Raw genomic sequence first — 57,671 nt, forward strand, 5'->3', positions numbered from 1 at the left:
GGCTCGATGAGCTCCAAACCCTCGGCGGCGTTGGGCAGGTGTCCGCGGATGCCTGGGCGAACCCCGGCTCATGTCGCAGGTGACCGGTGCCACCCGGTTCGGGTCACCGTTGTGGTCCATGAAATCCAACGCGAACCGTTTGACGGTGTTCGCGTCCTTGCCGGGCACCACGCGGATCACGTTGCGCTCCGCCGGATCGGCGACCACGGTGATGTACCGGTGGCCTTTGCGGCTGGTCCCGTCGATGCCGATCGCCTCCACGCCCGTGTCATCCCCGTACAGGCGGGCCTGGTCCACATAATGTCTGATGAACCGCCACGATCCCGTGTCATGTTCGCCGACCTGCCCGGCTATGTCCGCGACCGGCTGGCTTTTCGCCGGCTCCACGACCATCGCCTCGAACAACAGTGGACCCGCTGCCTGGACGGGCCCACGGCACCGGCACCGCACGCACGCCGTGCTCGGGGCATGATACGCGCGGCACGCCCGCGTGGATGAACGCCTGGTACCGGAAGAAGTTCAAGTGCCGCCACACCCGGTTGCTGACATCATGCATCGGGCACGCCTCCCGCCCGCACTCCGCATGCGGGCAAGAAAAACGCGAGCCGGGCTCGAATCCGATCGTGATGTGCAATTCGCGTCCGCCGCCCTCCCCGTCACGCAACTCCACACCCGAAACCCTCCAGGGATCAGGCAACTGCAAGGCGGCGGTGAACAACAACGTGGTATCCATACCCCCCAAACTACCCGCCAGCCACCTCCACCCGACCAGCCCACCCACACCAAACAGCGAAAAGCCACTTAACTTTTGTTTAAGTCTTGAAACCTCTTCCCCTGTCGTATTACAAAGATTGCACGCCTCGGCAGAGGCTAAAGAATTTCAATGGTTTCTTCTGAATTTCAAACTGCATATAGAACCGCCAATGAGCAAGGTTACGATTGCAAAGACAGTCATCGGTGCAATCTGCGATCCAGTGGAAGCCAAGGTTCCTTGCCTGTGATTTGAAATAGAATTGGTCGTTCCCTTACATGCATCCGGATTGCTGGAGGAAGGATGGGCAGGGTGAGAGTTTGACCCTCCGGATGGATTTGCCTGTGCAGTAGAAGCCACGATGAATGTGTCCACCGATTCGACTGATTGTCCGAGATCGTCAAAGTATGTGATTGTATATGAATATGATCCAGGCGTTTTCGCTCCTTCGAATGTTACTGAATCATTGCTACGAGAAACTGAGACGGATGCAGATGATGGATTTGATGCTGCCGGTGTCACCGTCGTTTTCTTCCAGTCTATGTTCGATGGATTGACTGTAGGTAACTGAGGAGCATTGGCCGAACGAACATCGTTCCGTACGGATGATTCCTTGTCATTGGCGACGTGCAGCACGCTATGCCGAGTGGCAGTCGGCGCCGGCTGGACATAAATCACGTCAGTCTGCGTGGTCACTGTCTTATTGTTTCGCAGATAGGTAACCTGCAACTGATATGTGCCAGGAATCGACATTCCGGGAAAAATCAGTTGTCCGTCCGGTTTGGCTTGAACTGAGTCCGCCTTCAGGTGGGCACCTTGTGGCTTCGAGAGCACCTTGACGCTCGCAGCATTCGGAACGGTGCTGGTGATGCCAGCAGATGTAACCTTTGATATTGCATTCTTGATTGTCAGGGATTTCTTAGCGGCGACCTTCGCATAGTCTACCAAGCCCATGTCTTCCGCAGCGAGAACCTTTTTTGCGGCATCGGATGTGGCATCAGAGGCAAACCATTGCTTGAGTTGGTCATTGTTCACCGCATTATCGATTGCTGCCATAATCATGGACTGGTCGAGCACAAGACGCCGATGTCCGATTGAACCTGTTGTTGGATTAACAGCGTCATAGAACCCGCCATCGTCTGAATATATCCCCGGATAATCCTTCATCAGCGTCTGAATATTGTCATAGGCCTGCTGCGGCGCTACGTCGAGGGCGAGGAACGAGGCGTGTGGTGTGACCGTGGATTCAATCGTGTCATCACAGATATTTGCCCCTTGCGCCAGCAGGGGAGCAGATGTGTTGGCGGTTGCTGTGCAGTCATTTCCCCAGGCTTTGCCAGTGGCACCAAAGGCATTGTATCCTCCCGTATCATCTGCCGTGGAAGAAGGCGATATGCCCCACACCTTATAGCCGAGCTTATCCGTGGCATATCTGATCTGTACCTGCGCATACAGTCTGTCGGCAATCCCGTAAGATTTGGTTCCCCAAGTTGTCTCCGGCACTATCTCATTCGCCATCAGAGCCTCGAATTGGCCTCCCCCATATGTTGGCAAGAAGGTGTAGGAGCTATCCGGATAGGTGTAGTTTCCCTCGAAAACATTGAAACTACCACCGGAAATGGGATCTTTGACCGTTGTCCAGAATCCTTGCGGAATCTGACCTTCCCAACTGGTGAAGTCGGGATCCGAATCGCATTGCTGAGGAGCAAGGGTCCGCCACGTCTTCCACCATACGTCTCCCGGCATCTGACCAAGTCCCATGCCCATGTACATCGAGATTCTTGGGTCGGAATATTGAGCGCCGTTATGATACATGTTGTCACTGGCATTGTCCGAGCCTACATATAAACCGCCATATTGCTGCCCCGTTGGAGGGTTATCTGCGAGTGTGCTGTTCACATTGCATGAGGTTTGCGCTCGGCTGTCATAGAAGACGCTAAAATCCATGTCGGAAAGCAATGCCGTGGCAAGGGATGAAACATGTGGCAATGCCCTGCGCACAACTACCAGACCAGATGCATACCAGCCATTGTCAACTGCCGAGAGAAAATTGCAGTTATCTTTTTCTCCGGGTGTAATCGTTGCCGGACAGTTGCCTTGCCCAGGATTTACTATTCGTTTACCTGTTGCAGTGTCATACCATTGGGTGAGAAATCCGTGATATCTGTCCATCGATTTCACTTCGGTCAACGTGTTTGTTGCCAAAGAAGTTGCTTCCGCCTTGGATATGATGCCCAGGTCAGAGGCTGAAACGATCGCCCACAAATATACCCCAATATTCGCGGAGGAAGTGTAGCTTCCTTTTTCATTTCCCGGACCAAGATTATCCATAGGCAAATGAGTGGTCGGATCGACGTCCTGTTCATAAAAATTCCATGTCGAGGATGCTATGGATTTCAATTCTGTAATTTGTTGAGAGTCCAAACCTTGCTGATTCGTCGCAGTTTCGAGCATTGAAGCAGTTAACAAATCCGCATTGCTCTGGTTGATTGAATTAGGTTCGGCGCTGGCTAATTGAGTCGATTCCAAACCAATCACAACCATGCCGACTGAAATTAATGCAGCTACAACCCTTTTGTATTGAAAGTTATGCATGCAAACCTTCGATTCTTTAGTTCTCTTGTCTTCTCTTTTTGTTCTCATAGACTAGATAGTCCATTACCTCTAGATACTGTTATTTATTGATGAAAAAAATGAAAGCCATAAAACCTCATTGATATGTATGCGCATTCATCCTCAGTTTCAATTGTACCATAGTGTACAGTATTTTCAATAATCCAGTGATTATATGATTCTTTAAGATGGTTTTGCCTGTCTGCAAGGGCCCAATTCATATCTGCTTGGCATAAATATGTAAGCGCTAACATATTTAAATTCGCTACGATTGCAGATATCCAAAGCAACATGGGTCACACGGCCAAGAAGCCAATCATTTCCAAAATGAGCGACACCGTATGATGGTTGAGAACCCAGACAGTGGAACACATCACAGGAATGGAAAGGCGCCGCGAATATCTCCATCTCTGGCAGCACTGTTTGTGTATCGTTCCGGGATCATCGATGATGAAGCCACATGCAGCTCGGACAGACGCGGCAAATATCCGAAATAGATCGCCCTGCAAGTAATTCCGAAGGATTGCCAGGATAGACACGGAATTCCTTTAAACGTTCGTTTTACGCACCAAGAGTTAACCTACACAGCTATCACCATAGGCAATCGAATCAACCGTGGTTGTTGATTCGTGCGCCAGTGCCAGCAGCATGATCGAGCTGATCCAGATCGGCAGGTGTGGGCAGCCGCCCACGATTCATCTCCCCCGCTTACGCTTCTGCTGCGTGACGTCGGAAGGGGATTGCTCTGTTTTGAGTTGCTTGGTTTCCTCTCTGAGTGCCTGGCGTATGTCGCTGACGCTCTTCTTCGCCTGTACACTGCCTTTGGTCTGGTAGCTGTAGCGTTGGCGCTGCTGCTCGTACTCGCTGGCGCTCAACGCCTGGTACACGTTCGGCGTCGCTGAATCATCATGACCACCGGGCTTGAAGCCGATGGACGGTAGGAGCCTCCTATCCTGCCCGGGAGGCAACGGCTTGGTGATCCTGTCGAACATGGCTTCCAGCTTGCTATGGTCCACGTTCTCGTGGGCGATGAACGAGGCCATGTCGTTCTCACGCTTGGACACCTGCGACCAGTCCAGGCCCCAACCGGCGTCACGGGCTATCAGCGTCCAGAAGACGCGCTGCGTGCGACCATTGCCCTCGCGGAACGGGTGCAGGGTATTGAAATTATCGAAGCTGACGGCCAGACGCTCGATGAACCGGCCGCGATCCAAGCCTTGCAGCATATGATCGTTGCGCAGCGTCGTCTCGGCGTACTGCACGCCTGTGGAGAAGAGTTGCAAGGGTTGGAAGACGCTACCTCCGCCCTTGCTCATGTCGATGGTGCGGATCCGCCCCGTCCACTCATACACATCCTGGAAGAGATAATGGTGGATCCACTGCAACTGGCTAACCGTACCCTCGGCCCTGAGAGGCATCCTGGGGAAGATGGCCGACACCTATGGCGAGAGAACAGTTGCGGTGGCGGGGTTCATACTTCAGACAGCAGGGTACGGGTGGATTGCCTTCGCTTCACACCCAGGCACGCCATACGCAACATTAGCGTTAGCGCTGTCAGTGTGCAGCGCAGACATATCGATGACGGACCTGCGCTGCAGAAAGCCATGCTCGGTTCCGTTGCAAGGGAATACATTACTAACGCCTCAGGCGTATTCAACGTATCAAGACAGCTGGGCGGCGCTGTAGGCACAGCAATATCCGTCATGGTGTTCTACCATTTCAGCACCACACTGTCATACCCCGCGTTCGCCCAAGGATTCACCGCAGTCATGACCGTCTCGGCATTGATATGCCTCGGGGCATGCTTCATGACATTGCTGACGAACAGCGCACACCAATAGGCGAATGCCCCCAACCTGGATCGAGCGCGCCAAAACGTCTCCACCGCGAGAAATGCCTCTTTCTCGTCCCGCAGATGCAGGACACCCGATTCCCCCAACAATCCCACGTCGAACAAAACTACAAGTCAAACGCGTCTCATGGTCCCAGACTCAGCGTCTGCCCAAAGAACAGTCCTTTCATTATCCGCGTTAATCAAAGTGAAGACCGTGTCAGGCACACTGACTGCAGAGGTGGGGGTTGTTTGCCTGTTTAACTGAGATTTCGCATGCACTGTTCCGCCGGCTGAAGGTATGCAAGGCAGCGTACTTTCTCTGACAGGACAAATTTTAGAGTATACTCGTTTTAGAGTATGCTCTATAACTATAGGTAGATTCAGCTAGCGCATCATCAAAGAGGTAGGAAGCATGACCACAGGAATGCAAGAGAGGATGAAGATTAGCCGCCGTGAACGTAACACCACTGCTACGCGTGCGAAAATTTTCGACGTTGCACATGAATTGTTTTCTGAAAAAGGGTATGACGCGGTAACTGTCCAACATATTGCTGACACGGCTGATATTGGTATCGGAACGCTGTTCTATCATGCATCTTCGAAAACTGAGTTGTTTCTCATGGTGTATAACTCTTCGCTGGAACAAGCAATACAAGCTGGCCGAAAAGCCCAGAATGATCTTCCGGCGGATGCTAGTCTTTGCGATCGTATTCTTGCTCTCTCGCTTCCCATTGCCGATGCGATGAACAGTCCTGAAGCTGGAAACTTTGCCAGATATCACAAGGAGTTGCTGTTCGGTGATTCCAACGATCGTTATAGGCGTGCCGGCATTGATTTGGTCAGAGGCTTTGAAAGCGAGGTTGCAGGTGTGTTAGGCGGCGCGCTGCATATTGATGCGCACAGTTTGCTGACACGACTGACCGCCCGTGCAATCTTCGCTGCATTGCATTTCGATATTGCCTTACCTGAGACGGATTTGAACCCGGCCACCAGATTCGCGGGTGCTGGTTCGATGAGTCTTCGCATGCAGATTCAGATTATCGTCGAAGGTTTTGAAAGTATCGGCGCACGCCACGCCACACCCAACCGTGGTGAGTTGAATCTGGGGACGCAAGCAGCTCACACCAGTGACGACAACGACTCTTGGTTGGCCGTCATCCCGGCTCACGATGTTTCCTGATAGTTCTATCGCAACAATTCACAGATATGTCATTAGCTTCGAAAGGAAATACTATGCATTACTCAAGTGGTAATTATGAAGCGTTCGTTCACCCACGCAAACCAGCTCGATCTGATTCAGTGTCAGCATATATTGTCGGGAGCGGACTAGCTGGCCTTTCGGCCGCCGTGTTCCTCATCCGAGACGGGCAGGTTGCTGGGGAGCGCATCCATATATTGGAGGAACTGCCGTTGGCAGGAGGTTCACTTGATGGCATTCAGCGACCTGATATAGGGTTCATCACCAGAGGCGGTCGCGAAATGGAAAACCATTTTGAATGCCTGTGGGACATGTACCGGTCCATCCCATCCTTGGAAGTTCCGGGAGCCTCATATCTCGATGAATACTACTGGCTTGACAAAGATGACCCGAATTCTTCAAACTGCCGACTCATACACGAGCGAGGTGACCGCGAGCCTAGTGACGGCGATTTCACACTCACAGATGATGCGCAGAAGGAAATCGTCAAACTGATACTGATGCCGGAGAGTGAAACCGGCGATAAGACCATCGAAGACTTCTTCTCTGAGGAATTCTTTGCCAGTAATTTCTGGTACTACTGGGCGACCATGTTTGCATTTGAAAAGTGGCATTCGCTTGCCGAGATGCGTCGCTATCTTATGCGGTTCATTCATCATATTGATGGGCTTCCCGATTTCACCGCGCTCAAATTCAACCGCTACAACCAGTATGATTCCATGGTCAAGCCTCTCCTCGCATACCTTGAAGAACACCATGTTGACATTCGCTATGGCACCACTGTTCGCAATATTGAAGTCGAATCGCATGGGGACAGCATCGTTGCGAAGAAACTGATCCTCACTGTCAGCGGCGAGGATCAGGAACAGCCATTGAGTGAGGATGACCTGGTATTCGTCACCAACGGTTCCATCACCGAATCGACGACCTATGGAGACCACCACACTCCTGCGCCCGTCACCAAGGAGCCAGGAGGCAGCTGGACCCTTTGGAAGAACCTCGCTAAACAGTCACCTGAGTTCGGGCATCCTGAAGTGTTCTATAAAGGTTTGCCTCAACGAAGCTGGTTCATTTCTGCAACAGCGACCATAGAAAACACTGAAGTCGATCCATATATCGAGCGTCTGACCAAGAGACCTCTGCATGACAACAAAATCAATACCGGCGGTATCATCACCGTCACCGATTCCAACTGGCTGCTGAGTTTCGCCGTGCATCGTCAACCTCACTTCAAAGAACAACGACCGAACGAAACCACTGTGTGGATTTATGGCCTGTATTCCGATACCGAAGGCAACTACGTGCACAAGAAAATTACCGAATGCACTGGTGAAGAAATTACTCAGGAGTGGCTCTATCACCTTGGTGTTCCCGAGGCGCTGATCCCGAAGCTTGCAAAACAGGATTCCATCAACACCAACCCTGCATACATGCCGTTCATCACGAGCTATTTCATGCCACGCAAGGCAGGCGACAGGCCTGCGGTAATACCACAAGGATCAAAGAACCTTGCCTTCATCGGCAACTTCGCCGAATCACCCACCAGAGACACGGTATTCACCACCGAATATTCAGTACGCACGGCAATGGAAGCGGTTTACTCTTTCCTCGATGTGGAGCGCGCTGTGCCTGAAGTATTCGGATCCACATATGACATCAGAGAATTGTTGAAGGCAGCTTACTATCTGCGCGATAGAAAGAGCCTTCTCGAAGCTCCTCTGCCAACTAAATTACCAATACCTGCTCTTGTGAAAAACAAAGCATTACACAAAATCCAAGGCACCTGGATAGAAGAACTCCTCAAAGAGTCCCACCTCCTGTAAAACGGATTGAATTCAAAATCGATTCGTAACCAGGATCCTCTACAACAGGACTACGGAAAACGCATCTTCTCTCGGCCAAGTCAAAAATACGCATAGCCAAGAGAAGATGCATTCTTGATGCCATCATTACCTTGTCATGTGGCAATGCCCACAGTTTCTCCGTGAAACACCTCCGCAGATGATCACAAGGCCATACCACAGTCATACGAATCCATACGCTTTCTTTCCAAGCTGAAACGCCCCACCGCCAGCCAGCATACGAGGCAGTCGAATCAACCGTGATTGTTGATCCATGCTCTAGGAGAATGGTCGAACTGATCCAGATCGGCGGGTGTGGGCGGCAGCCCACGATTCATCTCCCCCGCCCGTGCCGGTACTTCGAGATCTCAGGCGGAGATTGATCTGTCGTGAGCCGCTTGGCCTCCGCCTTGAGTTCCTGACGTAGGTAACTGGCGGTCTTCTTTAATTTGGACTTGTCACTGCCTTTGGTCTGGTAGCCGTAGCGTTGCCCCCTGCCGCTCGTACTCGCTGTCTGAAAGCACCTGATAGGTGTTCGGCTGACCTGGCGTCTCAACCGTGCCGCCCTTGAAATCGATGGAGGGTGGGAGCCGTTGATCCTGCCTGGTGGCAGGGGTTGGGTGATCGTCTCGAACATGTGCGTCAGCAGGTGGTAGTCCACGTTCTCGTGCGCGATGAACGAGGCGACATCATTCTCACGCTTGGACACCTGCGACCAGTCCAGTCCCCAGCCGGCATCCCTCGCTATCAACGTCCAGAACACGCGCTGGGTACGGCCGTTGCCCTCACGGAAGGGATGCAAGGTGTTGAAATTATCATAATTGGCGGCCAGACGTTCTATGAATCGGTCTCGATCCAAGCCTTGCAGCATATGATCATGCTGCAGCGTCATCTCGGCGTACTGAGCGCCTGTGGTGAACAGTTGCAAGGGTTGGAAGACGCTGCACCCACCCTTGCCCATGTCAATGGTGCGGATCCGTCCCACCCACTCATACACATCCTGGAAGAGATAATGATGGATCCACTGCAACTGGCTAACCGTACCCTACGCGGTCAGGGGCATGATGCTGAGTTTGCTGTAACGGACATTGACCAGATCACTCTCAGCGTCAGCCAACGCCTGCCTGCTACGGGCACTCACCCTGTTGCGCAGCACGCTGGCGCCAGAAATCAGATACGGGTCAATGCCCGTATCCACCGGTCATGCTGTTTCCAACCCATACCGGACACGAGTACGGTGAATCAGCCCATCCTCATCGATGAGGCCATCAATATAATCCTGCGCATCACGACGGTAGGCGTCGGTGACGCGCCCGCCTTCAAGCTCGGCGGAATGCATACCATCACGAACAACCAAGCTCCGACGCGTGCGCTCATCCATCACACCCTCCTGAATTCGAATCCTCTATTATCTCACAAACAGCGGAATCACACCGTGCCACACGCTGGGTGAGCAGACTCACAATCTGTGTCTTCTCGCTCCGGCTCATGGTGAACCGGTCGAATTATCCCCGCGAATGCGGGGCACGTCCCAAGTTGAAACTCCACAGTCAACTTCTCAGGGGGATCATCACCGCGAATGCGATGCACGGAACTTCATGATTTCACTTGGATGACATTCTCAGTATAGAGGCAAACACCCCTGCGAAGAATGTAACGAACGCCACGTGACGGAGCTGTATCCGACAACGAGAGTCCGCGGACTGCACAGGTTTTGGTCCACGATGGCCGAACGCGCTTGCGGCTGCGGTGAAGGATCCACGCAAACCACGTGATTCGCCACCGCAGCAGGTATGCTCAGACCTTCGCGACCGTCACGCCCAACTCACTCGCGCCTTCATCCGCAACGATCTCCAGACTGGTCGCCAGCGTCTCACGCGCGATGAGGTCACGGAACTGCTCGGCCTTGGGGGCGTCGGCCGCGGGGACGACCAAGCGCAGCGAGATGCGGTCTGAAATGTCCAGTCCGGTCTCCTTGCGGGCGTCTTGGACGGCGCGGATCGCATCGCGGGCGTAGCCTTCGGCCAATAGGTCAGCGGTGATCACCGTATTGAGAATCACGAAGCCGCCAGAGGGCAGCGCCGCCGAGGCGACGTCTGACGAACGCGCGGCGTCCTGTTCCTCGACCTGATTGAGCAGCTCGTATTCGCCCGCCTCCAGCGCGACGTCCCCATTCGGGGTCTCGACCACAGGCGCACCCGTGGCGGCGTCCACATGCCAGGCACCGGTTTTGGAGGCCTTGATGCAGAACTGCACCTGCTTGCCTAGGCGCGGGCCGGCGGCACGAGCATTGACCTTGAGCTCGTGCAGCACCTTGAGACCGTGTCGTGGCGCATCTTCAAGCGTGGAGAACGTTACGCGCTTGACGTTGAGCTCGGACTCGAGCAACTCGGCGTAAGCGGCCGCGGCATCCGGATTCTCGATCAACACCGTGAGCTCGGACAGCGGCTGACGCACGCGAATCTGCTCCGCCTTGCGCAGCGAAAGAGTGCCGGAGACGATTTCTCGGACCTGTTCCATCGCGGCGACGAGCTCGGGGTTGGCCACGAGTACGCGCCCCAGCTCGGTCGCGTGATCGTCGGCGCCGGATGCATGCTGCGCAGCCTCGGTACCAGCACCGGTATCGGCAGCGCCAGTCCCCCGGGCAGCGCCAGTCCCCTGCTCAGTGAGGAATGGCCAGTCGGCCAAGTGCACCGATTCGCCGCCCGTCAGGCCGCGCCACACGGTTTCGGCCTCCATCGGGGCCAGCGGGGCCAGCACGCGCATGAAGGTTTCCAACACGGTGTACAGCGTGTTGAACGCCTGCTCATCCTCATGCCAGAAGCGATCGCGGGTGTTGCGAATATACCAGTTGGTCAGCACGTCAAGGAAGTCCTGCGCTGCGGCACAGGCGTCGGAAATCGCGAAGTCGTCCAGCGCTCGCTCCACCTGTTCCACGAGCATCCGCGTGCGGGCCAGCAGGTAGCGGTCCATCTTAGGCAGGCCGGCCACCTCGTCGGGTTTGAGACAGCGGGCGCTGTAGCCCGCTCCCCCGTTGGCCGCGTTCGCGTACAGCGTGAAGAAGTAGTACGAGCTCCATACGGGCAGCATGACCTGACGCACGGTGTCACGAATGCCCTCCGCCGTGACGACGAGGTTACCGCCGCGCAGAATCGGAGAGCTCATGAGGAACCAGCGCATCGCGTCGGAACCGAACTTGTCAAACACGCCGTTGACGTCCGGGTAGTTGCGCAGATGCTTGCTCATCTTCTGGCCGTCGCTGCCGAGCACGATACCGTGGCAGATCACGTTCTTGAAGGCCGGGCGGTCGAACAGCGCCGTGGCCATGACGTGCAGCAGATAGAACCAACCACGCGTCTGGCCGATGTATTCGACGATGTAGTCGGCCGGGTAGTGCTGCTCGAAGTACTCGCGGTTCTCGAACGGATAGTGGAACTGCGCGTAGGGCATGGAGCCCGAATCGAACCAGCAGTCGAGCACGTCCGTGATGCGGTGCATGTGCGACTTGCCGGTCGGGTCGTCCGGGTTGGGCCGCACGAGCTCGTCGATGTACGGGCGATGCAGATTGACCTTGCCATCGCGGTCACGCGGGTAGTCGCCGAAGTCGCGCTTGAGTTCGTCGAGCGATCCATACACGTCCACGCGCGGGTAGCGGTCGTCGTCCGAGACCCACACCGGAATCGGCGATCCCCAGAAGCGGTTGCGGGAGATCGACCAGTCGCGCGCGTTCGCCAGCCACTTGCCGAACTGGCCATCCTTGACGTTTTCGGGAATCCAGTTGATCTGCTGGTTGTTCTTCAGCAGCCGGTCCTTGAACTTTGTCACGGCCACGAACCAGGACGACACGGGCTTGTAGATGAGCGGCGTGCCGCAACGCCAGCAGTGCGGATAGGAGTGCACGTAGCTCTTCTCCTGGAACAGCAACGCGCGGTGCTCGGCCGGGATCTGGTCCAACGGTCCGTCGCCGGCACGCAGGTTCCTCAGGATCGGCAGATTCGCATCGAAGACATACATGCCCTCGTACTCCGGGCAGGCGGAGGTGAAATGGCAACCGACGTCGAGCACGTCGGTGGTCTTGATGTCGAACTTGTTCAGCGTGTTCATATCATCCTCGCCGTAGGGCGCCTGATGAACCAAGCCGGTGCCTTCAACGGTGTCGACGTAGTCGGCCAGCAGAATCTGATAGGCGTTCGGCCCGGGCATGCCGCCCTGGGCCGTCGCCTTCTCCCCCGCGAAATAGGGGAACACCGGCCAGTAGCGCCAACCCTGCATGTCCTTGCCCTTGAGCTCGCGAACCACCTCGTAGTCCTCGCCCAGCTCCTTGGCGTAGGCACCGAGCAGGGGCTTGCCCAGATAGAACTTCTTGCCGGCGAAGTTGCCGGATTTCGGGCGCACCTCGACATAGTCGATGTCGGCGCCGACGACGATGGCGAAGTTGGTCGGCACGGTCCACGGAGTCGTGGTCCAGAAGACGGCATAGGCGTCCTCCTCGTCGCGCAGCTTGACTGCCACCGAAACCGTGGTGTCCTGCCGATCCTTATAGACGTCGGCGTCCATGCGAAGCTCATGTGCGGACAGCGGCGTTTCGTCTTTGGGGCAGTATGGCAGCACCCGGTAGCCCTGATAAGCCAGACCCTTGTCGTAGAGCTGTTTGAAGGCCCAAATCACCGACTCCATATATGGGGTGTTGAGCGTCTTGTAGCCATGCTCGAAATCGACCCAGCGAGCCTGGCGATGCACGTAATCCTGCCATTCATGCGTATATTTCAGCACCGAAGCGCGGCAGGCGTCGTTGAACTTCTCGATGCCCATCTTCTCGATCTGATCGACGGATTCGATGCCCAGTTCCTTCTGCGCCTCGAGCTCGGCGGGCAGGCCGTGCGTATCCCAACCGAAGACACGGTTGACGCGGTGGCCCTTCATGGTCTGGTACCGCGGAATGACGTCCTTGGCGTAGCCGGTCAGCAGGTGGCCGTAATGCGGCAGGCCGTTGGCGAATGGCGGGCCGTCGAAGAAGACGAACTCGTTCTGGCTGTGGTCGCCGGAGGGACGGCGGTCGATGGACTTCTGGAAGGTGTCGTCCTTGTCCCAATACCTGAGGACATGCTCCTCAAGCTGGGGGAAACTGGGATTCGGCGTCACTTGCGCTTCTGTTCCCTCGACGGAAGCCTTGGGATACACATGCGCAGCGCTGGTTGCGGTGGTCTCGCTCACGATTGCTCTCCTCGTGTGGCAGGGTGTTCATTGCTACCACGAGGACGATGGCCGCATATCGCAGTGCCCCTGCGATTCGCCCGCCACCGCGGTACCACCTCGTTTGCGCGGGCGACCGGTTCGAGACCGATCGCCCGCGCCACTTGAGTACGGCGCGTTCGCGCCGATTTCGCCGGTTCTACTGGGCGATGCCCGCCCGCCGCATGCTCCCGGAACCGGGACCACGGGGCGGCCAATCACGCTGTTCTTCCGAAGGCTCCCCGCTGATAACGGATCGACGCCTGGTGTCGCGACACACTCTACCACCCGTGGGAGCCAAGCCGGCGAGCACGTCTCGCGACCATCCGCGCTATGCGAAATAGGCCCTGATCTGCTCGGCGGTCCCGTAGGAGGCCTGGGCGCCTCTGCCCGTGGCTGCGTAGGCCGAGACGTAGGATGCCAGTCTGGCCGAACGATCCAGCGCGAACCCGGAGGCGAGGCCGGCCAGCACAGTGCCCATGTATGCGTCGCCGCATCCAGTGGTGTCGACCACGTCGACGTGCACGGGGTTGATGACGCTGACGGGCGTATCCGACCGGGCATCGAGTACGACCGATCCGTCCGCTCCCAGGGTGACGATCGCCTGATCGAAGCCCAACGCGTGAAGACCAGCGATGACCCTCGCCCAGTCGTATGTGGACCAGTCGTCGTCCTGCGGTTCGTCGAGGTCGAGCATGGCGGCCATCTCATGCTCATTGACGAGCAGCACGTCGCAGGCCTCGGCCAGAGCGCGCGGTATCACGGGGATGAACGGTGAGTTGTTGAGCAGGACGCGCCCAGCGAAATCGTGACAGATGCGTGCCGCGGCGGTCACGGCATCGATCGGGCTTTCGAGACACAGACCGAGCGTGCCCGAAGCCTCGATCGCCGTCCGTGCGGCATGCACGTACTCCGTATCCACGCGTGCGTTGGATCCCGGGGAATACACGATGGTGTTCTCGCCGTGCGCGTCGACGGTGATCACCGTGGTGCCACTGGGACCGGGGGCATGCATGACCTGGCTGGTGTTCACACCGGCCTCGTTCAACTTGCCCAGCAGCAGATCGGCATTGGCATCCGAACCCACGGCCCCGAACAGCCTCGATTCCACGCCTAGGCGGGCGGCCGCAGCCGCCTGGTTGCCCGATTTGCCGCCGGGCAGGATGCGCAACGGGCCACCATTGACGGTCTCCCCCGGTCCGGGCAGACGTTCGGTGGTCACGGTGTAGTCGGCGTTCATGGAACCGACCACCGCGATCGTGCCATCGAGGCGATCAAGGTCGGCGAGTGTGTCATACGTGGCCATGGCGGTCACCTTTCCATCCGTGGTCATTGCGACCGGTCTCAGCGGGAATGTCATACACCGACGCGTCGTGCATCGGGTGATGCGCGACGCGTCGGCCATTCATGAATACGTCATTCATCGATTCGCCGCGTAGATATGCCTGCGGAACACGAGGAACACGACCAGCCCCAGCAAGACCACGGCCCCGCAGATGAGCAGCAGGTTGGCGTACGAACTGGCGTTCCCGGAGACGCCGAACAGGCTGGCTCCGCCCAACGCCGGGGAACCGATCAGACTGCCGATGATGGCGATGCCGATCGATCCGGCGACGTTCATGACCAGATCGTTCATGCCGACCCCTCGCCCGGACTCGTCCTTCGGCAGGGTGTCGAGCACGCTCGACACGACCGGCGAGTACATGAGCCCGGCGCCCGCGTAGAAGACCGCGGCCATGATGGCGAGCACGAGGAACCCGGATTCTATGCACACCGCGACCCCGACGAAGCCGGCGAGCATGAGGCAGCCGGCGACGATGATGGCCGCCTGACGACCGATCCGCCCCACGATGGCACCCGAGGATGTGCCCACGACCGCCGCGACGACGAACGCCCACACGAGGTAGTTCGAGACGGTCGAGGTCTGCATGCCGTACAGATTATGCGCGATGGCATTGAACACCGGCGAGATGCAGTAGTTCACGAAATAGAACACGAGAATCAGGCTGATGGCGCACAGCCACCGGGTGTTGCGGAAGAACGCCGAAGTGATGAATGGATGATCGGCGGTCCTGATGTAGTAGGCGAAGCCCAGGAATAGGACGGCCGCGATCAGCAGCATCCACCAGCTCAGATACGAGAAAAACAGCGTGAGGAAGGCGGTGGCCACGCCGAAGATCGCGAACCCGAAACCGTCCACCCGCTGACCGCTGTGGTTGCCGTCAGGAAGATTCTTGAGCAACAGCGGCAGGAACACGATGGTGACGGCGGGGATGAGGAAGAGGAACTGCCAGCTGATCGAGCTGAGCATACCGGCGGCGAAAACGCCGATGGCGGCGGAGAGCTGATACCCCGCGGTGAACAGGCCGAAGAAGATGACCTTGAGCGAGTTCTTGAGATACTTCGTGGCCACGACCAGGTAGACCGAACCGGCGACCTGCTCACCGGCGGTCTGCAGCACACGGGCGATGATGACGGTCCACAGATTCGCACTGAAATAATAGTTCGAGATGAATCCGAACAAGGACCCGATGAGCAGCGTCACAAGGCCGAACGCCACGAGTTTCTTGAGCGATACGAAGTCGCCGAGGGAACCGTAGATGAAGCACACGATGCCGAGCACGATGCTGGGCAACGCCGTGATGAGCGACGCCTGTCCGGGTGCCCGCACGGCCTCCCCCACCTGGGTGAACACCAGGTTGAACCCCTGCAGGCACAACGTGCCCAAAATGAAGGTGACGAGCAACGGGACCAGTGCCCGTATGGCCATGGCATTGGTCTACTCATCCACGTCCGTGGCGTCCGTACCCATGGAAACCGCGTTATCCGAATGATCCGACATGATATCGATACCTTTCCTTGAACGCTCCGTTAGCATGCGGCTTGGGCGACCGCGGTGATGCGGGTCATGAATTCATGGAGGAAGCGGTCCACGTCGACGCCGACCGCGACCTGCATGGTCTTGACCGGGTCGTTGAGCCGGTCATTGTCGCCGATGGTGCGGCCACGGGTGGGCCCCTCCACGTCGACCTTCATGTTGATCGGCAGTGTGGTGACCAGACTCGGGTCGACGGCCACGCCCACGGCGAGCGGATCGTGCAGGCCGCAGCCGCCCAACTTGGGCGCCGTCGTCTCATAGGCCTTGATGTAGTAATCGGTCATGTCGGCGAGGAAGGCGCCGGCTTTGGTGCCCAGATCGCGCCAGCGTTGGGTCTGGCGGTAGGTCAGGAGGGTCTGCAGCGTGACGTCGAGGCCCACCATCGTCGCTGGTGCACCGGAACGGAAGAGCTCGTCGGCGGCGTCCGGATCCTGTGAGATGTTCGCTTCGCTCCAGGCGTTCACATTGCCGCAGGCGGTCAATGCGCCGCCCATGAGGACGATCCTGCCGATCTGGTCCTTGATCTCCGGGGCTTTGCGCAGGGCCGCAGCGATGTTGGTCATGGGGCCCGTCGGCACGTAGACCAGATCCTTGCCGTAGGTCTTCACGGCGTCGATGATGAAGTCGACGGCCGACTCGGTTTCGGGTTCGCGATTCGAATCCGGTATCGACACGTCGCCGATGCCGTTGTGGCCATGGATGAACGCGGAGATCTCGCCCACGCTGAACGCATCCTTGCGCATGGCATGCGGCAGGCCTGGATAGACCTTCACCTCGGGATGACCCAACAGGTCGGTGATCGCCAGATCGTTACGCAGGCCCTGCTCGAGCAGCACGTTGCCGTAGGTGCCCGTGATGCCGATGAGGTCCATCTCCGGGCTGCCCAGCGCATAGGAAATCGCCAATGTGTCGTCGACGCCAGTGTCCAAATCGAGTATGAGTTTCGTCATGATATCCACCTTTCCCTGCACGGTCTCGTCGCCGTGCGCTATGGAGGGTTCTATCGTCTCCACTCTAGGCGTACCGGACTCAACGTTCCAACTCGACACCCGAGGACCGGCGGATATCCCGGCATCCGGCGACATGACACGATGGCCCGCATCCTGTTCAAGGATGCGGGCCATCGCTCGGATTGCGCCTACTCCAGCTCGACGGCGCCCGTGTACAGCTGGTAGTACTCGCCGTGCTGGGCGATGAGCTCGTCGTGCGAACCGCGCTCGATGATGCGGCCGTGGTCGAGGACCATGATCACATCGGCGTTGCGTACCGTGGAGAGCCGGTGGGCGATCACGAAGACCGTGCGGCCCTTCATGAGTGCGTCCATCCCCTGCTGCACGACCTCCTCGGTGCGGGTGTCGATGGAGGACGTGGCCTCGTCGAGGATCATGGCCGGCGGGTCGGCCACGGCGGCGCGGGCAATCGAGATGAGCTGACGCTGACCCTGCGACAGGCCGCTGCCGTCTCCCTCGAGCACCGTCTCGTAGCCCTGTGGCAGCATGCGGATGAAGTCGTCGGCGTTCGTCAGCCGCGCGGCCTCGATGCACTCCTCGTCCGTGGCGTCGAGCCGGCCGTAGCGGATGTTGTCCATCACGGTGCCGGTGAACAGGTTGACGTCCTGGAGCACGATGCCCAGGGAGCCGCGCAGGTCGGGCTTGCGGATGTTGCGCACGTCGATGCCGTCGTAGAGGATCTGGCCCTGCTGGATGTCGTAGAAGCGGTTGATGAGGTTCGTCACCGTGGTCTTGCCCGCGCCCGTCGCGCCGACCAGGGCGATCTTCTGCCCGGGCTTGGCGAACCAGGTGATGTCGTGCAGCACCGGCTTGTCGGGGTTGTATCCGAACGTCACGTCGGTGAAGCGCACATCGCCGCTCAGGAGCGTGAGCCGCCCATCGGAGGACGTGACGGCGTTACTCTTCGCCTTCACGGCCACCTCGCGTGCGTCGCCCTCGAGCTTGGACGCGGCCGCCAGCGACCTGGTGCCATCATCGTCGGCCTCACGCTTCCAGGCCCACTGGCCGGTCTCGCATACCGTCTCGGTCATGGAGCCGTCGGCCCCGATCTCGACGTTGACGAGGCGGACGGTACCGCCGTCGCTTTCGCTGGGTTCGTCCATGAGGGTGAAGATGCGGGAGGCGCCGGCCAGCGCCATCATCACCATGTTGAACTGCATCGACACCTGGCCGATGGGGTTGATGAAGGCTCGCGACAGGGTGAGCAGCGAGATCAGCGTGCCCAGGGTCAGGGGGCCCATCCCGGTCATGCCGAGGTTGTCCCACCCGGCGATGGCCATGGCGCCGCCGATGATCGCGATGAGCACGTAGAGCAGGTAGCCCATGTTGGCCGTGACCGGCATGATGCTGTTGCCGTAGGTGTTGGCCGAAGCCGCGGCGTGGAACAGCTCCTCGTTGCGCCGGGCAAACTCCTTGCTGGTTTCGGGCTCATGGTTGAAGACCTTGATGACCTTCTGGCCGTTCACCGACTCCTCGACGAACGCGTTGACCGCGCCGAGGGTCTGCTGCTGGCGAATGAAGAACATGCCGCTGCGGGTCACCATGGCGCGAACCAGCACGATGAGCAGCACGGTGAACAGGATGGTGAACGCGGTGAAGGGGATGGAGAGCCACAGCATCGAGAAGAGGGCCGCGATCACCGAGACGCCCGAGGAGAACATCTGCGGGAACGACTGCGAGATCGCCTGGCGCAGGGTGTCGGTGTCGTTGGTGTACAGGCTCATGGTGTCGCCGTGCTCATGGGTGTCGAAATAGCGGATGGGCAAGGCCTGCTGGTGGGCGAACATCTCGTCGCGGATGGTCTTGAGGGTGCCCTGCTCGACGGTGATGATGAGCCAGTTCCACAGCCAGGTGCTCAGCGTGCCGACTAGGTACAGGCAACCCATGAGCACGAGGGCGCGCACGAGCGGCCCCCAGTCCGGGCTGGCCTTGCCGACCAGCGGCAGGATGTAGGTGTCGACGAGCGACTGCAGGAACAGGGCGGAGCCCGCCTGGGCCGCGGCGCCGATCAGGATGCACAGCACGATGACGCTGACCCGCCACCGGTAGCGCATGACGTATCCGAGGATGCGCTTGGTCGTGCCGGGCTTGATCCGGCGCATGCGCGATGCCCCCGGTTTGCCGGCGGCGCGCCCGGAGGGCTTGCCCGCGGGTGCCGCCTTGGTCGTCTCGACGGGGCGTGACGGCTTACCGGCCGTTGCGGTTCCGGACATGTTAGGCATCCAGATCGCCTCCTTGGTGTTGGGTCTGCGATTCGTAGATGAAGCGGTATTCGTCGCAGGTGCGCAGCAGTTCCTCGTGCGTGCCCTGGTCGAGGATGCGGCCGTCCTGCATGACGAGGATGAGGTCGGATTCCTGCACGGAGGCGACGCGCTGCGCGATGATGATCTTCGTGGTGTCGGGGATCTCGTGCTGCAGGGAATGACGGATGAGCTGATCGGTCTTCGTGTCGACCGCGCTGGTCGAATCGTCGAGGATCAGGATCTTGGGCCGCTTGAGCAGCGCGCGGGCGATGCACAGACGCTGGCGCTGGCCGCCGGAGACGTTGGTGCCGCCCTGTTCGATCATGGTGTCGTAGCCCTCCGGGAACTCCTGGATGAAGCCGTCGGCCTGCGCTTGCTGGCAGGCACGGCGCAGATCCTCGTCGGTGGCGTCGGGATTGCCCCACCGCAGGTTCTGGGCGATGGTGCCGCTGAACAGCACGTTCTTCTGCAGCACCATGGCGACCTGATCCCTCAGGACCGTCATGTCGTACTGCCGCACGTCGACGCCGCCCACCTTGAGCGAGCCGGCGCTCACGTCGTACAGACGCGGGATCAGCTGCACGAGACTGGACTTCGATGAACCCGTGCCTCCCACGATGCCGATGGTCTGGCCTGAATCGAGCCGCACGCTGATGTCGTCGAGCACCGGCTTCTCGGAACTCGAGGAATAGCGGAAGGTTACGTGGTCGAAATCGATCGAGCCGTCGGCGACCTGCATGACGGGGTTCTGGGGGTTGCGCACCGTGCTGCGTTCCTGCAGCACCTGGCACGTGCGCTCCGCGGAGGCCTGGGAGATGATGACCAGGACGACGACCATGGAGAGCATCATCATGGACATGAGGATCTGCATGGCGTAGGTCACCAGGGCGGTCAGGTCGCCGGTGGTGAGGCCCAGGGCGGCGTTGTTGCCGGAGGCGACGATCTGCTGGGCACCCATCCACGAAATGAGGATCATGGTCACGTACATGCACAGCTGCATAAGCGGCGAGGTGAAGCTCAGGAATTTCTCGGCCTTCATGAAGTCGGCGAAGATGGAACGGGAGATGCGCGCGAACTTGTGGTTCTCGAAATCCTCGCGGTTGTAGGACTTCACGACGCGCACGCCCTGCAGATTCTCGTCCACGACGTTGTTGAGCCGGTCGTAAGTGTGGAAGACGCGTTCGAAAATGGGGTGCACCACGAAAATGACACCGAACATACCCAGCGCCAGCACCGGGATGGTGCCGAGAAATACCAGCGATATGGTGGGGCTCGTGCGGTAGGTGAAGATCCACGCGACGACGATCATGACGGGGGCCCTGACCCCCAGGCGCATGATCATCTGGAAGGCGTTCTGCAGATTGGTCACATCCGTGGTCAGACGGGTGATGATCGAACCGGTCGAGAACCGGTCGATGTTGGTGAAGCTGAAATCCTGCACGCGGCCGAACAGGTCGTGACGCAGGTTCTTGGCGAAGCCCGCGGACGCGACGGCGGCGAAACGGCCCGAAAGGAAGCCGCACAGCAGCGACAGGATCGAGCATCCGACGAGCATGCCGCCGAAGCGCCAGACGTCGGGCATGGAGCGGGCCATGATGCCGCGGTCGATGAGGACGGCCATGAGCGAGGGGATGAGAATCTCCAGCAGGCTTTCCACGATCACGAACGTCGGGGTGAGCAGCGTCGGTTTGCGGTACTCCCTGAGGCTGGACGCAACGTACGCAGCAGATGCTTGGGTGCGGACGGCTCGGTGCCGGCCTGAACGGTGGCTTGCGTCACTGATCCTCCTTGTTGGTATTGGCCTGATAAGCAGTGGTGGCGGAGTCGGAACCGGAGGCGGCGTCGAACGAACGCTGGGCCATGTCGACGTTGTTCCGCAGGCGCTTGAGATACTCCGCGAGCTGGCGCTCCTCACGCTCGGAGAACCCGGCCATGAGCTGGCGCTCCATGCGCTGGGCGTTCTCGCACAATTCGGCCACGATCGCGTTGGCCGCATCGGTCAGCGTGATCCTCTTGAGCCGTGCGTCGGCCGCGACCGACGTGCGCACGATCAGCCCTTTGCGCTCCATGAGGGAAAGCACCCGGGAGGCGGTGGAACGCGTGATCGAGAAACGACGCTCGATGTCATGCTGAAACACATCGCTCCCCTCGCTCTTGGCGAGGAACATGATGATATGCACATTGCCGCCGGTGACCTTCGTGCTTTCGGGCATCGTGGAGGTCAGGTACCGACGGATGGACCTGCTCACGCCCTGCATCTCGAGACTGAGCAGGCTCGCGGCATCGTCATGCCCCCCACCGGGGTCATGATCGCGCATCGTGACGGCGCACGTTTGGTTCATGGGCAACGATTCCTTCCGTACCATACAACCGTTCTGCATACAACAGTCGTACATACAACAGTTGCATATACAACAATGCGGGTATGACAAACACGCTCATGGCGCATCAGGCGTGTCGTTCGCCGCGTCATGGACAGAATCGTTGGCATGCCAACGACAACGCGCCGTCGGAGCCGACCGAAGTCAGTTCCGACGACGCGTTGATGTGACGAAGATTACTCGGTGAGCGCCCGGTCCCCTACGCGATGCGGGCACCACCGGCAGCGCATGCCGGATGCCGCACGCCGCACGCCGCGATTCTCGTGCCGCTAGCGCTACCGACATCTCGGGCGATGCGCTCCCTACTTGATGCGACGGGCGTACTGCTCGAGCAGATACCGGGTGATCTCCTTGCCGCCCTTGCCCAGCAGCACGGTCATCGAATTGATGGGCATGCCGTCGAGGAACAGCTCGACCCCGGCGTTGTGTTCTGGCAACGCAGGCAACAGGCCGGCGTCGGCGTCGCGTTTCATCTGCTCGACGATCGGGCCGCCCACCGGATCGGTGCGCCATTCCTCGAAGGTCGACCATTCGTCGAGCGGCATGCTCTTGCCGTCGCCTTCCAACTCGACCGTCACCGTGTCGGCGATGTCGCGGCTCGAGGTGCCCACCTCGATCACGTACCGCCCCGCCTCCACACGCCAGTCGCCGAAGCGTTCCGACCAGTAGGCGAACGAGCGCTCATCGAGAGCCATCTCCACGCGTTTCGACTCGCCGGGCTCCAATGCGACCTTGGCGAAGGCCTTGAGCTCATGCCGGGGGCGGGCCACGCGGGCCTTCGGCGGGGCCACGTAGACCTGCACGGTCTGCGCCGCCGTGACCTCGGATGTGTTGGTCACGATCACGGCGACGCTCGCCGCCGCATCGCCGGTGCAACGCACCGTCACATCATGCAGCTCGAACGAACCGTAACTCAGGCCGTATCCGAACGGGTAGGCGACCTCGCGGTCGAAGGTGTCGTAGTAGCGATAGCCGACGAAGACGCCCTCGCCGTAATCGACGTGGCCCTCCTCTCCGGGCCAGTTCACCAGGCTCGGGTCGTCCTCGATGCGCATGGGGATGGACTGGGCGAGCTTACCCGAGGGGCTCACATCGCCGAAGATCACATCGGCGAGCGCGCGGCCGCCGGCCTGGCCGAGCAGCCACGCCTCGAGGATGCCCTGGACCTTGTCGCGCCACGGCGCCACGGACACGACCGATCCGTTGGACAGCACGACGACCACATGGTCGTTCACCTGGGTGACCTGGTCGAGCAATTCCAACTGCTTGGCGGGCAGATCGAGCGTGGTGCGGTCGAAGCCTTCGGATTCCGCCTGATTGGGCAGCCCGAGGAACATGAGCATGCGGTCGCTGGCCTTCGCGGCGGCAAGCGCCTCGTCGGTAAGACGGGGATCCTGCGGGGCGTCGTCGAACGTGAACCCGGGTGCGAACCGGGCGTCGACGTCGTCCTCGCGCAGGGCGTCGAGGAACCCGGTCATGCGGGTGGGGGTGATGTGCGAGGATCCGCCGCCCTGGTAGCGCGGGGTGCGGGCGAATTCGCCGATGACGGCGAGGCTGTCGCCGCGGTCGGCGGGCAGCACATTCGCATCGTTCTTGAGCATGACGATCGATTCGTCGGCGGCCCGGCGGGCGATCTCATGGTGCGCGTCGACGTCGAACCGATACCCCTCGATCTCCATGGCCTTGCGGGTCTTGGCCGACAGGTCGATCATGCCCTGGGCCATGGTTTCGAGCTGCTTCGGCTCCACTCGCCCATCCCTGACCCCGTTCACGATCTGCTCGTCGGTGAAGCTCGGCGACATCTCGAGGTTGAGCCCGGCATTGAGCGACGCCACACGGTCGTGGTCGGCACCCAGTCGCTCATCACGATGCGTCGTAGCCCCACTCCCCACGCAGCAGGTCGGTGTGAGCAACCAGTGGTTCTGTGCGCTGTGCTCACCGTTGATGCGGTTGTAGGAGCACATCATGGTCCACGGTTGGGCCGTCTTCACGATATGTTCGAAGGCGGGCAGGTAGATTTCGCGCAGCGCACGGGCCGAAACGTTGGCGGAGATGCGCAGGGGGTTGCGTTTGATGTTCACGCCGGGCCCCAGGATGACGGCGACCTTCTCCTGGATGCATTCCTCGGCCATCGCCTCGCCGACGTTGCGGATCAACTCGGGGTTCCAGGAGCTGGACAGGCCGGCCGCCGGCGGGAAGCAGGTGGTGGGTACCGTGTGATTGAGATCGATGGCTCCGGTGTCCCCGGCAGTCTTGCGCAGGCCGTGAGGACCGTCGGTGATCATGTAGCCCCCGATGCCCTTGCTCTCAATGCCCTGCAGGTGCCAGGCGTCTGCGCCCGAAGTCAGGCTGGCCTGCTCCTCGACGCTGAGGTCACGTGCGCGGGGAGCCTCCGTGGCCTTGCGTGCCGCATCGTCCATTGATGTTTCGTTCATGAATGCCTTCGCTTCCTGTGCTTCCTGTGATGCCGGCCCGTCTTAGGACCGAACGCCAACGGTGTCGCGGCGCGGCGTCGTCGTCAACACCGTACCTACCGATTGGTAGGTAGGTTATCATGATATCGTAGTGAAGACAAGTAAGCCGCGCCTCGACCGGACGACGCCGCCCCGCAGGACGTGCACACTGGACGCCCACGCCGCACACCCACGCGACGCATCCACGGTGCGCCAGTCACAGCACGCCCACGCTGTGTGACACCCTCGCGGGCAACCAGCACATGAGAACCACAGAGGAGAACGAGGACCCATGACCAAGCCCCATACCACGGCATCACAGAGCGAGCCGGGTGTCACCCCCAATACTCCCGAAGTCCACAACTCCCCCGCATCGGTCGCCTCCCCCGACCCACATCAGTTGACCGACCGCCACCAGGCGATCCTCGACGCCGCGGTGCTGGCCTTCGGCAGGCGCGGCTATTACGGCACGTCGCTGCAGAGCATCGCCACCACGGTCGGGCTCACCAAACCGGGCGTGCTGCACTATATCGGCAGCAAAGAGGGACTGCTCACCCAGGTGCTCACCGACGTCTACGACGCCGCGACCGACTGGGTGCTGGCACAGACCACCACGACGCCGCGACCTTCATTGGCGCGATTCCTGCGCCAGGTCGTGGCGATCAACGCCCGCCGACCCGAACTCGTGCAGATGTTCTCGACCCTGAGCGCCGAGGCGCTGGACCCGGAGCACCCGGCGCATGACTACTTCGCCCGTCGCGAGCGATCCTCGGTGCGCGCCGCGCTGCAGGTGCCATGGGCCGCCCCACCCTCGGTGGACGCCCGTGACGTATTGGAATCAGGACTCTGCCTCATGGACGGCCTGCAGCTGCGCTGGTTGCGCGACTCCGGCCAGGACCTCAACGCCATGTGGCGGCGCTGCGAGCGCACACTCATGCCTTCGCCGTTGTGGGACAAGTACCGATGAACGGCGTCAAAACCGGCGCGTGACCAAAATCGAACGTGACCGACATCGACCTTAGGGTTGGAACCTGAGTTCCTGAACCCTAGTTTCTGGACCCTAGTGCTGGAACACGTCGGGATGGTGCGGATCGCCGGGCGCGGCCCGACGTTGCAATCCGTGCAGGCCGAGGAAATCGCGCCAGAAGTCCCACGGCCGCCCGAACGGCGTGCTGTCCGCGCCCCGGGACTGCAGGTCCTGTTTCATGGCGGCGACGTCCTCCTCGCTCACACCATCGAGGAACGACGTCAGCCGTTCGAACTGCGCGTCATCGTAGAATAACGATCCCACGGTCTGTGTCAACCGTTCCGCCAGTGCGATGGGCAGCGAATCCCAGTGCCGCAGTTCGATGAAGTTCTTCAGCCGCACGTCGTTGAAATGCGTGGACAGCACATGGGCGATCTCGTAGTCGTTAAGCGCGCGGTCGGGGTATATCTCCCCGGCGTTCTCACGGAAGGCCGCGAACTCGAGCGGACGTTCGCCGTCGCGTTGCGCCTCGGGGGTGTGGGTCAGGTCGGCGAACATCATCGGCGTCGACAGCACATCCACGGCGTAGTCGCGCCATCCGAACCGCTCGTCGTAGAGCCCGGGGATGATGCCGGTGCGCTGAGGGTCGATATGGTCCCACATCTCCTGGCGCAGCAGCAGATACGGGTTGTCGCCGCCTTCGAAATACGGGGTGTTGCGGAACAGCCACGCCAGAATGGGGCCGATGGCCGTGCCGACGCGCAGTTTGGCGATCGCATCGTGTTCGTCGCCGTAGTCGATGCTCACCTGGGTGGAAGCCGAGCAACGCATCATGCACGGCCCGAAGCGGCCCACCCGGCCGAGATAATCGTCCATGGCCGCGTAGCGCAGCTTGGGGTTGACCGGTATGTCCGCGTACCCGGAACGTGGCTGGTAACCGTAGTTGACCAGACGGAAGCCGAGCTCATCGAGCACCGGATCCATCTCGCCGCGGAACTTCGCGTACGACGCCGTCAGATCCTCGGCATGGTGCAGCACGCCAATCGAACATTCCACCTGACCGCCAGGTTCCAGGGAGATGATGATGCCGTCGCGTTCCAGGCCGACCAGATGGCCGTCCTCCCAATGCTCCTTCTCAGCGTCGTAGAAGGGCCGCAGGCGGTTGAGCAGAGTTTCGATGCCGTTGGGCTCGTAATAGTTGACCGCCAGATCGGTGCCGTTGCGGACCGGCAAATGCTCGATCTCGACACCGAACCCGTCCTGGCGAACCGGCTTGGAGCCCTGTTCGAAGAACCGCAGCAGGCTGTCGACGTGCTTGGGGTTGACCGTGGCGTTCAGATGCGCGTAATTCACTCGAGGGGTCTTCATATGGGTCATTCTAGGCTCTGCACCTTAAGGTCCGCCGGTATCCCCGGAGTCTGCGCTCTGCGAGGAACCCCGACGATACGACTTGCGGCGACACGATGGACTCCAGACACGTGAACGCCCGGCTCGCCGATCGGCCGGCGCCAGCGACGTGAGCCGCCTCAGCTGGCGTCGCCCTCGCCGCCAGCGCGGTCCTTGCCGTAGATCTCGGGGATGAAGCGCTCCTGGTCGTGCTGTTTCGCCCAGATGACCGGCTTGCCCTGCTCGAACGAGCGTGGCACGTCGATGATCCGCTGGTTGCTGGAGCCGCGGAATTGCAGCAGGGAGTCGTGCATGGTCTTGATGTAGCGACCGTCAACCAGGATGTCGATGTCATGCAGGAGCTCGAGCTTGTCCTCGCTCTCGCCCTGCCGCATGAGCTCCTCCCAGGTGTATCCGGTCCAGCACCAGATGTCCTTGTCGTGACCGAACTCACGGCGCAGGCGGCGGGCCAGGGGCAGCAGAACACCGGTGTTGAGCAGCGGCTCGCCCCCGAGGAAGGTGATGCCCTGCACGAAGCTCTGGCCGATGTCGGCGACGATGCGGTCCTCGAGCTCCTGGGTGTACGGGATGCCGGCGCGGAAGTCCCAGATCGAGGCGTTATAGCATTCGACGCAGTGGAACGGGCACCCCGACACGTACAGCGAGCAGCGGATGCCCTCGCCATCGGTCATGAGGAAGCGCTTGTAGTCGGCCACCATGTTGTGGCTCATCCGTTCGCTGGTCCACTGCCCCGCCTTGGGGTTGTTGGTCAGCGCGCTGGGTATCGCCGGGCCGCGGTTGCGGTCGGTGGGTGAGAAATCATGCAGTCTGGTTGGTGCTGCTGGCATGGGTGCTCCTTACATACTGTCTCGACGCGGACGTATAGCCTCGTGGCCGCGTAACCTCATAGCCACTTAGCCACTTTGCCCCCGTCGCACTCGTTCGGGGCGGCCGCCATATGGCGAACCGCCCCGAACGTCATACCGAAGGCTTGTTCACAGTCCGTGACGTCCCGGAAACGATCGGGGACGTCACGGAAGCGACCGGTATTACTTGGTCTCTTCGAACCACTCGCGGATCTGGCCGTTGCCGGTGGTCACATGGCCAGTCTCGCCGGACATGTGCTTGACGCGGTGTGCGATCTCCTCGTGGCGGCCGTGGACCATCGGGCGCTGGACCGGGTTACCGAGGTAACCGCAGGTGCGCTTGGTGACGTTGCACTTATCGGGGTCGGAGTTGCCGCACTCGGGGCAGCGGAAGCCTTCCTCGGTCGGCTCGAAGTCACCTTCGAAGCCGCATTCGAAGCAGTGGTCGATGGGCGTGTTCGTGCCGAGGTAGCCGATGCCGATGTTGTAGGCGTAATCCCACACGGCCTCGAGTGCCTTGGGGTTGGACTGCAGGCAGGGGAACTCGCAGTAGTTGATGAATCCGCCGGAGGCGAGGTAGGGGAAGTCCTTCTCGTAGTCCAGCTTCTCCATCGGGGTCGGCGACATCCACACCGGGTAGTGGAAGGAGTTGGTGTAGAAGTCGTGGTCGGTGACGCCTTCGACGACGCCGAACTTCTCACGGTCCATGCGGTTGAAGCGGTCGGTGAGCGACTCGGCGGGCGTGCTGTACACCGAATAGTGATAACCCTCGGCGGCGCTCCACTGCTTGCACAGCAGATTCATGCGACGCACGATCGACAGGGCGAATTCCTTGCCTTCCGGATCCCAGCCGTGGTCGCGCATCCAGTGCTTGCCGAAGAACACCGACGTCGCCTCGTACAGGCCGATGTAGCCCAGCGACACCGTGGAGCGTTCGCGGTTGAAGAGCTGGTCGACGCTGTCATTGGCGCCCAAGCGCCCGAAGGCGCCGTAACGGAAGAGCGTCGGGGCATTCACCGGTGTGGCCTGCTTGCACCGCATGATGCGGAAGGCCAGCGCCTGGTGCGCCACGTTCATGCGCTCCTCGAACAGCTTCCAGAAGCGGTCCTTGTCGCCGTGCGATTCCAAGGCGATGCGCGGGATGTTGACGGTGACGACGCCCAGGTTCATGCGGCCGTCCTCCTCGTCCTTGCCGGTGTCGGGGTTGATCCAGCCCTGCAGGAAGGAGCGGCAGCCCATCGGAGCCTTGAAGGAGCCGGTGATCTTGACGATGTTCTCATAGAACACGACGTCGGGGTACATGCGCTTGGTCGAGCATTCGAGCGCCAGCTGCTTCATGTCGTAGTTCGGATCGCCCTGATCGGCGTTGATGCCGTGCTTGATGGTGAAGACGAGCTTGGGGAAGATGGCGGTGTGACGGTCCTTGCCCAGCCCGCGGATGCGGTTGAGCAGGATGGCGCGCTGGATCTCACGGGCGAACCACGAGGTGCCCAGACCGAAGCCGACGGTGACGAACGGGGTCTGGCCGTTGGAGACGCGGTTGGAGTTGATCTGGTATTCCATGGTCTGCATGGCGTCGTAGATGGCCTTACGGGTCATGATCTTCGCGTAGACCTCACGCAGCTGCTCGAGCTCGTCGGCCTGATCGTCGAAGGGCGTGTCCTGGGCCAGCGGCTCGCGGTTCTCGAAGTGGAGATTGTCGGCCTCCTGCTCCTTCATGCCCTCGACCATGCGGCGCACCACGTCGATCGGCGTGGAATCGGGGATCATGGCGTGGGCCATGCGCAGGTTCTTGTCGTAGTCCTTCTTGGCATAGGGCTCGAGCATCTGGTCGGCGCGGTTCACGGTCTGGCCGCCGTACTGGGCGCCCGCGATGTCCTTGATGATCTGCGTGATCTGCGTCGAGGCGGTGCCGATGGACTTCGGCGAATCCATCATCGCGTTGCCCAGCGCGAACCCGTGGGCGAGCATATCGCCGAAATCGGGCAGCGAGCAGTTGTTCATCGAGGTGAACGGCGAGTAGTCGGCGTCGTGGAAGTGGATGTCGCCCTTCATATGGGCGTTCGAGACCACATCGGGCAGCATGGAGAAGGCCGAGGCTTTGGAGACCGCGCCGGCGAGCAGATCGCGCTGCGTGGCGTAGACGTTGGAATCCTTGTTCGCGTTCTCGCGCACCAGGGTCTCGTCGCGGTTGACCAGACGGTTGACCGCCTCGTTGATATCGGTCGCCTTTGCGCGCTCGATGTCCTTGTTCATGCGGTAATTCGTATAGTTACGAGCCACTGCGTACAGGTGGTCCTCGATCAGGCCGTGCTCGACGAGGTTCTGGATGTCCTCGATCTTGGCGGGGCCGTTATAGCGGTCCTTGATCTCGGCTTCGACCTGGTTGGACAGGTCGCGAATCAGCTGCTCCTCCTCCGGGCCGACCTGCTTGTCGAGATCGGCGAAGGCCGACTTCACGGCGCTGATGATGTTGATGGGATCGAAATCGACGACTCGTCCATCGCGCTTCTCGACGAGCACCGCGCTGCGATGGGTGCCAACCGCCGTCCTGGCGTCCTGAACCTGAGTTTCCATGCCGATTCCTCCCCCGGTGCTCGTCTGAGCACAACAAATTACACAATGGTAATTCCTTACTATACTCCTCTCCGGCACTAGATATGCCACTTACGTGTCGCCGCAGCACCCGCATATTGTGGTCATCCCCGGTATTTCGCCAAACGCTCCGACCGCACCAAATCCAGGCAATCCTCGGCGATCAACGCTCAACCGTTCTGCACCGCGGTGTGTCGTGGCGTGTCGGTCCAAGCACCCCCGAACCAACGCCGCGGTCAGAGCGATCGGCCCATGATTGTCCGTTGCCGCGGGCACGCTGGGATGCATGAGTTCGGCATATGGATACGCTTCGGCGTCACGCGACAGGCAGCCCCCGCTCAGCGGTCCGCGGCCTTTGGATGAGCTGCCCCGGCTGGCCAGGGAAACCTCGGCCGAGAACCCGTGGCCCGTGAGCATATTGAGTCAGAAATACCACGACGCCGTCGCTCGATGGCCCGGCGCCTGGGTCGAAGGCCAGATCGTCGAGATCAACATGCGTCGCGCGACCTCCGGATACATCACGCTGCGCGACAATTTCGACGAGATCTCCCTGCCCGTCATGGGTTTCCGGGAATTCGTCGCCAAGGCGCGCGACTTCCACCAAGGCGACCGCGTGGTCGTGCATGGGCGTCCCGACGTGTGGATGAAGGCGACGCGGCTGAGCTTCGTGGCCGACGACATCCGCAGGGTCGGCGCCGGCGACCTGAAGGCGCAGATCGACGAGTTGCGCAAGCGGCTCAAGGGCGAGGGCCTGTTCGACTCGGAGCGCAAAGTGCCGCTGCCCGAATTCCCCGGTTGCATCGGATTGATCTGCGCCCCGCAGGCCCGGGCCGAAGGCGACGTGATCACCAATGTGAACTTGCGCTGGCCCGCCGTGCGGTTCAAGGTCGTCCATGCCCACGTCCAGGGCCAGCAGTGCCCTCCCGACGTGATCGCCGCGATACAGCACCTTGATCAGGACCCGGACGTCGACGTCATCGTCGTCGCCCGCGGCGGCGGCAGCTTCGAGGATCTCATCGGCTTCTCCGACGAGGGTGTCGTGCGCGCCGCAGCGAATTGCCGCACTCCCCTGGTGACCGCCGTCGGGCACGAGGACGACTGGACGTTGATCGACCTGGCCGCCGACCTGCGTGCCTCGACGCCAACGGACGCCGCCAAACGCGTGGTCCCTGACGTGCGCGAACAGTGGCAGCTGGTCTCCGGCGCCCGAATGCAGATGTTCATGCGCATGGACGCGCGGGTCAACAATGAACTGCGGCTCGTGGAGGGCTACGCGCAACGCCCCAGCCTCCTCCACCCCGAAACCATGCTGGACCCGCATGAACGGTTCCTCGACGACGCCACGCAAAGGCTGGAGCGGGGGCTGACCAGAATCGTGGACGACGCGGACTTCACCATCGAGAAGCTGCACGCCAGTTTGACGGCCCTGAGCCCCCAGTCGACGCTCAACCGCGGATACGCGGTGGTGCAGACGGGCGACGGACACGTGGTGGATGACACATCGCCGATTGCGGTCGGCGACGAGCTGACCGTGACCCTACGCCGTGGCACCCTCACCGCCACCACAACCGGCGTGGAGCCCGGACACTGAGGATCCGCCACACCGCAGGCACCGGCGCAGTCCCCACCGCTCCGCGGGACACCAATACCAGACCGCACACACCAACCAGATGAAGGACAATGATATGAGCGAGAAGACCACCGCACAGGACGGCACACCGGACACCAGCACCGACACGACGGAGAAGACGACCACCACCAACGGCATCGCGAAGGCGGCGCCGGCTTCGAGCCTGAGCGCCAAGGAACGCGACGAGATCGCCGCACTGCCCTACGAGGAGGCACGGGACCGTCTCATTCAATCCGTGCAGGCGCTCGAGGCCGGCGGACTCAACCTCGACCAGTCGATGCGCCAATGGGAACTCGGCGAGGCGCTGGCCAAACGCGCCCAGGCACTACTCAGCGAAGTGCGCGCAAAGCTCGACGCCGCACAGGCCCAGCAGGAATCCTCGGCGGACACCGCCGGAACGCAGTCGAATCTGGACTGAGCGACCGCTGGTAAGCAGGCTGCCCCAGGAGTAGTGGGCGACACCAGGATCCGAACGCGGCCAAGTGCCCCCGCCCACCATCACCGCACGGTGATGGTGGCCAGTAGCGCCCTATGGTCCGAGCCGGGCAGATGCACGGTATGCACCTGCCCCGCCCCCATGCCGCCGTCGAGGACGATATGGTCGATGCCGGCGAACGCCGGGATCGCGCCCCGGTTCGCCGGCCAGCTGAACGTGAACCCGCGCCCGGCGTCCTGGGCGGCGTCGGTGAATCTGGAGCCGAGGAAGTCGCGGAACACCGTGTGGTCAGTGGTCGCGTTGAAATCGCCCATGAACACGTAGCGCGCATCGGTGCGCGAGCGCATGCGGCTCAACTCGTCAAGGCTGTTCCTCCACTGACCCCAGACGCCGGGCTTGGGCGACGTGGTATGGACGCTCACGAACCGCAGCGATCGGCCGCCGGAAAGCTTCACCGTGCCCGAGGGCATGAACGAGGCGCTGGAGCCCACCTCATCGTCGACCGGATCGCCGAGCGGTGTGGCGGACCACAGCCCGTTGCCGTAGACCCCGTCCGACGAGGAGATCTGCGCGTACGGCAGATAATGGCCGATGCCGGCGCGGTTGAGCGCCTCGACGAATCCCGTGGTGGTCTCCTGCATGGTGAGCACCTGGATGTGCTCCTGCTTGACGATCTCCACGATGGCCGAGGGATCGGCCTGGCCTTTATAGACGTTGAAGGTCATGACGCGCACGGGGATGCTTGCAGCGTCGTCCGACGACCGCGAGGAGGAGGCCCTCGTGCCGGCTGAGGCATGATATCCCGCGAAGAACGGATACTGCCACCAGCACTGCAGGCACAGGCACAGCGTCATGATCAAGGCCACACCCCACCGACGCGACACCAGCGCGAACAACAGCGACAACGCCGACACCAGGATGAACCACGGGGTGAACGAGACGACGACCGGCACATACGGCAACGCCTGCAGCTCCTGCGGCAGCGCCCTGGCCAGGACGGACAGCAACGAGACAAAGGCCAGAAGCCCCGAAAGCGCGCCGAGCAGGCGATGTCTGCGGCGTGAGCGGGTGTTGATGGGCAACGGCATGGTACGGCTCATACGGTGGTTCCTCTCGAATGACTGCTCAGACGATAGCCCGATAACCTGCGCATTGCCTTACATCGGGCCACACCGTCACGAGACCTTGGAATACCCCCCCTGAACGACCCCTTGAATGCTCCCCCAGTGCGGGCATGACCCGCCATGCCATCTCACGATTGAGTTCACATAGTGGTCGCCGATTTGGCATACTCGGCGACGGCTCCCACAATGGGGGCACCACGCCGGCCCTTCGGTCGGCAGGAGAATAGCACTGGGAGAGGGTTCCACATGGAGCGCAATATGATGCAGCGGGTCGTTACGATGAACACCATCGTCGTCGTCCGTCGAATTATCATCGCGTCCCTGCTGGCGCGCTAACCGTAGATTTCTCCCGTCGCATGGCCCGCTTATCAGCCGGGCATCACGACACCCTTCATATGATGGACACCGCGAATCGTCCGCGCGCATCACGACGCAGCACCGATTCCACGCGAAGAACAGCCACAAGCATGTCACCGCGTACGTGCCGTTCATCTGTGATGTGCATCAGTTCCCCATATCTGTGATCTGATCAGTAATCCGACGATCCATCATCCCGCCACCAGCGGTCGGATCACCGTTCGCGAACCGCCGCACGCCGCGTATCGCATGTTGTCCTTGATACGTGACGTATCGCAGCACACGTCATGCGTTGCCCGCCACACGTGGCCCGCCACACAGTGTCCGCCGCACGTCGTTGATTGCACGTCATCATTCGCACGCCGTCACCCACATCGTGTCCATCACATGACGCGACCGTCGGCCCCCGCTTCCGAGGTCGATTCGACGGTCGTCCACCAGACTTGGCCCGAGACGCCACGGTCATGCCGCCCCATTCGGCGACATCGCCATCCGGCCTCCGGACCACCCATAAGAGAGAGAAAAGAAGAAACACCATGAATAGAACGAAACAAGCGGCCGCCTGGCTCACCAAGTGGTTCACGCTGATCGTCATCGTCTGGGCCGCGTTCAATTACGCGGTTCCGGCCACCAGCCTCTGGGCGAAGAGCTACACCGGGTATCTGCTCGGCGTAGTGCTTTTCGGCATGGGCCTGACCCTGTCGCTGGACGATTTCGGACGCATCCTGAAGCAGCCCCTCATGGTGATCGTCGGCACGGTGGCGCACTACGTGATCATGCCCTTGGTCGCCGTCTTCCTGTGCTGGCTCTTCCACCTCTCGGGCCCGCTGGCCGTGGGCGTCATCCTCGTCGGCTGCTGCCCGTCCGGCACCTCATCGAACGTGATGAGCTTCCTGTCCCGCGATGACGTGGCGCTCGACGTGTCGATCGGCGTGCTCTCCACGCTGCTCGCGCCGTTCATGATCCCGCTGCTCATGCAGCTGCTCGCCTCGCGCTACGTGGCCATCCCGTGGCAGTCCCTGTTCATCAACGCCCTCACCGTCGTGCTGCTCCCGGTCGCCCTCGGCGTGCTCTGCCACATGATCTTCCGTGAGAAGATCGAGAAGGTCACCGTGGCGCTGCCCATCGTGTCCCAGGTCGCAATCCTGCTCATCATCGGCGTGGTCGTCGCCGCCAACCAGCCCCGCCTCTTCAGCGCCGCGACGCTGCTCGCCATCCCCGTCGTCATCCTGCACAATCTCTCCGGCTACGCCCTTGGGTTCGGCTTCTCCAAGCTCATGTACCGCGTGTATCCGAAGGGCTTCCGCTACGCGCAGCAGAAGGCCATCACCTTCGAGGTCGGTATGCAGGACTCCGGTCTCGGCGCCACTCTCGCTCTGACGTCGTTCGCCGCCTCACCCGTCGCGGCCATCCCCTCGACGTTCTTCAGCGTGTGGCACAACATCTCCGGTTCGGTGCTCTCCGCCTGGTGGCGCGCGCATGATGACAAGCACGCGATCGCCCACGATTCCGACAACGGAGAGAAGCGTTCGGCCACCGTCCCGGCGATGGCCACCGCGACCGACTGACCCCGGATTCGTCCACGGTTCGCGAATGGCGCCGAACGCCGACACCGTGAACCGAACCCGAAGGCCGGTGGCCCGCATGACATACGCGGCGGCGCCGGCCTTCAGGCGTGTACAATACAACATGTTGCCCGGGTAGCTCAGGGGATAGAGCACCGCTCTCCTAAAGCGGGTGTCGTGAGTTCGAATCTCATCTCGGGCACGACAAGAATCCCCGGATCATGCATGACGTATGATCCGGGGATTCGTCGTATGACCGGTTACATCACGGCTGCATAACGACGACCGTCACACCAACTCGACGGTCGCGGGGACTTCGAGACCGTGCCTACGCAGGATGTCGATGCCGGTCATGTAGGCCGTGGTCGTCGCCGCCGGATCGAGCATGGCCGCACGCCATTGGGCATCAAGCGCACCGTCATGGTTGACGTCACGGTCGACGTCAAGGGCACTAACGATCGCGGCGTCCAGTGTCGCGGTGTCGGCAGTGGTACCACTGTTCGCATCGGAGCCCGTGCCGCCAACGGCACCGGCATTGCCATCGGCAACACCTTGAGCGGCGATATCGCCGGCGCCTCGCAACGCCTCCAACAACGGAGTGATGCGTCCGCCGCACGCTTCCACGATATCGGGCGCCTGATCGTAGAGCGCGAAGAGCCAACGGCGCCGGGCTGATCCGAGCGGCTCGCCCTGTCCCGACCCGGGCTCCTGCCCGGACTCCGGCTCCCCCATCGCCGACGATGCCAGCGCACGGGCCGTGGCCTGGGCCAGTGGCGTGCAATCCACCGATCCGACCTCGTCGGCACCGAGATGACCACGCCGGTCATCGATATCACCGAGCATATGCTGTATGCTCACGGCATCCCCAAGCACGCCGGCCTCGCCGTGCATCCGCGCGACCGCGTCGACGTCGATCTGCCGACCACCGGAGTTCTGGAAACGCACCAGGCGTGGTCCGTTGCAGTAATGATCCATGGACGCGGTGACGAGCATGGGAAGCGTCCGCTGCACCTCCCACAACGCCTCGGCGGTCGGCCGCAGGGCCGTCAACGGTTGTCGGAGGACGAGCCTCGACATCGTCTGCTTCGCCCTGCGCACCGTGAGGGGAACGCCGATCCTCACCGCATTCGCTCCACCTTTGGAGAATCTCGATGCCATCGTTGCGAACCATCCCACTGGTATCCCTCGTTTCCGCGTATCGCGGCCCATCGGCATGGGCCCGGCACGCCCAGTGTAGGTCTCCCCGCCACGGCGCCGGGCGCGGGCGCGCTGCCCGCATGGCCCCGACCCCTCGGCCGGACCGCTCAATGCGTCAAACGTGCGGCGATGCGGTCGCCGATCCATTGGATGACCTGGACCAGCACGACCAATATCACCACGATGGCCACAAGCACGCCCGTGTCGTAGCGGTTATAGCCGTATTGGATGGCCATATCGCCGATGCCGCCGGCCCCGATCGCCCCGACCATGGCGGAGAATCCGATGAGTGAGATGACCGTCAGCACGATGCCCCGCACCAGCGAAGGCAGCGCCTGAGGCAGCATGACGCCCCACAGGATATGCCACGTGCTCGCCCCGGTCGCCTGACTCGCCTCCAGCAGACCATGATCCACCTCCGAGAACGCCCCTTCGGCGATGCGGGCGAAGAATGGTATGGCCGCGATCGCCAGTGAGATGGCGCCGCCGGTCGGGGTGTAGGGATCCCCCGTCAACCATTGCGCCACGGGAATGAGCACGACGAGCACGATGAGGAACGGCAGCGAGCGGATCGCGTTCACGACGAATCCGACGATGTCGTTGACGACGCGATTGGGATGGAACAGCCGGTTGCCCGTAAGGAACAGACCGAAGCCGATCGCGGAGCCGAGCGCCACGCCGACCACCCCCGATACCACGACCATGTAGGCGGTGTCGGCCAATGCCTGGGGCAGGTTCTCCTGCAGTATGGTCCATGTTTCGTTCATCGTCGATCATCCTTTCCCGCACGCGTGAGCACCCGGTATCCTAAGACTCGCGAACGCAACCGCGCCAAGGCCTCTCCGGTACGCCGCGCCTCGCCTGCCACCAGCACGACCAGCACGCCGATGGGTCGCGTCCCGAAATACTCGATATTGGCGTGCAGCACACTGATGGACGCGTCGTAGGTGCGGGCGATGTCGGTGATGAGCGGTTCGAACGCCGCATCGCCCCGATATTTGAGCTCCACCAGCGTCCCCTCGGGCAGATCGGGCGCAATCTGCTCGGGCAGCGCGACATCAAGGTATCGCGATACCAGGGCCGTGGTGGTCGGGTGCTGGGGTGCGCTGAAGACATCGAACGTCGCCCCCTGCTCGACGACGCGCCCCTCCTCCATCACCGCGACATGGTCGAAGATCCGCTTGGCGATATCGAGCTGATGGGTGATGAACACGATGGTGATATGCAACGTGCGGTTGATATCGCGCAGCAGATCCAGGATCCCCTCGGTCGTCTCGACGTCGAGCGCGCTCGTCGCCTCGTCGCACAGCAGGATCCTCGGATTGTTGGCGAGCGCCCTGGCGATCGCGACGCGTTGCTGCTGGCCACCCGACAGGTCGGCCGGGTAACTCGTCGCCTTGTCGTTCAGCCCGACCAACCGCAACAGTTCCTCGGTGCGGCCGGCCCAATGCTCGAGATCCCATCCGCCGGCCTTGAGCGCGAAACGGATGTTGGCCCCCACGGTGATGTTGCCCACGAGGTTGAAGCCCTGGAACACCATGCCGATGGATCGCCGGATCCCGCGCAGCGCCGCCCCGCGGGCATCAGTGATGTCCTTGCCGTCGATGAGCACCCGGCCGGCGGTGGGGCGCTCGAGCAGATTGATGGTGCGCACGAGCGTGCTCTTGCCGGCTCCGGAGAACCCGACGATGCCGAACACCTCACCCTGTTCGACGTTCAGGGACACGCCCCTGACGGCGCGCACCTCCCTGCCCCGTTCGTGGAACGCGACCTCCACATCACGCAACTCGATGGCCTTCATGGTCCTCCTCATCTCCGTCCTGCATCCTGTGCCCCGCCCGACGATGCGGCGATCACGCCGCTCTCGTCGATTCCGTGACTCTGAGCGATTCGTTCGCTCTCGGCACTCACCAGGTGGTGGGCTTGCCGAAGTCGGCGAACTTGCTGTGCGCGATCTTGTCTTTGAACTCCTGGCTCACCAGCAGGCGCTTGACCTCCTTGGCGAACGGGGTCTTGGCGTCGGCCTTGCGCACGGCGACGACGTTGATCACCCCGGCGGACTGGCGTTCGACGGCGAGGGCCGCGGACGGCTTGAGTTTCGCGGCCCAGGCGAAGTTGCCGGGCACGAGGCTCACATCCACGTTGGCCAGCGACCGGGCCAACTGCGCGGCATCGATCGTCTTGAGCTTGAGATGCTTCGGGTTCGTCGCGATATCGTTGACGGTGGCCTTGGTGTCGTCGACGTCGCCCTTGACCGTGATGAGGCCGTTCCGCTGCAACACACCGAGCGACCGAGCGAGATTGCTGGCGTCGCTGGCGATGGAGACCGTCGCCCCGTCGGGGATCTGGCTGAGTTTGGTGTACTTGTTCGAGTAGACGCCGAGTCCGAGCGTGGGCACCTGGCCGAGCGAGACGATGTCGAGATGGTTGTCGGCCGAGAACTTGCGCAGATAGTTGATGTGCTGGAACAAGTTGGCCTGAATGCTGCCCGAATCCAACGCCTTGTTCGGCTGGACGTAATCGTTGAACAGCTTGGTCGTGAGCGTGTACCCATGTTCCTTGAGCAGGGGTGCGAGCACGTCCTCGACCATCTCGCCGTACGGACCGGGGCACACGCCTACGACGACCTTGGTGTGGCCGCCGGTCTGGGTCAGGGTGTCCTTGGAGGCGGATGAGGCTCCGCACGCCGACAGACCGGTGCCGAACGCCACGACGGCGGCGGTTACGGCGGTCAGGCGTTTCACCCACCGTGCCAGGGGGCCCCGCCCCGCCGATGCGGACCTGTGCGCTGTGCTGGTTTCATATGTGCTGGTCATGGTGTGCTTCCTCTCACCGATCTCGTGGGGCATCCAAGGATGCCGGTCATCGCCCGCCCCGACCGATCGAACCATGCATCAGGGGACGGATTCGGCCGATCATTGTCGTTCCTGTCACGATCTGTCGGCCGAGTGGTTCCGAGCGTAAAGGCTGGGCGGGCGTCACACACCCTGTGCGATATCGGCGTTGGTTATGGCCGTTTCAACAACCGCGTCACCGCAACGAATCAGCGCTGCGACGATTTCGCATATTCGGGGTGGTGGATGGAGAAGGCGAGCTCGGCAAGATGCAGTTCCTCGGTCACGAACTCATGCAGCCGGCAGACGTAGCCATGCTCGCGCCCGATGCGCGCGATGTAGCCGTTGATGTAGTCGACCTCGGTGGGACGGCCCTTCGTGAGGTCCTGGTACATGGAGGGATAGTGCAGCGGGTGGGCGACTCCGGCGGTGTGGCATATCGTGTCCACCTCAGAGTCGCGCGTCCCCAGCAGCGTGATGCCGGCATGCTCGGCGGCCGTATACGCCTCGTCGACCAGCTGCTCGGTCATGCGGCGGGCGCCGGGATGGCGCATGAATTCGCCGAAGCGGATCTGGTACATGGTGCACAGCGTGTTGAGCACCGAATTGAACACGATCTTGGCCATGCACATGCCCATGAAATCGTCGACGATCGTCGGGTTGAGCGTCGCCGCGGTGAAATCACCGCAGATCGTCCGCTCCGTCGGATCACTGTCGGCGCCATGGCCGTCGTAGGCGCACATGTTCATGGACTTGGCGTGGGCGCCGCCCGTGAAGTTCACATCGCCCGGGCCGTATATGCTCGCGCCGATGAGCGCGGTGCCGCCGTATATCCGGGATGTGTCGAAATACCGCGCGAGGATCTCGAAATGGCCGTATCCGTTCATGGCCGAGAACACGACCTGATGCTCCTTGAACAACGGCGCGCATCGCTTCAGCACCGCTTCGAGCTGCATCTGCTTGAGGAACACGATCCACACATCCGGATCCCCTTCGTACTCCTCGGGGTAATACACGTCAATGGGTACGAGGTGGCGGTCCCGGCCGTCCTGGGAGACGTAGGTGCCGCCCTGCTCGCGTATCCGCTCGACGTTCGGCTTCCAGGTGTCGATGAAGTCGACGTCCTTGCCCGCGAACTCCTGGAGGAGTACGCCGTACTGCGTACCCATGCCGCCCGCTCCGATCACTGCATATTTCATAGTCCTCGCCTTTCCTGTGTCAGATGGTCATCGTGATTCGTACGATCACTGGTTGTCATTCGTTGTTATTCGTTGTCATGGCTTGTCATTCATTGCCATTCGTTTGCGCCGCCGGCCTCATGGCCCCGAAGCTGCCCGAAGGCCGTCGCCGGCCAGGCGGCGCACAATACGGCGGTGTGCTCTCGGCGTCACCACGCATCGCCGCGGGCACGGGCGATGCGTTCGGCCGCACGGTGCAATACGGATTCGGGCACGAGCAGGCTCAAACGGACATACGACGCACCGGCCGGACCGAAATCCGATCCGGGGATGGCGGCGACATGGGGATGAGCCAACAGCCACAAGGCGAAATCCTGGTCGGACCAGCCATCGGGTACACGCAACCATCCGAAGAGCCCGCCGTGGGACGGCACGAGTTCGAGTCCGGCCCGAGACAGGCCGTCCCGCAGCGTCTCATACCTGCCGGCATACCGCTCCGCGAGCGCACGCACGCTCGCCTGATCGCTGTTGAGCCCCGCTGCGCCGGCATCCTGGACCACGGAGGTGACCAGCAGGCTCGTCTGCTCATGCACGACCCGGACCGCCGCCATGAGCTCGGGGCGACAGGCGACGAACCCCGCGCGCCATCCGGCCACCATGTACATCTTCGAGAGCGAGCACAGTTCGACGCCGACATCCAGCGCACCCGGGGTCTGCAGCAGGCTGATGGGCGGGTGGGCGTCGAATCCGATGCCGGCGTAGGCGAAATCATGCATCACGGTGAAATGATGCGCTTTGGCGAGCCGCACGGCCATGGCGAAAAGCTCCGGCGTCGCCGCGGCGCCGGTGGGATTGTTCGGATAGTTCAATATGAGAAGCTTCGCTTCGTCCCACACCCGCTCGGGGACGGCCTGCAGATCGGGGAGAAACCCCAGTTCGGGTTGCGCTTCGACCAGGTGGATCCTGCCCTGGGCGACCGCGGTCGATCCGCGATACTGCGGATAATACGGGTCGATCATCACGACCAGGTCGCCGGGGTCGATGAGCGCCTCGATGACCTCGCTGATGCCCACACCGGCACCCGCCACCGCGAGCAGCTCCGAAGCCGGCTCGAGCGCCACGCCGTACTGCCGGGCATACCACCGTGCGGCGGCCTGCAGGAAGGCGGGTTTGCCGGCGAAAGCGGGGTATCGGAAGTTCGCACGGTCGCGAACGGCGGTGACGGCGGCGTCAAGCATGAATTCGGGAGGCTCGCCGTCGGGGTTGCCTTTGCTCAGATCGATGACGTCGGCGCCGGCGGCCTGGGCCTTCCTCACACGCACATCAGAGACCGCGAACGGATTCGCCGGGATTCCCCCGACCCGCCCGGCAATCGCCACTTCGGTCGCCACCCGGCCGGATGCCGGCGCCACGGGAGACGCCACTGACCGTCCGGCGGTCGGCTCCCCCTGGGTTCCCCGGTACTCCCGGGACCCGCGGGGATCTCGATCATGTTCTCGATCGTGTTGTTGAGCCATGGGCACTCCTTACTTTGGGCGACTTGCTCTGGGCGTTCACTCTGCGCGGACTTACTCTCGGCGATTTGCTCTGGGCGTTCACTCTGCGCGACAGCGCCATCTTACGGACGTTTGCCCTCCCCGAACGCCCACGCACCTATACCTATTGGTTATGCCCCGTTCTCAACCCCCATCGGGAGTAGGCCGCAACGACCCCGGGTTCCGCGGGCCGGCGATATCGTGGCGCGGCAGGGCGTCGAACCGCTAGGATACAAAGCAACACCACAGTCGTCAGGCGGTCGGGGTTTTGATGCGCCGGGCGACGAACGAAAGAGGGTCTTCGATGACGGCGACACAGGCACAGTGCGGTTCCATAAGCGCATCCACGTTGGGGCTGCCCGACGCGACGGCCGTACCCCGACAGAAGGGCACATTGCCGACCGCGATGTTCTACGCGCGCACCCCGGTCTCCTCGAAACTCAAGCAGCGGTTCGTCAACGACATCGAGGCCATCACCATGCTGGCCATGCTGCGCCCGACGAACACGGGTATCGCCGGCACGCCCAAACTCGAGGAGATTCTGGTCATGGGCGTGCGGCATTCCAGCGCCGCCGCCCCGATCGAAGTGCTCGACCATATCGCCGGACTGCGCCGTTCGGGCATCGTCTTCGTCTGCGTACGCGATCGCCCGTCGGACGAACCTTCTTCCCAGCAGGCGTCGGGCCATACCGAGCACGGTCGCGAGCCGCAACGGCAGGAAGCCGCCTTGGCCATGCGCCGCCTTATGCCCGGCAAGCCGGGGCATCCGCAGCAGACCGCGGTGCTCGTCGGGCCGTGGCGCCCGGCCGATGCGATGCGCCTCGAACTCCACGGCGCCGATTTCGGCGCACTGTGGGATTCCCTATGCTCCCAGGCGGTGCTGGACAGCACGGATGGCGCCGATTTCGACGGACGATGGGCGGCGCGGGCGCATATCGAGACCCTGCGGGCGCAGGAGGCCAAGCTGACCAAGGATCACGCACGAGCCAAGCAGCCGGCGCAACGCAACGAGATCTACGCCAAACTCCATAAGATCCGCACTGAACTGGGCCGGTTGGACCAGCGCTGACCCGTTCGCGCCGGGTCGATGGCGAACCGTCATCGGCGCGGCGCCGTCATCGATCCGCCGGCCCGCCGACCACGGTGATGATGTCGGCGGCGGACCGTTGTGCTGCACGTTCGCCGGCGGCTTGACCGACACACGTCAGGCCGTCGGCCCGCTCTCCGTGATCTCACGGTAGAGGCGCTCAAGGCGTTCGTCACGCGTATCGCGTCCGAGTTCGCATTCCCACACGTCGATCACGCGCCACCCCGCCTCCCGCAGCGCCCGGTGCTGTTCCCGATCGCGTTCGCGGTTACGCAGCAGTTTGGCGCTCCAGAATTCCACATGCGATTTGGGCATGCTGTGTTTGGCACACCCCTCGTGCATATGCCAGAAGCAGCCGTTCACGAAGACGATGGCATGCCACTTCGGCAGCACGACGTCGGGGTGGCCGGGGTATCGTCTGTCGTTCTTGCGGAAGCGTAAACCACGCGCGAACAGGTAGCGCCGGACCATCACCTCGATGCCGGTGTCCTTGCCGCGTATCCGCGACATCGTGTAGCTGCGGGTGCTGCGCGCGTAACGCTCCCCGCTCACCGCTCTGGAACGGTAGCTGAAACCTTGTCGAGTCGGGCGAGCTCGTCGTCGCCGAGTTCGAGCTTGGTGGAATCGAGCAGTGCGGGTAACTGCTCAGGGATGCGAGCCGAGGCAATGGGTCCGGCGATCTGAGGCTGATGACGCAACCAAGCCAGCGCAACGGTGGCGATGGCCACGTGATGCGCGTTGGCCACGTCATCCAGAGCGGCGACCACGTCAAGCCCTTCCTTCGAGAAGTACCCTTTGACCATGCCGGCGCGCTGCTTGCCTTGCAGATCGTCTTCACTGCGATACTTGCCCGTGAGGAATCCAGCGGCCAACGCGAAGTACGGGAACACTGCCAGGTGCTCCCGCCGTGCAACGGGTAACAGGTTCCTCTCATAGTGCTTACGGGTCACGAGATTGTAATGAGGTTCAAGTGCCACAGGCAACGTCAGGTTGTTGGCGCGGGCGATGCGGAACCATTCCTCGACACGTTCCGCCGAATAGTTCGAAATGCCGATGGCGCGGATCTTGCCTTCCTTGACGAGCTTGTCGAAGGCGGCGGCGGTCTCTTCCAGAGGCGTCTTGGCATCGTCGAAATGCGCGTAATAGAGGTCGATCACATCCGTACCCAGACGGAGCAATGACTCATTGGCGGCGGCTTCGATATTGCGTGCGGCAAGTCCTGGATACTGAGGGTGCTGGGAGACTTTGGTGGCGATGAGCACCTTGCTGCGCTTACCGCTTGTTGCCAGCCAACGGCCGAGTATGATTTCGGATTCACCGCCGGAATGGCCCGGAGCCCACGCCGAATAGACATCGGCGGTATCGATCAGATTGCCGCCTGCGGTAACGAAATCATCCAACACCGTGCGAGTGTCGTTCTCCGAGCTGGTCCAGCCGAACGTGTTCGTGCCCAGAACCAGAGGATAGATTTCAGGTCCGCCTTGTCCCAATGTCGCCATATGTGGCTCCTTCCCATCTGCAAATACCATTAGCAACCATTTGTAGTTACGAAGCCTGGCATGCGCAACGCGACACCGTGGATTCAGCCATAAGCACCGGTCCGGTCGAATCCCTGCGCATTGATGTACGCATCTGCTCTGACGACCGACACTCCCCTATGGTCGGGGCGCGGCGGGAAACGTGACCATGTGATGTCACGAATGGTGGGAGTGGGTCGGTGTGCCACGGCCCCCACAACGAAGCCATCGGATATGCCCGCGATACACTGGTACCGCACGATGACGAGCCGATCGGACCCGCATACGACGGTTCACGGGCACCCACACGACGAAGGAGACGGTGATGAGCACACTCAACGGTAAGCGCGCCGAGGCGCAGCAGCAGGGCAGGAAGATCAAGGTGGCCATCCTGGGCGCCGGTGGCATCGCCCACGCCATGGCGCTGACCCTCAATCGCATGGCCGACGACCCGAGGTACACGAACCTGGTCAAACCATATGCCGTGGCCGCCCGCGACGGTGAGCGCGCCGCCGACTTCGCCCGGCAGTACGGCCTGCCGGTGTCCTATGGATCCTACGAGGAGATGCTCGCCGATCCCGAGGTCGATCTGGTCTACATCGCCACCCCCCACAGCCTGCATGCCGAGCAAGGCGAACAATGCCTCAGGGCGGGCAAGAACATCCTGGTGGAGAAGTCGTTCACCGCCAACACGGCGCAGGCCGAACGACTGCTGGCCACGGCGCGCGAGACCGGTCTGCTGTGCACCGAAGCGATCTGGACGCGGTACATGCCCTCGCGCACGATCATCCACGATCTGCTGGCCTCGGGCATCATCGGCGAGATTCGTACGGTGAGCGCGAACCTGGGATACACGATCACCGGCAAGGCCCGTCTGACCGACCCCGCGTTGGCCGGTGGCGCCCTGCTCGACGTCGGGGTCTACCCCCTCAACTTCGTCGACATGATCCTCGAGGGCAGGCCCTACGACCGCATGGCCACCGCGATGACCCCCTACCAGACCGGCGTGGATGCGCAGAGCACGACGACCCTGTTCTACCCCGACACCGTCATGGCCGTGGCTTACTCCTCGATGGTTTCGATCTCGGACCGCGACGGCGTCGTATGGGGCACGGACGGACACCTCATCTGCCGGAACATCAATGACATCAGTGCGGTGGATGTGTACGACCGCGACTACCGGTTGGTCAAGCACGTCGACATGCCCGAACAGCTCACCGGCTATGAGTACGAGGTCGCCTCGGCCGCCAACGCGATCCTCGACGGCGCGCGCGAATGCCCTGAAGCGCCGCATACGGACACGCTGCGGATCATGCGGCTCATGGACGACATCCGGGGGCAGTGGGGTCTGCGTTTCCCCTTCGAACAGGAGTAACCTCCCGGGCTGGATGCGACGCCGGAACGCCGGGCGGTTCAGCGGGGTCGCGGCATCGTTCCCCGTGCGGACCTCGGCCTGGGCGGGTACCCCGAACGCCATACGAAGACGACGGACGAGACCGCTCCAGCGGACAGTATGACCGCCCACCATGGGAATCCGGGCAGACCGGATGGTCGCTTAGCCGCGTCACGATCCTTCTTCGGCGTCGGAGTCACACGCTGCCCCGTCACCAGGATGCGCTGCGAGTTGATTCCCAACGGCGTGCAGGTCACCAGAGCCACCAGATCCTTGTCCGGCTCCGCCTTCAATGAGGCGGTGTCGGACGGATCCACGACTCTGATGTCATGGACCCGATAGGTGAGCACCTGGTCCATGACCTCGATGGTGAAGGTGTCGCCCTTTCTGACCCTGTCGAGATTCGTGAACATGGTGGCGGTGGCCAGGCCGCGATGGCCGGTCAGCACGGCGTGGGTGCCCTTGCCACCCACCGGCAGGGATGTGCCCTCCAGGTGCCCGACGCCTTTGAGCAACGTCGCATCGGAGGTCCCGTGGTAAATGGGCAGATCCACATCGATGGCGGGGATGCGCAGCCTCGCCATAGTGCCTGACGGATTCACAAGAATCGTGTTGTAATCGAGCGATGCCTTCGTATCGCTGCTCATGCCAGCGCCGGTGGGCAGCCGATGGTTCGCCTCCAGCACCGCCCCCGATGACAACGCGTCGTTATACTCGTGCGCCTCGCGCAGCTGCTGGGTGATGGACGGCGAGAGTGTGCCCGAATCAATCTGTTCGACGCTGGTCGCGATGACCCGGGACTGGTCGTACTGGGCGAACCAGGCGGCCGCGGATGGATACGTAAGAACGACGAGATCTGCCATCACCATGAGTGCGGGTACCAAGGCATACCACCGCAGTCTCCAGCCGTGCGTCGTTCGCCCCATCGTCGTCGCGGTCCGTGTCGTCACCTCCCGCTCCGACTCCCCGGTAGCGCGAATCTACCGGGCACGCGGTGATTTCGAGTCCACGGATCGATGACGAGGACCGGTATGCGCGTTGCGTTCGTTGTCGGTCATTGTTCCCCCGCCACCATCGTCTGCATCATCATCGTCTGCCTGTTTCATCATAGAACACGGACCGTGCCCTCCGCCTCGACTCCCACCGGTTCGCACGACGCGTTCCGTCGTCACCCCGGCGATACGCGCTGCGATCAAGAATCCACCGTGATGAACCACGGTGGGTATGCTGGTGGACACACGTAGGGACGCTTCGTCGGCAATCCGGCCCACAGCCCGAGCGTGATGGCATCAATCCCACAACCATCTCCCACCAACGCAACGAAGGAGCATCACCCATGAGCATGGACTTCCTGACCTTCTTCGACGACTTCAAGATCACGGGTACGGGCAAGCACGCGCATCCGCGGACCGAGGCGGACGACCGCGATGCGATGCACCGTTCGTCGCTGCCATGCCGCCAGCTCAACCTGCTGCGCGACTTCGTCGACGGGGAATCCGATTCCTTCGCTTCCGAGGATGGCCCCACGTTCCTGTGGGACGCGCAGATCGAGGACATCTCGAGCCGCAATGACCTTGTGGCCATCGAGAACTCCCCCGTGGCGCCGAAGGACCAGGCGCACGAGGTCATGGCCCGGCCCATCGAATGGTATTTCAACGGTTTGGCCTCGGTTATTCCGACCGCGCAACGCCATGATATCGGCATTGAGATCCCCAACGAAGACATGCCGACCTACCACGCCGACTCCGAGGCCCTGGCCGGCGTGCGCAGCGTGGTGGCCAATGCCACGGCAAGCACGCATTGGCTCGACGCCGCCACGAACCTCGCCTCCGCGTTGGGGCTCACCGCGGTGTTCCTGAGCAACGTGGCCGACCGCAACAATGAGGGATTCGACTTCATCAACGATCTGACGCGTACCGTGCGCATCTATTTCGATTCACTGGCGCGCAACGCCACGCCGTCGGTTGCCGGCCAGGCGCTGAACACCCTGGTGTCGTCGGTGTGCAACGAGAATTTCATGCTCAACCCCGTGCAGATGGTCGAAATCCTCTCCTGCACGTTGTCCTACGCCCGCTGGGACGACACCCGCATCCTCGCCTTCGACGCGATCGCCAAGGCCGATGCCGCCGTGACGACGTTCCTTAGCACGTTGCGCGAGCATGGCGACCAGGCGGACACCAACGAGGTGGACATGACCGAGGCGTCGGTGCTGTCCGGTCTCATCGACCACGATCAGACCGAGGATCTGCACACGCACTACGACCATCTCATGCTGTTCCTGCGCCACGATCTGCTGCGATTGAGCGGTGATCACGAGGCGGCGAACCGGGTGCTGTCCGACCACGTGGGCACCCCGCCGTTCGCCGACGTGCTCGCGGCCCGACTCATCCACGAGGAACGATGGGAGGATCTGCTCGGGTTCTGTGATACCCTGCTCGCCCACTCCCCCAATCAGCAGCTGCTGCTCTTCCCCATGGACATAGCGCCCTACGGTTGGGATTCATTGCGCGAAGGGGCCTTGGAATCGCTGGGGCGCCGCGAGGATCTGCGCATCCTGTATCGCCAGCGGATCGTGGAAGCGTACGACGCCGACGAGATCTTCAACGTGCATTGCCTCAAAGCCCTGAGCGCCGACGACTGGCCCGATCAGGTGCGCCGCATCGTCGACGAATACGACGACGGATTGGATCGCTTCACCCGGAACATGGCCTACGAGCACCTGCTCATCAGCGAGCATCTGGGTGAGGAGGCATGTCGGTACGCGGAGAATTTCCCCAAGGCCCGGGCCAAACTGGCGAAGACGATCGCCGCTTACCAGCCCGACACGGCCCGTAGGATCATCCTGGGGCCGTTGGGCCTGGATGGTTCGTATCACGGCAATCTGCCGAATCGACGTGAGGCCTACCGACGCATCGTCCGTGCCCTGACGAAATACGCGTCGGTTTTCACCGTGGCCGAGGCCCAGCAGGTCGCTTCGCGTCTGGTGGAACGCTATCCGTCACGTCGGCTGCTCGCCGAAGCGCTGCACGCCTTCCTGGAGTGAAGGTGTTCGGTGTGTGCGCCGTACCCCTGCACGGGGTACACGCCTAATGGCATTGCCACAGATGACAACCCCATGGTTGGCAACGCAACCGATGCCTTCGTATGGGATCACACCACAGCGATGATCTCGAACTAGATGGCGAAGCCCAGCTCTTCGGCCGCGGCTGTCGGGACCGGATCCTCGGCCCAATAGTCCTCGAGGTTCTCGTCGGTGCTGAGCGAACGAATCTCCGCCCGGTCGATGTACAGCTCGCCGCTGAGATGATCGGTCTCGTGCTGGAAGATGCGCGCGGGCCAGCCGTGGAGCCGTTCCTCGTGCTGGTGCCCTTTCTCGTCCTGCCAGCGTGCGGTGATGTCAAGCCAACGCTGCCGCACCGCTTGGAATCCGGGGACACTCAGGCACCCTTCATAGAAGCTGCGGGTTTCGACACCGACCGGCTCATAGACGGGGTTGATGATCGCGTGGAACGGGAATTCGGCGATTTCGCGCGGATCCTCGTCATCATCACGCAGATGGTCCTCCACGACCGCGAAGGCGAACCCCAGCCCGATCTGCGGGGCGGCAAGCCCCACGCCGGGGGCTTCGACCATGGTCGTGTGCATCATGTCGATGAGTTTGGACAGCGTGTTCGCGCTGAGCTGGCCATGATAGCGCACGGCCCGACGACGCAGGATCGGCACGCCGGCGTGAACGATGGGGAGGATGTGATCCTCGCCCGCGGTCTTCATGAGTTGTTCGACGGCGCGATTGAGGCCGATGTCGATCTTCGCGTTGTGGCCGAACATCAGAGAGCGAGCTCCTCCGCCACCACTGCGGCGAGACGGGCGCAGACCTCGTTGGCCTGACGCTGGGTCTCGGCCTCGGCCATGACCCTGACGAGCGGTTCGGTGCCGCTGGCGCGCAGCAGGACCCTGCCCGAGTCGCCGAGCAGCTTGGATTCGCGGGCCACCGCCGCCTGGACGATGGCATTCGTGGACACGGCCTGCTTGTCGACGTGAGGCACGTTGACCAGCTGCTGCGGCAGCTGCGGAAAATCGGCCGCGAGGGACTTGAGGCTCTTGCCGGAGGACACGACCTCGTTGCACAGGGTCAGCGCGGTCAGGGTGCCGTCGCCGGTGGTGGCGAATTCGCGGTTGATCACATGGCCGGACTGTTCGCCGCCGATCGAGTAATCACCGCGCAGCATCTCCTCGAGTACGTAGCGGTCGCCGACGTTGGTCTGCACCGTGTCGATGCCCATGTCCTTGAGCGCAAGCTTGAGTCCAAGGTTGCTCATGACGGTGACGACGAGCGTGTCATGGTTGAGCTTGCCGGCGCGGTGCTTGGCCCGGGCCAGGATGCCCATGATCTGATCGCCGTTCACCATGGTCCCGTCCTCGTCGACGGCGAGGCAGCGGTCCGCGTCGCCGTCGAAGGCGACGCCCAGCACAGCGTCCGAAGCCTTGACCATGGCCTGGAGCTGCTCGGGATGGGTGGAACCGGCGTTGCGGTTGATGTTATAGCCGTCAGGCGAGGCGTTGATGACGACGACCTCGGCACCGGCACGGCGCAATGCCGCCGGCGCGACGACGGAGGTCGCCCCGTTGGCACAGTCGGCGACGATCTTGAGTCCCTGCAGCGGCTTCGGCTGGGCCTTGCCCGGCTCGATCGGCGCGATGGCGGAGACGAGATGGTCGATGTACCGGTTCGTCGCGGTGGTCATGTCACTGCTGATGCGGCCCACGCCGGCGCCGGTGGGACGTTCCCAATCCTGTCCGAGGACCGCCTCGATCTCGTCCTCCTTGGTGTCCGGCAGCTTGAAGCCGCCGCGTGCGAAGAACTTGATGCCGTTGTCGGGCATGGGGTTGTGCGATGCCGAAATCACCGCACCCATCTCGACGTTGAGCACCGAGGTGAGGTAAGCCACGCCGGGCGTGGGGATGATGCCGGCGTCGATGACGTCGAATCCGCCCGCGCTCATGCCCGCCGACAACGCGGCGGCGAGGAAATCACCCGAGACGCGGGTGTCGCGGCCGATCAAGGCACGACGACGCCCCTCGTGGGGTGCGCCACCGTGCGAATCGCCCAACACCCGAACCGCGGCGTCGCCGAGGTCCAACGCCAACTGTGCGGTCAGCTTCTTATTCGCCAATCCGCGAACACCATCGGTCCCAAACATCCTAGGCATATGCTTCTATCCTTCGCTTACGAACAACTTGCCACCATCCATATTACGTATGCAACGGTATCGCGCGGGGGAACCCGACGAAACTGCCCGGTTCCCCCGCATTTGGCGGCGCCTCAAGGAATCTACTCCGAGGGCGTCCCCATACCAAGCGAGCATCGCCGGGTTACAGCGCCTCGTTGTAGGCGCGCACCATGAGCGTGCGCTGCGAGGTCTCGAGGTTCGCGCTGATGAGATGGCGCAGGGCGCGGTCGGCCTCCGTATGGGCGGCGATCCACCGTTGCCCGGCCTCGACGAGCGCCTTCGGATCGGCGTGGATCGGGTACAGCCCTCCGATCAGGCTTTCGGCCATATGGAAGGAACGGTGTTCCCAGATCCAGTCGACGGCCTCGTAATACCGTGCGACATAAGGCTGGGCGAGCGACTCCCGGGCGGAGGCGAATCCGGCGATCACGGCCTCGAGCTGGCTGTTGGTCAGCTCCTCGTGATGCAACGCCTGATCCCAGGCCCACGACTTTGCCTCACCGGTCGCACGCGAAGCCTTGGCGGCATAGGCGAACTCGCGGTTCTCCGTGGTGTCGCGCTTGGCGAGCTCGCGGTCGATGCCGGCATCGTCAATGAGATTCGTCCTGGCCAGCGCCCGGATGATGACCCAGCGCAGGTTGTTGTCGATCTCGAGACCTTCCAGGGTCACCGAACCGTCGAGCAGCCCCTGGGCGTCACGGGCGAACTCCTCGTCGCCCTCCTGCCCATAGGACAGATAGGCCATGACCAGCTGCAGTTGTTCGTCGGAGCCGGATTCGGCAGCGTTGGCCAGCTTCCACAGCTCCTGCGCGGTGTGCTGCATGGTGCGCTCACGATCGGCGGACGCCACGTAGTGCATGACCGTGGTGTTCAGCGTGCCGAGGGCATAGCGGAAGGTCGTGGACTCGTGCTCGGTCGACAGCATGGCGAGGCTCAGGTCGACGAAGTCCCGTGCCGGGTATCCGCCGTCGCGGGTCATGTCCCAGAAGGACAGCCAGATCACGGCGCGGGCCAGGGCGTCGGAGAACCGGTACAGGTTCTCGGCGGCGAAGGCCAACGAACGATCGTCAAACCGCAGCTTGGTGTAGGTCAGATCGTCGTCGTTCACGAGGATGAACGCCGGGCGGCGCTTGCCCACGAGGGCATCCACGGAGGTGGACTCGCCGTCGACGTCGAGTTCGACGCGATCGGTGCGGACCACGGCGCCGGTCTCGTCAACGTCGTAGCAGCCGATGGCCAAACTGTGCGCGCGTAGAATCGGGTGCTCGGCGGGCGCGCTCTGCTTCAAGGTCAGGGAGGCGATGATGCCGTCGGGGTTCTCCTCGACCTCGGTGCGGATCGTGTTGATACCCGCCTGCTCCAGCCACTGCTTCGACCAGGCCTTGAGGTCCCGACCGGAGGCGGATTCCAGCTCGCCGAGCAGGTCGGCCAGCGTGGCGTTGCCGTAGGCGTGGGCGTCGAGGTAATGGTTGATGCCAGTGAAGAACTGCTGACGCCCGACATAGGCGACCAGCTGCTTGAGTACGGAGGCACCCTTGGCATAGGTGATGCCGTCGAAGTTGACCTCGGTGTCGTGCAGGTCGTTGATCGGCGCGACGATGGGGTGGGTGGTGGACAGCTGGTCCTGGTTGAGGGCCCAGCTCTTCTCGCCCGAAGTGAACGTGGCCCAGGAATCGGTCCATTCGGTGGCTTCGGCCGTGCACAGGGTCGACATGAACTCGGCGAAGGATTCGTTGAGCCACAAATCATTCCACCACTTCATGGTGACGTAGTCGCCGAACCACATGTGGGCGAGCTCGTGCAGGACCGTGACGACGCGGCGTTCGGCCAGGGCGTCGGTCACCTTGGATTCGAAGACGTAGGAGTCGCGGATGGTGACCATGCCGATGTTCTCCATGGCGCCCGCGTTGTATTCCGGCACGTAGATCTGGTCGTACTTGGCGTACGGGTAGGGCACGCCCCACGTCTTGGCGTAGAAGGCGAAGCCCTTCTTGGTGATGTCGAAGAGGTAGTCCACATCCTTGGCGAAGGCGTCGCGCAACGCCTGGCGGCAGTACATGGCCATGGGCACGGTGCGGCCGTCCTCGTTGGCGTATTCGGTGTGCCACTCGGCGTACGGGCCGGCGCAGATCGCAGTGAGGTAGGAGCTCATCTTCGGGGTGGTCTCGAAGACCCAGCGCCGCGCCGTCTCGGCCGGCCGGCCGCCCAGCGTGCCGTCGGCGGTCATGATGCCGTCGAGCAGCTCACGGTGTGCGACGGGCATGTTGGAGGTGACGATCCAGCTTTCGGGGGCTTGTACCGAGAAGTCGAAGATGGCCTTGAGATCGGGCTGGTCGAACACGGCGTAGACGCGGCGGGCATCGGGCACCTCGAACTGGGTGTAAAGGTAGACGTTGCCGTCCGAGGGATCGACGCTGCGGTGCAGGCCCTCCCCCGTGTTGGAGTAGCGGCACAGGGCCTTGACGGTCACGGTGTTGCGCTCCTGCAGATCATGCAGGGCGATGCGGTGATCCGCCACGCAGTACTCCGGGTTGACCGATTCGCCGTTCACGAGCACCGCGCTGACTTCGTCGGCGATCAGGTCGAGGAAGGTGTTGCTGCCGGTCTGCGCCCCGAAGGTGATGGTCGTCTCCGAGACGAACTGCTTCGGTCCCCGCGTCAGATCAAGTCCGACGGTGTAGTGAATCGGGGCCGAGATGACGGTCGCGCGCTCCTCGGCTTCGGTTCGGGTGAGATTGGCACCTGGCATGGTGCCCCCTTTCATGCGATGCGGCGTGGAGGGATCCTATGCCGCGATGGTTGTCTGCTGGTGGATAAACGGATGAATCACATACATCAATGAACTGACGGACCGATGACTGCGCCGACGCCGTAGTGCAACCACGGCGTCGGCGCAAGGAAGCGACCGAATGAACTAGCGGCGATCCTGGGGATCGTCGTTCTGCGCGATGTCGGCCACGACCGGCACGACCATCGGCTTGCGATGCAGCTGGCGCGACACCCAATTGCCGATCGTGCGACGCATGATCTGCTGGAGCTTGTAGGTGTCCTTCGTGCCCTGCATCATCGCGTCCTGCAGCTGCTCGACGATCTGACCGCGCACGCGCTCGAAGTCGCTCTCGTCCTCGGCCATGGCGTTCAGGTAGATCTTCGGCGTGGTGATGACGTCGGAGGACTCAGTGTCGACCACGACGAAGCAGGAGACAAAGCCTTCGGTGCCAAGAATCAAGCGCTTTTCGAGCTCGTCATCCGTGATCTCGCCGACGGAATCGCCATCGACGTAGACGTAGCCGCACGGCACCGAACCGACGACGGCAGCCTGGCCGTGGTACAGATCGACGACGTCGCCGTCCTCAGCGAGCACGACGTTGTTCGGATCCACGCCGGTCTTCACGGCGATAAGGCCGTTGGCGACCAGGTGGCGGTTCTCGCCGTGGATCGGCATCGCGCACTTGGGCTTGATGATGTTGTACAGGTACAGCAGCTCGCCCTCGTCGGCATGGCCGGAGACGTGGATGGCCGCGTTGTCCTTGTTGATGACCCGCGCGCCCTTCTGGATGAGCTTGTTGATGACCTTGTACACCCCGTGCTCGTTACCCGGGATGAGGGAGCTGGCCATCACGACGGTATCGAACTCGTTGATGGTGATGTCGCGGTGGTTGCCATCCGCGATGCGGCCCAGAGCTGCCATCGGCTCGCCCTGCGAACCGGTGCACATGTAGACGATCTTGTTGTCCTGGATGTCGTGGGCCTTGCGCAGATCGACGACGGCGCCCTCGGGAATCCTCAGATAGCCCAAATCGGCGGCGATGGACATGTTGCGTACCATCGAACGCCCGACGAAGACGACCTTGCGGCCGACCTTCTGTGCGGCGTCGATGACCTGCTGGACACGGTGGACGTGGCTGGAGAAGCTGGCCACGATGATCTTGCGGGTCGCCTCGGCGAACGCGCGCTCCAAAGCCGGGCCGATGGAGGTCTCAGGCTTGACGAAGCCGGGCACCTCGGCGTTGGTGGAATCCATCATGAGCAGGTCGATGCCCTGCTCGCCGAGCTTGCCGAACTCCACGAGATCGGTGATGCGGTGGTCGAGGGGCAGCTGGTCGAGCTTGATGTCGCCCGTGTCGATGAGGCTGCCGGCCGGGGTGCGCACGCATACGGCGAGCGCGTCGGGAATCGAATGGGTGACGGCGATGAACTCAAGGTTGAAGGGACCGACCTTGAGCTTGTCACGGCCGTTGACCTCGACCATGGTCGGGTTCTGGTGATGCTCCTTGCACTTCGCGTCGACGAAGGCAAGGGTCAGCTTGGAGCCGATCAGCGGGATGTCGGGACGCAGGTTGAGCAGGAAGGGCACGCCGCCGATATGGTCCTCGTGACCGTGGGTGAGCACGAGCGCCTCGATGTCACCGAGACGATCCTTAATGTAGTTGAAGTCGGGCAGGATCAGATCGACGCCGGGCTGCTCCTCTTCGGGGAAGAGCACGCCGCAATCGATGAGCAAGAGGTGACCGTTGTACTCGATCACGTTCATGTTGCGCCCGATCTCACCCAGACCGCCGAGCGGCACGATGCGCATGGAACCCTTGTGGTACTTCGGCGGGGCGATGAGGACCTCGTCCTGCTGCGGGGCGATCGAATCGCCGCGACCGCGACCGGAACCGCCGCGACCGCCGGAGCGACGCGAGGAACCGGACTGGCGCGAGCCACCGCGGGAGGAGTCGGAGCGGGAACGGGTGGAGCGACCCGAACGCGAGCGCCCGCCGGAGGTCTTGGAACCGCTCTTGGTCGGGCTCTCGGCGTCGGAGGACTTGGCGCTGCGAGTGCGAGGGGCGCGCTCGGGCGCGGACTCGACGGCCTCGTCACGTGAGGCCGCAGCTTTGCTGCCGCGCCGGTGTGTGGTCACTGTTATCTGTTCTTCCATATGTCTTTTCCTAGTGGATCTTGTAGTTGGTGTCCGTGGCTCTTGATGCACGGACGAGGAATGGTTGTTGCGTGGGTTTCAGGTGGGGGCTGAGCCGGCGGGTTTATCGCCGTTCGGTGGCACGCGGTACGACCGGTGCCCAACGCCTGGTGGCGCTCAGAGCACCTTGGCTTCGCGCATGCCTTGTTCGGCGCGGAAGAGCTCCTCCGGGCTCGGACCGACGTTGGGCAGCCGCATGGTGGTGTTGTCAAGCACCCCACGGACTTTGAGCGCGGCCTTGGCCATGACGGCCTGGAAACCGTTGCCGTTGAGGGCCTCCACGAGCGGGGCGAGTTGCACAGCCAGCCGCTGGGCGATGTGGATGTCGCCACGGTCGAAGGCGTCGGCCAGCTCATGCATCGGGCCGGCGGCGGCGTGGGCAATCACGGAGATCACACCGACCGCACCGACGGACAGGTACGGCAGGAACAGCCCGTCGTCCCCGGAGTACCAGGTCAGCCCCGTCTCCATGCGCTTGCGTATGGCTCCGGCGACGTCACCGGTCGCGTCCTTGACGGCGGCCACATGGTCGAGATTCGCCAGACGCCGGTAGGTGCTCAGCTCCAGATGCAGTCCAGTTCGGCTGGGCACGTCGTAGATGATGATGGGCTTGTCCGCGGAGGCATCGACTGCCGCATAATGCTGGTAGACGCCGTTCTGCGACGGACGCGAGTAATACGGTGCTACGACGAGCACCGCGTCAGCCCCGGCCTCCTGCGTCTGCTCGACCATGCGAACCGTATGGATGGTGTCGTTCGAGCCGGCTCCCGAGATGATCGGCACGTCGACGACCTCTTTGACGGCCTTGACGAGCTCGACTTTCTCCTCCATATGCGTCACGGGGGATTCGCCCGTGGTGCCGTTGACCACAAGGCCATCGGCGCCATCCGCCACCAGACGCTTGGCGAGGCGTTGCGCCGCCTCGAAATCAATGGATCCGTCGGAGGTCATGGGGGTGACCATGGCGGGAAGTACGCGCCCAAACGGTGCGGGGTCAAGAAGATGCATGGAACCGTCAGTCATAAGGTCCACGGTACTTCGCGGGCGGGACGCTGACGGTTACGTCTCCGGGTTCGCGGGCGGAGTCATGACCGCTTTCGCAGGAGATGGGGCGTTCAGACGCAATGCGCACGCGATACCCTATGCACGTTCGCTATGCACGGCATGGCCGCCGAACTGGTTACGCAGTGCGGCGACCACCTTCATCGTCATGGGGTCGTCGAGCTGTGAGTTCTGTCGGGCGAACAACGAGGCCGCCGTCACTGGCAATGGCACTCCCATATCCAGACCATCCTGCACCATCCAACGTGCCTCTCCCGTCTCCTCCGCCCTGCCCGCGATCCGTGCCAGATCAGGATCGTCCTTGAGGGCTCGCA

Annotated in this window: 39 protein-coding genes, 1 tRNA gene and 3 pseudogenes (1 of these 43 running past the window's edge); 10 read left to right on the forward strand and 33 right to left on the reverse strand. The window is 62.1% G+C overall.

What is annotated here, in order from left to right; translation table 11 throughout:
• The 3 genes and pseudogenes from BMON_RS10295 to BMON_RS10635 form a co-directional block, all read right to left on the reverse strand.
• Window positions 1-733 (reverse strand): annotated as a pseudogene (locus BMON_RS10295) (transposase); the annotation flags it as partial.
• Window positions 734-880: 147 nt separating this feature from the next.
• Window positions 881-3,346 (reverse strand): glucoamylase family protein, encoded by a 2,466-nt coding sequence (locus BMON_RS09415; RefSeq protein ID WP_161786318.1) that lies wholly within the window; start codon window positions 3,344-3,346, stop codon window positions 881-883.
• Between the two features lie 713 nt (window positions 3,347-4,059).
• The gene (locus tag BMON_RS10635; RefSeq protein WP_051917738.1) at window positions 4,060-4,749 is read right to left on the reverse strand and encodes a Fic/DOC family protein; all 690 of its coding nucleotides are present in this window, start codon (window positions 4,747-4,749) and stop codon (window positions 4,060-4,062) included.
• An 861-nt stretch (window positions 4,750-5,610) separates the two neighbouring features.
• Between BMON_RS10635 and BMON_RS01415 the strand changes: the two genes are divergently transcribed.
• The gene (locus BMON_RS01415) at window positions 5,611-6,378 is read left to right on the forward strand and encodes a TetR/AcrR family transcriptional regulator (protein ID WP_051917739.1); all 768 of its coding nucleotides are present in this window, start codon (window positions 5,611-5,613) and stop codon (window positions 6,376-6,378) included.
• Between the two features lie 53 nt (window positions 6,379-6,431).
• Window positions 6,432-8,219, forward strand: coding sequence for an oleate hydratase (locus BMON_RS01420; protein WP_033512380.1), 1,788 nt, complete (start codon window positions 6,432-6,434; stop codon window positions 8,217-8,219).
• Between the two features lie 352 nt (window positions 8,220-8,571).
• On the opposite strand, the gene BMON_RS09125 is transcribed toward BMON_RS01420, so the two are convergent.
• The 11 genes and pseudogenes from BMON_RS09125 to BMON_RS01470 form a co-directional block, all read right to left on the reverse strand.
• Entirely contained in the window at window positions 8,572-9,267 is a 696-nt protein-coding gene (locus BMON_RS09125) for a Fic/DOC family protein (RefSeq protein WP_051917740.1), read from the reverse strand.
• Window positions 9,268-9,282: 15 nt separating this feature from the next.
• Window positions 9,283-9,435, reverse strand: a complete 153-nt coding sequence (locus tag BMON_RS09820) for a hypothetical protein (RefSeq protein WP_156098609.1) — start codon at window positions 9,433-9,435, stop codon at window positions 9,283-9,285.
• Between the two features lie 3 nt (window positions 9,436-9,438).
• Complete coding sequence (locus BMON_RS09825) at window positions 9,439-9,618, reverse strand: antitoxin VbhA family protein (RefSeq protein ID WP_033512379.1); 180 nt, start codon at window positions 9,616-9,618, stop codon at window positions 9,439-9,441.
• Window positions 9,619-10,034: 416 nt separating this feature from the next.
• A complete protein-coding gene (ileS, locus tag BMON_RS01435) occupies window positions 10,035-13,454 on the reverse strand; it encodes a mupirocin-resistant isoleucine--tRNA ligase (RefSeq protein ID WP_272944895.1) in 3,420 nt (1,139 codons plus the stop codon).
• A 346-nt stretch (window positions 13,455-13,800) separates the two neighbouring features.
• Entirely contained in the window at window positions 13,801-14,775 is a 975-nt protein-coding gene (locus BMON_RS01440; protein ID WP_033512377.1) for a ribokinase, read from the reverse strand.
• A gap of 114 nt (window positions 14,776-14,889) precedes the next feature.
• The gene (locus BMON_RS01445) at window positions 14,890-16,239 is read right to left on the reverse strand and encodes an MFS transporter (protein WP_051917743.1); all 1,350 of its coding nucleotides are present in this window, start codon (window positions 16,237-16,239) and stop codon (window positions 14,890-14,892) included.
• 101 nt (window positions 16,240-16,340) lie between these two features.
• On the reverse strand, window positions 16,341-17,297 hold the full coding sequence (locus BMON_RS01450; protein WP_033512494.1) for a nucleoside hydrolase: 957 nt from the start codon (window positions 17,295-17,297) through the stop codon (window positions 16,341-16,343).
• A gap of 188 nt (window positions 17,298-17,485) precedes the next feature.
• Window positions 17,486-19,459 carry an ABC transporter ATP-binding protein gene (locus BMON_RS01455; RefSeq protein WP_051917785.1) on the reverse strand — a complete coding sequence of 658 codons (1,974 nt, stop codon included), beginning with the start codon at window positions 19,457-19,459 and terminating at the stop codon, window positions 17,486-17,488.
• 112 nt (window positions 19,460-19,571) lie between these two features.
• Window positions 19,572-21,379 (reverse strand): annotated as a pseudogene (locus tag BMON_RS01460) (ABC transporter ATP-binding protein).
• Window positions 21,376-21,942, reverse strand: coding sequence for a MarR family winged helix-turn-helix transcriptional regulator (locus tag BMON_RS01465; protein ID WP_237745280.1), 567 nt, complete (start codon window positions 21,940-21,942; stop codon window positions 21,376-21,378). The pseudogene BMON_RS01460 and the gene BMON_RS01465 overlap by 4 nt, the downstream one beginning before the upstream one ends.
• Window positions 21,943-22,283: 341 nt before the next feature.
• Window positions 22,284-24,401 (reverse strand): annotated as a pseudogene (locus BMON_RS01470) (glycoside hydrolase family 3 C-terminal domain-containing protein).
• Window positions 24,402-24,726: 325 nt separating this feature from the next.
• On the opposite strand from BMON_RS01470, the gene BMON_RS01475 reads away from it, so the two are divergent.
• Window positions 24,727-25,401, forward strand: coding sequence for a TetR/AcrR family transcriptional regulator (locus BMON_RS01475; RefSeq protein ID WP_081882751.1), 675 nt, complete (start codon window positions 24,727-24,729; stop codon window positions 25,399-25,401).
• Between the two features lie 93 nt (window positions 25,402-25,494).
• Here the strand turns inward: BMON_RS01475 and BMON_RS01480 are convergent, their stop codons facing one another.
• From BMON_RS01480 to nrdD, 3 genes are all read right to left on the reverse strand, one after another.
• Complete coding sequence (locus BMON_RS01480; protein ID WP_033512488.1) at window positions 25,495-26,769, reverse strand: glutamate-cysteine ligase family protein; 1,275 nt, start codon at window positions 26,767-26,769, stop codon at window positions 25,495-25,497.
• Window positions 26,770-26,927: 158 nt separating this feature from the next.
• Complete coding sequence (gene nrdG, locus BMON_RS01485) at window positions 26,928-27,635, reverse strand: anaerobic ribonucleoside-triphosphate reductase activating protein (protein WP_081882752.1); 708 nt, start codon at window positions 27,633-27,635, stop codon at window positions 26,928-26,930.
• Window positions 27,636-27,836: 201 nt separating this feature from the next.
• Window positions 27,837-30,230, reverse strand: a complete 2,394-nt coding sequence (nrdD, locus tag BMON_RS01490; RefSeq protein ID WP_033512375.1) for an anaerobic ribonucleoside-triphosphate reductase — start codon at window positions 30,228-30,230, stop codon at window positions 27,837-27,839.
• A gap of 304 nt (window positions 30,231-30,534) precedes the next feature.
• Between nrdD and xseA the strand changes: the two genes are divergently transcribed.
• Both xseA and BMON_RS01500 read left to right on the forward strand, forming a co-directional pair.
• The gene (gene xseA, locus BMON_RS01495) at window positions 30,535-31,839 is read left to right on the forward strand and encodes an exodeoxyribonuclease VII large subunit (RefSeq protein ID WP_051917745.1); all 1,305 of its coding nucleotides are present in this window, start codon (window positions 30,535-30,537) and stop codon (window positions 31,837-31,839) included.
• A 94-nt stretch (window positions 31,840-31,933) separates the two neighbouring features.
• Window positions 31,934-32,296 (forward strand): exodeoxyribonuclease VII small subunit, encoded by a 363-nt coding sequence (locus tag BMON_RS01500; protein ID WP_081882753.1) that lies wholly within the window; start codon window positions 31,934-31,936, stop codon window positions 32,294-32,296.
• 80 nt (window positions 32,297-32,376) lie between these two features.
• On the opposite strand, the gene BMON_RS01505 is transcribed toward BMON_RS01500, so the two are convergent.
• Window positions 32,377-33,414 (reverse strand): endonuclease/exonuclease/phosphatase family protein, encoded by a 1,038-nt coding sequence (locus tag BMON_RS01505; protein WP_152595750.1) that lies wholly within the window; start codon window positions 33,412-33,414, stop codon window positions 32,377-32,379.
• Between the two features lie 917 nt (window positions 33,415-34,331).
• Here BMON_RS01505 and BMON_RS01510 point away from each other — a divergent pair.
• Window positions 34,332-35,363, forward strand: a complete 1,032-nt coding sequence (locus BMON_RS01510) for a bile acid:sodium symporter family protein (protein WP_033512374.1) — start codon at window positions 34,332-34,334, stop codon at window positions 35,361-35,363.
• Window positions 35,364-35,489: 126 nt separating this feature from the next.
• A tRNA-Arg gene (locus BMON_RS01515) sits at window positions 35,490-35,562 on the forward strand.
• An 86-nt stretch (window positions 35,563-35,648) separates the two neighbouring features.
• On the opposite strand, the gene BMON_RS01520 is transcribed toward BMON_RS01515, so the two are convergent.
• The 6 genes from BMON_RS01520 to BMON_RS01545 form a co-directional block, all read right to left on the reverse strand.
• On the reverse strand, window positions 35,649-36,518 hold the full coding sequence (locus BMON_RS01520) for a hypothetical protein (protein ID WP_152595749.1): 870 nt from the start codon (window positions 36,516-36,518) through the stop codon (window positions 35,649-35,651).
• Between the two features lie 146 nt (window positions 36,519-36,664).
• Window positions 36,665-37,324: a methionine ABC transporter permease gene (locus tag BMON_RS01525; protein WP_033512372.1), complete on the reverse strand. Its 660-nt coding sequence runs from the start codon at window positions 37,322-37,324 to the stop codon at window positions 36,665-36,667.
• Window positions 37,321-38,358: a methionine ABC transporter ATP-binding protein gene (locus BMON_RS01530; protein WP_033512371.1), complete on the reverse strand. Its 1,038-nt coding sequence runs from the start codon at window positions 38,356-38,358 to the stop codon at window positions 37,321-37,323. Before BMON_RS01530 ends, BMON_RS01525 begins: the two co-directional genes overlap by 4 nt.
• A gap of 106 nt (window positions 38,359-38,464) precedes the next feature.
• Window positions 38,465-39,373 (reverse strand): MetQ/NlpA family ABC transporter substrate-binding protein, encoded by a 909-nt coding sequence (locus BMON_RS01535; RefSeq protein WP_081882798.1) that lies wholly within the window; start codon window positions 39,371-39,373, stop codon window positions 38,465-38,467.
• Between the two features lie 227 nt (window positions 39,374-39,600).
• Window positions 39,601-40,590: a ketopantoate reductase family protein gene (locus BMON_RS01540; RefSeq protein ID WP_033512370.1), complete on the reverse strand. Its 990-nt coding sequence runs from the start codon at window positions 40,588-40,590 to the stop codon at window positions 39,601-39,603.
• Window positions 40,591-40,778: 188 nt separating this feature from the next.
• The gene (locus BMON_RS01545) at window positions 40,779-42,086 is read right to left on the reverse strand and encodes a pyridoxal phosphate-dependent aminotransferase (protein WP_081882754.1); all 1,308 of its coding nucleotides are present in this window, start codon (window positions 42,084-42,086) and stop codon (window positions 40,779-40,781) included.
• 322 nt (window positions 42,087-42,408) lie between these two features.
• On the opposite strand from BMON_RS01545, the gene BMON_RS01550 reads away from it, so the two are divergent.
• Window positions 42,409-43,173: a DUF4391 domain-containing protein gene (locus BMON_RS01550; protein ID WP_033512369.1), complete on the forward strand. Its 765-nt coding sequence runs from the start codon at window positions 42,409-42,411 to the stop codon at window positions 43,171-43,173.
• A 135-nt stretch (window positions 43,174-43,308) separates the two neighbouring features.
• Here the strand turns inward: BMON_RS01550 and BMON_RS01555 are convergent, their stop codons facing one another.
• Window positions 43,309-43,743: a very short patch repair endonuclease gene (locus tag BMON_RS01555; protein ID WP_033512368.1), complete on the reverse strand. Its 435-nt coding sequence runs from the start codon at window positions 43,741-43,743 to the stop codon at window positions 43,309-43,311.
• Window positions 43,740-44,690 (reverse strand): aldo/keto reductase, encoded by a 951-nt coding sequence (locus tag BMON_RS01560; protein ID WP_033512367.1) that lies wholly within the window; start codon window positions 44,688-44,690, stop codon window positions 43,740-43,742. The genes BMON_RS01555 and BMON_RS01560 overlap by 4 nt, the downstream gene beginning before the upstream one ends.
• A gap of 343 nt (window positions 44,691-45,033) precedes the next feature.
• Here BMON_RS01560 and BMON_RS01565 point away from each other — a divergent pair, with 343 nt between their 5' ends.
• Window positions 45,034-46,083: a Gfo/Idh/MocA family protein gene (locus tag BMON_RS01565; RefSeq protein WP_033512366.1), complete on the forward strand. Its 1,050-nt coding sequence runs from the start codon at window positions 45,034-45,036 to the stop codon at window positions 46,081-46,083.
• A 38-nt stretch (window positions 46,084-46,121) separates the two neighbouring features.
• On the opposite strand, the gene BMON_RS01570 is transcribed toward BMON_RS01565, so the two are convergent.
• The gene (locus BMON_RS01570; RefSeq protein ID WP_237745281.1) at window positions 46,122-46,964 is read right to left on the reverse strand and encodes a class C sortase; all 843 of its coding nucleotides are present in this window, start codon (window positions 46,962-46,964) and stop codon (window positions 46,122-46,124) included.
• Window positions 46,965-47,437: 473 nt separating this feature from the next.
• Between BMON_RS01570 and BMON_RS01575 the strand changes: the two genes are divergently transcribed.
• Entirely contained in the window at window positions 47,438-49,144 is a 1,707-nt protein-coding gene (locus BMON_RS01575) for a hypothetical protein (protein WP_051917748.1), read from the forward strand.
• Window positions 49,145-49,275: 131 nt separating this feature from the next.
• On the opposite strand, the gene BMON_RS01580 is transcribed toward BMON_RS01575, so the two are convergent.
• From BMON_RS01580 to gnd, 6 genes are all read right to left on the reverse strand, one after another.
• Window positions 49,276-49,929, reverse strand: a complete 654-nt coding sequence (locus BMON_RS01580) for a peptide deformylase (RefSeq protein ID WP_033512364.1) — start codon at window positions 49,927-49,929, stop codon at window positions 49,276-49,278.
• Complete coding sequence (gene glmM, locus BMON_RS01585) at window positions 49,929-51,311, reverse strand: phosphoglucosamine mutase (RefSeq protein WP_033512363.1); 1,383 nt, start codon at window positions 51,309-51,311, stop codon at window positions 49,929-49,931. The genes BMON_RS01580 and glmM overlap by 1 nt, the downstream gene beginning before the upstream one ends.
• Window positions 51,312-51,474: 163 nt before the next feature.
• Entirely contained in the window at window positions 51,475-54,081 is a 2,607-nt protein-coding gene (gene pepN, locus BMON_RS01590; RefSeq protein WP_033512362.1) for an aminopeptidase N, read from the reverse strand.
• A gap of 165 nt (window positions 54,082-54,246) precedes the next feature.
• Complete coding sequence (locus BMON_RS01595; protein WP_033512361.1) at window positions 54,247-56,256, reverse strand: ribonuclease J; 2,010 nt, start codon at window positions 56,254-56,256, stop codon at window positions 54,247-54,249.
• 156 nt (window positions 56,257-56,412) lie between these two features.
• On the reverse strand, window positions 56,413-57,318 hold the full coding sequence (dapA, locus tag BMON_RS01600) for a 4-hydroxy-tetrahydrodipicolinate synthase (protein WP_033512360.1): 906 nt from the start codon (window positions 57,316-57,318) through the stop codon (window positions 56,413-56,415).
• Between the two features lie 117 nt (window positions 57,319-57,435).
• Window positions 57,436-57,671: the end of a phosphogluconate dehydrogenase (NAD(+)-dependent, decarboxylating) gene (gene gnd / locus BMON_RS01605; RefSeq protein ID WP_033512359.1), read on the reverse strand. It continues 649 nt past the right edge of the window; the window shows 236 of its 885 coding nt (coding positions 650-885); its start codon lies off the right edge, out of view; the stop codon is at window positions 57,436-57,438.

It is taken from the genome of Bifidobacterium mongoliense DSM 21395, assembly GCF_000741285.1.
In the GTDB taxonomy this organism is placed as follows: domain Bacteria; phylum Actinomycetota; class Actinomycetes; order Actinomycetales; family Bifidobacteriaceae; genus Bifidobacterium; species Bifidobacterium mongoliense.

Coding starts and splice junctions, on each gene's coding strand:
- BMON_RS09415 (WP_161786318.1), bottom strand. CDS start 3,346: ATGCATAACTTTCAATACAAAAGGGTTGTAGCTGCATTAATTTCAGTC.
- BMON_RS01415 (WP_051917739.1), top strand. CDS start 5,611: ATGACCACAGGAATGCAAGAGAGGATGAAGATTAGCCGCCGTGAACGT.
- BMON_RS01420 (WP_033512380.1), top strand. CDS start 6,432: ATGCATTACTCAAGTGGTAATTATGAAGCGTTCGTTCACCCACGCAAA.
- BMON_RS09825 (WP_033512379.1), bottom strand. CDS start 9,618: ATGGATGAGCGCACGCGTCGGAGCTTGGTTGTTCGTGATGGTATGCAT.
- BMON_RS01440 (WP_033512377.1), bottom strand. CDS start 14,775: ATGGCCACGTATGACACACTCGCCGACCTTGATCGCCTCGATGGCACG.
- BMON_RS01445 (WP_051917743.1), bottom strand. CDS start 16,239: ATGGCCATACGGGCACTGGTCCCGTTGCTCGTCACCTTCATTTTGGGC.
- BMON_RS01450 (WP_033512494.1), bottom strand. CDS start 17,297: ATGACGAAACTCATACTCGATTTGGACACTGGCGTCGACGACACATTG.
- BMON_RS01455 (WP_051917785.1), bottom strand. CDS start 19,459: ATGCGCCGGATCAAGCCCGGCACGACCAAGCGCATCCTCGGATACGTC.
- BMON_RS01465 (WP_237745280.1), bottom strand. CDS start 21,942: ATGAACCAAACGTGCGCCGTCACGATGCGCGATCATGACCCCGGTGGG.
- BMON_RS01475 (WP_081882751.1), top strand. CDS start 24,727: ATGACCAAGCCCCATACCACGGCATCACAGAGCGAGCCGGGTGTCACC.
- BMON_RS01480 (WP_033512488.1), bottom strand. CDS start 26,769: ATGAAGACCCCTCGAGTGAATTACGCGCATCTGAACGCCACGGTCAAC.
- nrdG (WP_081882752.1), bottom strand. CDS start 27,635: ATGCCAGCAGCACCAACCAGACTGCATGATTTCTCACCCACCGACCGC.
- nrdD (WP_033512375.1), bottom strand. CDS start 30,230: ATGGAAACTCAGGTTCAGGACGCCAGGACGGCGGTTGGCACCCATCGC.
- xseA (WP_051917745.1), top strand. CDS start 30,535: ATGAGTTCGGCATATGGATACGCTTCGGCGTCACGCGACAGGCAGCCC.
- BMON_RS01500 (WP_081882753.1), top strand. CDS start 31,934: ATGAGCGAGAAGACCACCGCACAGGACGGCACACCGGACACCAGCACC.
- BMON_RS01505 (WP_152595750.1), bottom strand. CDS start 33,414: ATGAGCCGTACCATGCCGTTGCCCATCAACACCCGCTCACGCCGCAGA.
- BMON_RS01510 (WP_033512374.1), top strand. CDS start 34,332: ATGAATAGAACGAAACAAGCGGCCGCCTGGCTCACCAAGTGGTTCACG.
- BMON_RS01520 (WP_152595749.1), bottom strand. CDS start 36,518: ATGGCATCGAGATTCTCCAAAGGTGGAGCGAATGCGGTGAGGATCGGC.
- BMON_RS01525 (WP_033512372.1), bottom strand. CDS start 37,324: ATGAACGAAACATGGACCATACTGCAGGAGAACCTGCCCCAGGCATTG.
- BMON_RS01530 (WP_033512371.1), bottom strand. CDS start 38,358: ATGAAGGCCATCGAGTTGCGTGATGTGGAGGTCGCGTTCCACGAACGG.
- BMON_RS01535 (WP_081882798.1), bottom strand. CDS start 39,373: ATGACCAGCACATATGAAACCAGCACAGCGCACAGGTCCGCATCGGCG.
- BMON_RS01540 (WP_033512370.1), bottom strand. CDS start 40,590: ATGAAATATGCAGTGATCGGAGCGGGCGGCATGGGTACGCAGTACGGC.
- BMON_RS01545 (WP_081882754.1), bottom strand. CDS start 42,086: ATGGCTCAACAACACGATCGAGAACATGATCGAGATCCCCGCGGGTCC.
- BMON_RS01550 (WP_033512369.1), top strand. CDS start 42,409: ATGACGGCGACACAGGCACAGTGCGGTTCCATAAGCGCATCCACGTTG.
- BMON_RS01560 (WP_033512367.1), bottom strand. CDS start 44,690: ATGGCGACATTGGGACAAGGCGGACCTGAAATCTATCCTCTGGTTCTG.
- BMON_RS01565 (WP_033512366.1), top strand. CDS start 45,034: ATGAGCACACTCAACGGTAAGCGCGCCGAGGCGCAGCAGCAGGGCAGG.
- BMON_RS01570 (WP_237745281.1), bottom strand. CDS start 46,964: ATGGCAGATCTCGTCGTTCTTACGTATCCATCCGCGGCCGCCTGGTTC.
- BMON_RS01575 (WP_051917748.1), top strand. CDS start 47,438: ATGAGCATGGACTTCCTGACCTTCTTCGACGACTTCAAGATCACGGGT.
- BMON_RS01580 (WP_033512364.1), bottom strand. CDS start 49,929: ATGTTCGGCCACAACGCGAAGATCGACATCGGCCTCAATCGCGCCGTC.
- glmM (WP_033512363.1), bottom strand. CDS start 51,311: ATGCCTAGGATGTTTGGGACCGATGGTGTTCGCGGATTGGCGAATAAG.
- pepN (WP_033512362.1), bottom strand. CDS start 54,081: ATGCCAGGTGCCAATCTCACCCGAACCGAAGCCGAGGAGCGCGCGACC.
- BMON_RS01595 (WP_033512361.1), bottom strand. CDS start 56,256: ATGGAAGAACAGATAACAGTGACCACACACCGGCGCGGCAGCAAAGCT.
- dapA (WP_033512360.1), bottom strand. CDS start 57,318: ATGACTGACGGTTCCATGCATCTTCTTGACCCCGCACCGTTTGGGCGC.